The sequence below is a fragment of the Simplicispira psychrophila DSM 11588 genome (genome assembly GCF_000688255.1).
GTDB lineage: Bacteria > Pseudomonadota > Gammaproteobacteria > Burkholderiales > Burkholderiaceae_C > Simplicispira > Simplicispira psychrophila.
Genome location: NZ_JHYS01000006.1, coordinates 111,537 through 167,300 on the forward strand (window position 1 = coordinate 111,537; position 55,764 = coordinate 167,300).

At 62.3% G+C, this 55,764-nt stretch carries 53 protein-coding genes and 1 pseudogene (2 of these 54 running past the window's edge); 32 read left to right on the top strand and 22 right to left on the bottom strand.

Features of this window, described 5'->3' with window-relative positions:
* Window positions 1-256, top strand: partial view of a methyl-accepting chemotaxis protein gene (locus Q390_RS0108255; RefSeq protein ID WP_027995632.1) — the end only. 1,613 nt of this gene lie to the left of the window's left edge; only the last 256 of its 1,869 coding nucleotides appear in the window; its start codon lies off the left edge, out of view; its stop codon occupies window positions 254-256.
* Between the two features lie 12 nt (window positions 257-268).
* Here the strand turns inward: Q390_RS0108255 and recJ are convergent, their stop codons facing one another.
* Window positions 269-1,984, bottom strand: coding sequence for a single-stranded-DNA-specific exonuclease RecJ (gene recJ / locus Q390_RS0108260; protein ID WP_027995633.1), 1,716 nt, complete (start codon window positions 1,982-1,984; stop codon window positions 269-271).
* Window positions 1,981-2,952, bottom strand: coding sequence for a phosphoglycerate mutase (locus Q390_RS0108265; RefSeq protein WP_027995634.1), 972 nt, complete (start codon window positions 2,950-2,952; stop codon window positions 1,981-1,983). The genes recJ and Q390_RS0108265 overlap by 4 nt, the downstream gene beginning before the upstream one ends.
* A gap of 35 nt (window positions 2,953-2,987) precedes the next feature.
* Between Q390_RS0108265 and Q390_RS0108270 the strand changes: the two genes are divergently transcribed.
* The 4 genes from Q390_RS0108270 to Q390_RS0108285 are packed head-to-tail and all read left to right on the top strand — an operon-like array spanning window position 2,988 to window position 6,158.
* Window positions 2,988-4,241 (top strand): lipoprotein-releasing ABC transporter permease subunit, encoded by a 1,254-nt coding sequence (locus tag Q390_RS0108270; RefSeq protein WP_027995635.1) that lies wholly within the window; start codon window positions 2,988-2,990, stop codon window positions 4,239-4,241.
* Entirely contained in the window at window positions 4,234-4,977 is a 744-nt protein-coding gene (gene lolD, locus Q390_RS0108275) for a lipoprotein-releasing ABC transporter ATP-binding protein LolD (protein ID WP_084153829.1), read from the top strand. Before Q390_RS0108270 ends, lolD begins: the two co-directional genes overlap by 8 nt.
* A 5-nt stretch (window positions 4,978-4,982) precedes the next feature.
* Window positions 4,983-5,309, top strand: a complete 327-nt coding sequence (locus tag Q390_RS0108280) for a thioredoxin family protein (RefSeq protein WP_027995637.1) — start codon at window positions 4,983-4,985, stop codon at window positions 5,307-5,309.
* Between the two features lie 6 nt (window positions 5,310-5,315).
* The gene (locus Q390_RS0108285) at window positions 5,316-6,158 is read left to right on the top strand and encodes a TatD family hydrolase (protein ID WP_027995638.1); all 843 of its coding nucleotides are present in this window, start codon (window positions 5,316-5,318) and stop codon (window positions 6,156-6,158) included.
* A gap of 55 nt (window positions 6,159-6,213) precedes the next feature.
* Here Q390_RS0108285 and Q390_RS0108290 read toward each other — a convergent pair whose 3' ends face one another.
* Window positions 6,214-7,911, bottom strand: a complete 1,698-nt coding sequence (locus Q390_RS0108290) for a hypothetical protein (RefSeq protein WP_156949857.1) — start codon at window positions 7,909-7,911, stop codon at window positions 6,214-6,216.
* 221 nt (window positions 7,912-8,132) lie between these two features.
* Here Q390_RS0108290 and Q390_RS0108300 point away from each other — a divergent pair, with 221 nt between their 5' ends.
* The 8 genes from Q390_RS0108300 to Q390_RS0108335 all read left to right on the top strand — a co-directional run bounded on the left by Q390_RS0108300 (window position 8,133) and on the right by Q390_RS0108335 (window position 18,425).
* The gene (locus tag Q390_RS0108300) at window positions 8,133-8,906 is read left to right on the top strand and encodes a class I SAM-dependent methyltransferase (RefSeq protein ID WP_027995640.1); all 774 of its coding nucleotides are present in this window, start codon (window positions 8,133-8,135) and stop codon (window positions 8,904-8,906) included.
* A gap of 3 nt (window positions 8,907-8,909) precedes the next feature.
* On the top strand, window positions 8,910-10,697 hold the full coding sequence (gene tfpB, locus Q390_RS0108305; protein WP_037472530.1) for a type IV pilus assembly ATPase TfpB: 1,788 nt from the start codon (window positions 8,910-8,912) through the stop codon (window positions 10,695-10,697).
* Window positions 10,698-10,752: 55 nt separating this feature from the next.
* Window positions 10,753-12,045 (top strand): DUF3422 family protein, encoded by a 1,293-nt coding sequence (locus Q390_RS0108310; protein ID WP_027995642.1) that lies wholly within the window; start codon window positions 10,753-10,755, stop codon window positions 12,043-12,045.
* Between the two features lie 80 nt (window positions 12,046-12,125).
* Window positions 12,126-12,563, top strand: a complete 438-nt coding sequence (locus Q390_RS0108315) for an acyl-CoA thioesterase (protein ID WP_027995643.1) — start codon at window positions 12,126-12,128, stop codon at window positions 12,561-12,563.
* Between the two features lie 97 nt (window positions 12,564-12,660).
* Window positions 12,661-13,524, top strand: a complete 864-nt coding sequence (locus Q390_RS0108320; protein WP_027995644.1) for a DMT family transporter — start codon at window positions 12,661-12,663, stop codon at window positions 13,522-13,524.
* A gap of 47 nt (window positions 13,525-13,571) precedes the next feature.
* On the top strand, window positions 13,572-14,402 hold the full coding sequence (locus Q390_RS0108325) for an SDR family oxidoreductase (protein ID WP_027995645.1): 831 nt from the start codon (window positions 13,572-13,574) through the stop codon (window positions 14,400-14,402).
* Window positions 14,403-14,670: 268 nt separating this feature from the next.
* Entirely contained in the window at window positions 14,671-15,771 is a 1,101-nt protein-coding gene (gene dctP / locus Q390_RS0108330) for a TRAP transporter substrate-binding protein DctP (RefSeq protein ID WP_037472532.1), read from the top strand.
* Window positions 15,768-18,425 carry a bifunctional diguanylate cyclase/phosphodiesterase gene (locus Q390_RS0108335; RefSeq protein ID WP_027995647.1) on the top strand — a complete coding sequence of 886 codons (2,658 nt, stop codon included), beginning with the start codon at window positions 15,768-15,770 and terminating at the stop codon, window positions 18,423-18,425. Before dctP ends, Q390_RS0108335 begins: the two co-directional genes overlap by 4 nt.
* 7 nt (window positions 18,426-18,432) lie before the next feature.
* Here Q390_RS0108335 and Q390_RS0108340 read toward each other — a convergent pair whose 3' ends face one another.
* Entirely contained in the window at window positions 18,433-19,335 is a 903-nt protein-coding gene (locus Q390_RS0108340; RefSeq protein WP_027995648.1) for a DMT family transporter, read from the bottom strand.
* A 101-nt stretch (window positions 19,336-19,436) separates the two neighbouring features.
* On the opposite strand from Q390_RS0108340, the gene Q390_RS0108345 reads away from it, so the two are divergent.
* Window positions 19,437-20,429, top strand: coding sequence for a quinone oxidoreductase family protein (locus Q390_RS0108345; RefSeq protein WP_027995649.1), 993 nt, complete (start codon window positions 19,437-19,439; stop codon window positions 20,427-20,429).
* Between the two features lie 30 nt (window positions 20,430-20,459).
* On the opposite strand, the gene Q390_RS0108350 is transcribed toward Q390_RS0108345, so the two are convergent.
* The 4 genes from Q390_RS0108350 to Q390_RS0108365 form a co-directional block, all read right to left on the bottom strand.
* The gene (locus Q390_RS0108350) at window positions 20,460-22,103 is read right to left on the bottom strand and encodes a Na/Pi cotransporter family protein (RefSeq protein ID WP_027995650.1); all 1,644 of its coding nucleotides are present in this window, start codon (window positions 22,101-22,103) and stop codon (window positions 20,460-20,462) included.
* Between the two features lie 117 nt (window positions 22,104-22,220).
* A complete protein-coding gene (gene lspA / locus Q390_RS0108355; RefSeq protein ID WP_027995651.1) occupies window positions 22,221-22,733 on the bottom strand; it encodes a signal peptidase II in 513 nt (170 codons plus the stop codon).
* The gene (gene ileS, locus Q390_RS0108360) at window positions 22,734-25,598 is read right to left on the bottom strand and encodes an isoleucine--tRNA ligase (RefSeq protein ID WP_027995652.1); all 2,865 of its coding nucleotides are present in this window, start codon (window positions 25,596-25,598) and stop codon (window positions 22,734-22,736) included.
* 103 nt (window positions 25,599-25,701) lie between these two features.
* Complete coding sequence (locus Q390_RS0108365) at window positions 25,702-26,736, bottom strand: bifunctional riboflavin kinase/FAD synthetase (protein WP_027995653.1); 1,035 nt, start codon at window positions 26,734-26,736, stop codon at window positions 25,702-25,704.
* Window positions 26,737-26,911: 175 nt separating this feature from the next.
* Here Q390_RS0108365 and Q390_RS0108370 point away from each other — a divergent pair, with 175 nt between their 5' ends.
* Together Q390_RS0108370 and Q390_RS0108375 are read left to right on the top strand one after the other, a co-directional pair.
* Window positions 26,912-27,469 carry an HNH endonuclease gene (locus Q390_RS0108370; RefSeq protein ID WP_027995654.1) on the top strand — a complete coding sequence of 186 codons (558 nt, stop codon included), beginning with the start codon at window positions 26,912-26,914 and terminating at the stop codon, window positions 27,467-27,469.
* A gap of 107 nt (window positions 27,470-27,576) precedes the next feature.
* The gene (locus Q390_RS0108375; protein ID WP_027995655.1) at window positions 27,577-28,518 is read left to right on the top strand and encodes a bestrophin family protein; all 942 of its coding nucleotides are present in this window, start codon (window positions 27,577-27,579) and stop codon (window positions 28,516-28,518) included.
* Between the two features lie 35 nt (window positions 28,519-28,553).
* Here Q390_RS0108375 and Q390_RS0108380 read toward each other — a convergent pair whose 3' ends face one another.
* From Q390_RS0108380 to Q390_RS0108390, 3 genes and pseudogenes are all read right to left on the bottom strand, one after another.
* Window positions 28,554-29,870 (bottom strand): tetratricopeptide repeat protein, encoded by a 1,317-nt coding sequence (locus tag Q390_RS0108380; protein WP_027995656.1) that lies wholly within the window; start codon window positions 29,868-29,870, stop codon window positions 28,554-28,556.
* A gap of 239 nt (window positions 29,871-30,109) precedes the next feature.
* Window positions 30,110-31,031 (bottom strand): annotated as a pseudogene (locus tag Q390_RS20300) (hypothetical protein).
* Window positions 31,032-31,077: 46 nt separating this feature from the next.
* Complete coding sequence (locus tag Q390_RS0108390; RefSeq protein ID WP_027995658.1) at window positions 31,078-31,764, bottom strand: YceH family protein; 687 nt, start codon at window positions 31,762-31,764, stop codon at window positions 31,078-31,080.
* Between the two features lie 49 nt (window positions 31,765-31,813).
* Here Q390_RS0108390 and purN point away from each other — a divergent pair, with 49 nt between their 5' ends.
* Entirely contained in the window at window positions 31,814-32,389 is a 576-nt protein-coding gene (gene purN, locus Q390_RS0108395; RefSeq protein WP_027995659.1) for a phosphoribosylglycinamide formyltransferase, read from the top strand.
* Between the two features lie 60 nt (window positions 32,390-32,449).
* Here purN and Q390_RS0108400 read toward each other — a convergent pair whose 3' ends face one another.
* Window positions 32,450-33,004 carry a hypothetical protein gene (locus Q390_RS0108400; protein WP_027995660.1) on the bottom strand — a complete coding sequence of 185 codons (555 nt, stop codon included), beginning with the start codon at window positions 33,002-33,004 and terminating at the stop codon, window positions 32,450-32,452.
* 204 nt (window positions 33,005-33,208) lie between these two features.
* On the bottom strand, window positions 33,209-33,472 hold the full coding sequence (locus tag Q390_RS0108405; protein ID WP_027995661.1) for a DUF1653 domain-containing protein: 264 nt from the start codon (window positions 33,470-33,472) through the stop codon (window positions 33,209-33,211).
* 56 nt (window positions 33,473-33,528) lie between these two features.
* On the opposite strand from Q390_RS0108405, the gene Q390_RS0108410 reads away from it, so the two are divergent.
* Window positions 33,529-34,851: an RsmB/NOP family class I SAM-dependent RNA methyltransferase gene (locus Q390_RS0108410; RefSeq protein WP_027995662.1), complete on the top strand. Its 1,323-nt coding sequence runs from the start codon at window positions 33,529-33,531 to the stop codon at window positions 34,849-34,851.
* A gap of 165 nt (window positions 34,852-35,016) precedes the next feature.
* Here the strand turns inward: Q390_RS0108410 and rpmG are convergent, their stop codons facing one another.
* The 3 genes from rpmG to trxB form a co-directional block, all read right to left on the bottom strand.
* Window positions 35,017-35,187: a 50S ribosomal protein L33 gene (rpmG, locus tag Q390_RS0108415; RefSeq protein WP_027995663.1), complete on the bottom strand. Its 171-nt coding sequence runs from the start codon at window positions 35,185-35,187 to the stop codon at window positions 35,017-35,019.
* A gap of 11 nt (window positions 35,188-35,198) precedes the next feature.
* Window positions 35,199-35,432 carry a 50S ribosomal protein L28 gene (rpmB, locus tag Q390_RS0108420; protein WP_027995664.1) on the bottom strand — a complete coding sequence of 78 codons (234 nt, stop codon included), beginning with the start codon at window positions 35,430-35,432 and terminating at the stop codon, window positions 35,199-35,201.
* Window positions 35,433-35,567: 135 nt separating this feature from the next.
* Window positions 35,568-36,515: a thioredoxin-disulfide reductase gene (trxB, locus tag Q390_RS0108425; RefSeq protein WP_027995665.1), complete on the bottom strand. Its 948-nt coding sequence runs from the start codon at window positions 36,513-36,515 to the stop codon at window positions 35,568-35,570.
* A 218-nt stretch (window positions 36,516-36,733) separates the two neighbouring features.
* On the opposite strand from trxB, the gene Q390_RS20305 reads away from it, so the two are divergent.
* From Q390_RS20305 to Q390_RS0108450, 6 genes are all read left to right on the top strand, one after another.
* Complete coding sequence (locus Q390_RS20305) at window positions 36,734-39,211, top strand: DNA translocase FtsK (RefSeq protein ID WP_027995666.1); 2,478 nt, start codon at window positions 36,734-36,736, stop codon at window positions 39,209-39,211.
* Window positions 39,212-39,316: 105 nt separating this feature from the next.
* A complete protein-coding gene (gene lolA / locus Q390_RS0108435) occupies window positions 39,317-39,949 on the top strand; it encodes an outer membrane lipoprotein periplasmic chaperone LolA (RefSeq protein WP_027995667.1) in 633 nt (210 codons plus the stop codon).
* A 66-nt stretch (window positions 39,950-40,015) separates the two neighbouring features.
* Window positions 40,016-40,150: a hypothetical protein gene (locus tag Q390_RS20510; protein WP_281174777.1), complete on the top strand. Its 135-nt coding sequence runs from the start codon at window positions 40,016-40,018 to the stop codon at window positions 40,148-40,150.
* A complete protein-coding gene (locus Q390_RS18005) occupies window positions 40,147-41,496 on the top strand; it encodes a replication-associated recombination protein A (protein WP_037472536.1) in 1,350 nt (449 codons plus the stop codon). Before Q390_RS20510 ends, Q390_RS18005 begins: the two co-directional genes overlap by 4 nt.
* A 179-nt stretch (window positions 41,497-41,675) precedes the next feature.
* Entirely contained in the window at window positions 41,676-42,323 is a 648-nt protein-coding gene (locus Q390_RS0108445; RefSeq protein WP_027995668.1) for a DUF47 domain-containing protein, read from the top strand.
* Between the two features lie 22 nt (window positions 42,324-42,345).
* Window positions 42,346-43,356, top strand: a complete 1,011-nt coding sequence (locus Q390_RS0108450; RefSeq protein ID WP_027995669.1) for an inorganic phosphate transporter — start codon at window positions 42,346-42,348, stop codon at window positions 43,354-43,356.
* 87 nt (window positions 43,357-43,443) lie between these two features.
* On the opposite strand, the gene Q390_RS0108455 is transcribed toward Q390_RS0108450, so the two are convergent.
* Entirely contained in the window at window positions 43,444-43,896 is a 453-nt protein-coding gene (locus Q390_RS0108455) for a TM2 domain-containing protein (protein WP_027995670.1), read from the bottom strand.
* A gap of 7 nt (window positions 43,897-43,903) precedes the next feature.
* The gene (locus Q390_RS0108460) at window positions 43,904-44,425 is read right to left on the bottom strand and encodes a GNAT family N-acetyltransferase (RefSeq protein WP_027995671.1); all 522 of its coding nucleotides are present in this window, start codon (window positions 44,423-44,425) and stop codon (window positions 43,904-43,906) included.
* Window positions 44,426-44,553: 128 nt separating this feature from the next.
* Between Q390_RS0108460 and rpsP the strand changes: the two genes are divergently transcribed.
* The 3 genes from rpsP (at window position 44,554) to trmD (ending at window position 46,244) form a co-directional block, all read left to right on the top strand.
* Window positions 44,554-44,805, top strand: coding sequence for a 30S ribosomal protein S16 (gene rpsP, locus Q390_RS0108465; protein ID WP_027995672.1), 252 nt, complete (start codon window positions 44,554-44,556; stop codon window positions 44,803-44,805).
* A gap of 95 nt (window positions 44,806-44,900) precedes the next feature.
* Complete coding sequence (gene rimM, locus Q390_RS0108470) at window positions 44,901-45,476, top strand: ribosome maturation factor RimM (RefSeq protein WP_027995673.1); 576 nt, start codon at window positions 44,901-44,903, stop codon at window positions 45,474-45,476.
* A 9-nt stretch (window positions 45,477-45,485) separates the two neighbouring features.
* Window positions 45,486-46,244: a tRNA (guanosine(37)-N1)-methyltransferase TrmD gene (gene trmD / locus Q390_RS0108475; RefSeq protein WP_027995674.1), complete on the top strand. Its 759-nt coding sequence runs from the start codon at window positions 45,486-45,488 to the stop codon at window positions 46,242-46,244.
* 168 nt (window positions 46,245-46,412) lie between these two features.
* Here trmD and Q390_RS18010 read toward each other — a convergent pair whose 3' ends face one another.
* Window positions 46,413-47,330, bottom strand: coding sequence for an SGNH/GDSL hydrolase family protein (locus Q390_RS18010; RefSeq protein WP_169737269.1), 918 nt, complete (start codon window positions 47,328-47,330; stop codon window positions 46,413-46,415).
* Window positions 47,331-47,826: 496 nt separating this feature from the next.
* On the opposite strand from Q390_RS18010, the gene rplS reads away from it, so the two are divergent.
* The 3 genes from rplS to Q390_RS0108500 all read left to right on the top strand — a co-directional run bounded on the left by rplS (window position 47,827) and on the right by Q390_RS0108500 (window position 50,181).
* Window positions 47,827-48,234 carry a 50S ribosomal protein L19 gene (gene rplS, locus Q390_RS0108490; protein WP_027995676.1) on the top strand — a complete coding sequence of 136 codons (408 nt, stop codon included), beginning with the start codon at window positions 47,827-47,829 and terminating at the stop codon, window positions 48,232-48,234.
* A 224-nt stretch (window positions 48,235-48,458) separates the two neighbouring features.
* The gene (locus Q390_RS0108495) at window positions 48,459-49,100 is read left to right on the top strand and encodes a CoA pyrophosphatase (protein WP_051603139.1); all 642 of its coding nucleotides are present in this window, start codon (window positions 48,459-48,461) and stop codon (window positions 49,098-49,100) included.
* 94 nt (window positions 49,101-49,194) lie between these two features.
* Window positions 49,195-50,181 carry a CobD/CbiB family protein gene (locus tag Q390_RS0108500; RefSeq protein ID WP_027995678.1) on the top strand — a complete coding sequence of 329 codons (987 nt, stop codon included), beginning with the start codon at window positions 49,195-49,197 and terminating at the stop codon, window positions 50,179-50,181.
* Window positions 50,182-50,208: 27 nt separating this feature from the next.
* Here the strand turns inward: Q390_RS0108500 and rsgA are convergent, their stop codons facing one another.
* From rsgA to Q390_RS0108515, 3 genes are read right to left on the bottom strand one after another with little or no spacing between them, the layout of a single operon-like run.
* Window positions 50,209-51,162, bottom strand: a complete 954-nt coding sequence (gene rsgA, locus Q390_RS0108505) for a ribosome small subunit-dependent GTPase A (RefSeq protein ID WP_027995679.1) — start codon at window positions 51,160-51,162, stop codon at window positions 50,209-50,211.
* A gap of 1 nt (window position 51,163) precedes the next feature.
* Window positions 51,164-51,496 (bottom strand): 4a-hydroxytetrahydrobiopterin dehydratase, encoded by a 333-nt coding sequence (locus Q390_RS0108510; RefSeq protein ID WP_156949859.1) that lies wholly within the window; start codon window positions 51,494-51,496, stop codon window positions 51,164-51,166.
* Between the two features lie 5 nt (window positions 51,497-51,501).
* A complete protein-coding gene (locus Q390_RS0108515) occupies window positions 51,502-52,872 on the bottom strand; it encodes a M48 family metallopeptidase (RefSeq protein WP_211250432.1) in 1,371 nt (456 codons plus the stop codon).
* Here Q390_RS0108515 and orn point away from each other — a divergent pair.
* On the top strand, window positions 52,862-53,473 hold the full coding sequence (gene orn / locus Q390_RS0108520) for an oligoribonuclease (RefSeq protein WP_211250433.1): 612 nt from the start codon (window positions 52,862-52,864) through the stop codon (window positions 53,471-53,473). The genes Q390_RS0108515 and orn overlap by 11 nt on opposite strands.
* 263 nt (window positions 53,474-53,736) lie before the next feature.
* Window positions 53,737-55,764 carry the 5' portion of a DEAD/DEAH box helicase gene (locus tag Q390_RS0108525; RefSeq protein WP_027995683.1) on the top strand. Its footprint extends 15 nt past the window's final position, so 2,028 of the gene's 2,043 nt are visible here — the first part of the coding sequence; its start codon is at window positions 53,737-53,739; the stop codon falls past the right edge of the window.

Here is a 55,764-nt window from a genome sequence, read left to right on the forward strand (position 1 = left end):
ATCGTCCTCAGCTTCCCCAGCGCCGCGCGCACTGCAGTCCAGGCCCCAAGTTGCTGTCCCCGCCCCTCCTGCAGGCACCTTGGTTGCGCCGCCCCGGACGGTACCCAGCCGCCCCGCCGTTGCCGCGCCGAGCACCCAACGTGCGACTGCGGCGCCCGTCGCCCACCGCACCGCCGCTGTACCGCGCTTGCCGTCAGCGACATCATCCCGGCCCTCGGTGGTGGCGGCGGCGGACGACGACTGGGAAAGCTTTTGATTCCGTAGCCATTCAGGTCTGCGCGCCTTCAATCAAAAACTGCACCTTGCGCTCGCCGCGCCATTCATTCACGTCCAGCCGAAAGGCCAGCAGCACTTTGCTCGGTAGCTGGTCGGTGTGCCCAAACCAGACGCCATCGACTGGCTGGCCGTGGTGCAGCAACTTCAGCGACAGGTGATTTTTGTCGGCACCGACCAGGCGCTGGCTGAGCACCTGCACTTCTTCGCTGAAGGTCGGCGGCGCAAAGCCTTGGCCCCAGACCTCGCGGTGCAGCGTATCGACCACATCGGCACGGCAGTATTGCGGCGCCAGCGGGCCATCGGTGGCGATGCGCTCGGTCAGGGTGGCGGCGTCCAGCCACTCGCTGGCGATGCGCGCCAGCGCCTGCTCAAACACCTCGAACTGACCCGCCGCAAGGGTGCAGCCCGCCGCCATGGCGTGGCCGCCAAATTGCAGCAGCACGCCGGGGTGGCGCTTGGACACCAAATCAATCGCATCGCGCAGATGAAAGCCCGGAATCGAGCGGCCCGAGCCTTTGAGTTCGCCTTCATGGCCGGGCGCGCTGCTGGCGGCAAAGACAAACGTCGGCCGGTGCAGCTTGTCTTTGATACGCGAGGCCACGATGCCGACCACGCCTTGATGAAAATCCGCGTCAAACACGCTGATGGCAGGCGGCGGGTTGTCGTCCTCGTTGAACAAGTTTTCCGCCAGCAGCAGTGCTTGATCGCGCATTCCGCCCTCAATATCGCGCCGTTCGCGGTTGATGCGGTCCAGCGTGCGCGCCAGTGCGTCGGCGCGCCCGGCGTCGTCGGTCAGCAGGCATTCGATGCCAATCGTCATATCCGCCAAGCGTCCGGCAGCGTTGATGCGTGGGCCCAAGGCAAAGCCAAAGTCGAAGGTGGTAGCCACCGCCGCTTTGCGCCCGGCGACGTTGAACAGCGCCGCCATACCGGCGGGCATATGACCGGCACGGATACGTTTCAGACCCTGCGCCACCAAACGGCGGTTATTGGCGTCCAACACTACCACGTCGGCCACGGTGCCTAAGGCGACCAGCGGCAGCAGCGCGTCGAGTTTCGGCTGCGAGGCCGTATCAAAAAAACCCCGCGCGCGCAGTTCGGAGCGCAGCGCCAGCAGCACATAAAACACCACGCCAACCCCCGCCAAATGCTTGCTGGCAAAACTGCAGCCGGGCTGGTTGGGGTTGACGATGGCGTCCGCAAAGGGCAGTTGCGCAGCGGCCAGGTGGTGGTCGGTGACGACGACGCGCATCCCCAGCGTTTGGCCCTGCGCTACGCCTTCGACGCTGCTGATGCCGTTGTCCACAGTCATCAATACATCCGCGCCGCGCTGTTTCACGCGCTCGGCAATCGGTGCGGTCAAACCATAGCCGTCGATCACCCGGTCGGGCACCAAATAATCGACATGGCGTGCGCCCAGCAAGCGCAGACCACGCACCGCTACGGCGCAGGCGGTCGCGCCGTCGCAGTCGTAGTCGGCCACGATGCACAAGTGCTGGTCTTGAGCGATAGCGTCGGCCAGCAGCGCGGCGGCAGTTTGAATGCCGTGCAGACCAGTCGGCGGCAGCAGACGTGCCAGACCATCGTCCAACTCGGCGGCGCTGCCCACGCCGCGCGCGGCATACAGCTGCGCCAACAGCGGGTGGACGCCCGCTTGCTCCAGCGCCCAAGCGGCGCGGGGAGGAATGTCTCGTGCTATTATTTTCATAGCTTATAGCGCACGTCTTTAAATGGCTGGAGGCCAAAAAGGCTTGAAATACGCTGGCGCAGGCTGCGCGGTGCGGTGTGCCAACTGAAGGCGCTGCATTCGCCGCACAGCGTCAGTTGCGCTGTGCTGCCACGGGCGACCTGCGCGGCCAGATCGGCCACGGGGCCGGCGTCCAACTGCTGCCAGGCGCTGGCCCAAGCAGCCCAGTCTTCACGCAAAGCGGCGTCGCGCAGGCTCAGCGGCATCTGCGGTGCGGGTGATTTTGGCGTGGCTGTTGCTGGTAAGCGCCCTGCGCCGTGTACCCAAAAAGCGTTGACGGTCGGCTGGCGCAGCGCCTCGCGTGCCTCGTTCCACGGGTGGGTGTAGAGCAGCATTTGCATTTCGCTGTGCAGGCGGCGCAGCACCGGGTGCTGCTCGGCGGCTTGCAGCCAAGCGCGCACATCGCGGTGCAGCACGCGCTCCAGCGAGGTGCTGACCAGGTCGGCAAACACCTCGCCGTGCGCCAGCCAGCGGGTGGGCTGGTCATAGAGCAGCGTGATACCGTCTTGCTCAAACCACGGTGCCATCACTGCCAGCAGCGCGCGTGAACTGGCCTCGTCCAACCCCAGTGCCAGCGGGTCGTGCAGCGTGATGTGGTCGGTGCTGACCTGCCAATGGCAGGGGGTGATGAAGGCCCAGGCGGCGTTGTCCGGGGCCGAAGGAGCGATAGTGGCTGCGGTGTCGCTGTGGCGCACATGCCACGCTGCCCACGCCAGATGGCCGTCGGCGCCAGGCAAACCCAGCGCGCGCGCCAGGGCGCGTTCGTGTGGCGGCGAGGGGCTTTCTTCGTCACCGACATCGCCGGCCAGCGGCGACAGGCGCGCCAGCAGGCGCTCTAAGTGGGGCAGGGCGAGGCTGGCGAGCGCCTGTTGGCCACCGGCAGACTGCACGGCGGCATAAGGAATCAACAAATGGGGGGTGTCCGACATGGCGGCATTTTGCGGGATGCCACAATCGCCGGCTCATGCAAATTCCCTACGAACTGGCCTTGGGCTGGCGCTACACCCGCGCCGGCCGCGCTACGCGGCGCAACGGCTTTATCTCTTTTATTTCGGGTGTCTCCATGCTGGGCATTGCGCTCGGGGTGGCGGCGCTGATCATCGTGCTCAGTGTGATGAACGGCTTTCAAAAAGAAGTGCGCGACCGCATGCTCAGTGTCGTCTCGCACATCGAAATTTTTGCCCCCGGCGGTGCGGCGCTGCCTGACCCACAGCGCACCCTGGCGGAGGCGCGCAGTAATCCACAAGTGGTCGGTGCGGCGCCGTTTGTCGCGGCGCAGGCGCTGCTGGCGCGCGGCGAGGACATGAAAGGCGCGCTGGTGCGCGGCATCGACCCGGCGCACGAGGGCGAAGTCACTGACTTGGCCGCTGCCAATGCCGCCGCCATTGCGCAACTGGTGCCGGGTGAATTTCGCGTGGTGCTGGGGGCGGAACTAGCGCGCTCGCTGGGAGTGATCACCGGCGATGTCGTCACGCTGATTGCGCCCTCCGGCCAAGTGACACCGGCCGGGGTGGTGCCGCGCCTCAAGCAGATGACGGTGGCCGGCACCTTTGATTCGGGCCACTATGAATACGACTCGGCGCTGGTGCTGCTGCACCACCAGGATGCCGAGCGTATTTTTCGCCTCGAAGGGCCGACCGGCATCCGCCTCAAATTGAAGGACTTGCACCAGGCGCGTGCCGTCGCCTACGAGCTGGCTGGCAGCCTCAGCGGCGACCTGCTGATCCGCGACTGGACGCAGCAGAACAAAACCTGGTTTGCCGCTGTCGAGCTGGAGAAACGCATGATGTTCATCATCCTGACGCTGATCGTCGCCGTGGCGGCGTTCAACCTGGTGTCCACGTTGGTGATGACGGTGACCGACAAGCGCGCCGACATCGCCATCCTGCGCACGCTGGGCGCCAGTCCGCGCAGCATCATGGGCATTTTTGTGGTGCAGGGCGCCATGGTCGGCGTGATTGGCACGCTCAGCGGCTTGCTGTTGGGGCTGCTGATTGCGGTCAACATTGACGTCATCGTGCCGGCGCTGGAGTCGCTGTTACAGGCCAACTTCTTGCCCAAAGACATCTACCTGATCAGCAAAATGCCCAGCGACCCGCAAAGCAGCGACATCCTACCGATTGCCATCATCTCGCTGGTGCTGTCGTTTTTAGCGACGCTGTACCCTAGCTGGCGCGCCAGCCGTGTCAATCCTGCGGAGGCATTGCGCTATGAATAACGAAGCTAGAACCGCACTCCCTATAAGCGTTGCAGCCCAAAACGACTTAAAAAAAGTCGTATTGCAAGTGCGCGGCCTGACCAAGCGCTTTACCGAAGGGCGCCTGGACGTCACCGTGCTGCAAGGTGTCGATCTGGATGTGTATGCCGGCGAGACGCTGGCCATCGTTGGCGCCTCGGGATCGGGCAAGAGCACGCTGCTGCACTTGATGGGTGCGCTCGATGCGCCTACCGCCGGCAGCGTGCAACTGCTGGGCCAAGATTTGGCGCAGAAATCCGCCGCGCAGCAGGGCGTGCTGCGCAACCAGTACCTGGGCTTTGTCTACCAGTTTCACCACCTGCTACCGGAATTTAGCGCGCTGGACAACGTCGCCATGCCGCTGCGCATCCGCCGCCTGCCGTACGCCGAATGCACGCGCCAGGCCGCGCAAATGCTGGCCCACGTCGGCCTGACCGAGCGTGTGCAGCACCGCCCGGCGGAGCTGTCCGGCGGTGAACGCCAGCGCGTCGCCATTGCGCGCGCGCTGGTCACGCGCCCGGCCTGCGTGCTGGCCGACGAGCCCACCGGCAACCTCGACCGCAGCACGGCTGAGGGCGTGTTCCAACACATGCTGCAACTGGCGCGCGACCAAGGCACCGCCTTTGTGATGGTGACGCACGACGAAACCTTGGCCGCGCGCTGCGACCGCCAATTGCGTTTGGTCGCCGGCAAGCTGGTGCAGGCCGACGAAGTCTGAGAACCATGCAAGCCATCACCACCCCACAAGAGCTGCAACCGCTGCGCACCCACCCCGCTCTGTTGGTGCTGTGGGGCGGCGCCCACTGCGGCGTCTGCCAAACCATCCGCCCGCGCCTAGAAGCGCTGATGGCCGAGCACTTCGCCGCCGTCACGCTGGCCTATGTCGATTGCGCCGATGCGCCCGCTTTGTGCGCGCAAGAGGGGGTATTCAGCCTGCCGGTGCTGCGCTTGTACGTGCATGGCCAGCTGGCACTGGAATACGCGCGCAGTTTTAGCTTGCAGCAGGTGCTGGCCGATGTGGAGCGCGTGCTGGCGCTGGCGGCGGATTAGTGCGCCATGCCCGCTTGGATAGACACCCACTGCCACCTCGACGCGGCTGAATTTGCGCCTGACGTGGATGCGGTGCGTGCAGCAGCGCGGGCAGCGGGCGTGCAGCATTTGGTGATTCCCGGGGTCGAGCTGGCCCACTGCGACGCGGTGCAGGCACTGGCGCAGCGCCACGGCGACAGCTACGCGCTGGGCATCCACCCGCTCTATACCGGCTGCGCGGGCGATAGTGATGTGGCGGCGCTGGCGCAATTCTTGGAGCGTGTGCGCCATGACCCGCACTTGGTCGCGGTCGGCGAAATCGGCCTAGATTACTTCGTCCCCGGACTGGACGCCGCGCGGCAAGAGCAGTTTTACCGCGCGCAATTGCAACTGGCGCGGCGCTTCGATTTGCCGGTGATCCTGCACGTGCGCCGCTCTGCCGACCGACTGCTCAAAGGCTTGCGCGAGTTGCCGGTGCCGGGCGGCATCGCCCACGCTTTTAACGGCAGCTTGCAGCAGGCACGTGCTTTCATCGCGCTGGGCTTTAAGCTGGGATTTGGCGGCGCGCTGACCTTTGAGCGCGCGCTGCAACTGCGCCGTTTGGCGACCGAACTGCCGCCCGAAGCGCTGGTGCTAGAAACCGACGCCCCCGATATGCCGCCGCATTGGATTTACCGCACCGCCTTTGAGCGCGCCGCTGGCACGCCCCAAGGGCGCAACAGCCCGGCTGAGTTGCCGCGCATCGCCCAAGTGCTGGCGGATGTGCGTGGCGTGACGTTGGCGGCGCTGGCCGAGCAGACGTCAGCCAATGCGCTACAGGCGCTGCCGCGTTTGCACGGGCGGGTAAATATAAGTCAAAAGTGCCTCTAGCCCTTTAGATACGGGCGCTAGCAGCTATTTTTTTAATAGTGCAAATGCCCGTTTTTTAAGATGCGGTCAACCCCGAAAAAACCATATCGTTCCAGCTTTCCAGCAGCGATTGCTTCTCTTCGTCCGTGATCTTCTGCTCTTTCTCGCGCTCGCGCAGTTGGGTCAGCAGGGGCAGCAAATCCACCACGCTCGATTGCTGGTCAGGAATCACCTGCTCTTGCACGAGTTGGTTGTGCTCAAATTTTTGAATCCGCAGGGATTGCGTCAGGGTCTTGGTCAGGGTGGCGGCGACCGGTTCATCCTTTTCGTAACCGAGGTGAACCTGTGTGCTGGCGCTGTCCTCCACTTGCTTGAACAAATAGTTTTGCGACGCAGTGGTGGTGTCGAGCATCGGTTTATTGGTAGACACGAGAGACTGGTGGTATGCGGCCACCAGACGCGATTCTTGGGTTTGCGTCACGCCGCGCTGGCTCTTGTCTGCGCCAGTGATGGCGGTCGATTGGCTCAAGGTGTAGTGAAATTGGTCTACTTCTTGGCTGTGCCGTGGATTGGAGGCTTTTGGCGTGGCTGCCAGCACCGTCTTGAAGTCGGCCAGACCGGTCAACCAGCTTTTGTCCTCATCATTCCAAGCGCCGGAATCCATGGCCAACCCTTGCAGGCCGCCATCGGTGCTTTGCGCGCCGTAGGTGCTGTTCAGGGCTGAAAACGTGGACTTGAACATTTTGACCAAGCCCTCATCGGCCTTGCCACGCTCGGCCGCGCGGTCTATGCCGTCCAAGTAATGGCGCACCGCTTTGGCTTTTTGTGTGGCATCGCCCCACAAGGCCGGTTGGCGCAAGTCCGCTGACATGCGAATTTCGCCCTCTGCGCTGTTGATCTGAATATCGCGCGTATCGGCATCTGCCGTGAACTGGGCCCCCAGTTTTTCGTAGCGCAGGCCGTATTCGTTGCGGCCATAAATACTGGTTTTGAATTCAACGCTGGCAATGGCGCTTTTATCGAATTGCGCCAACGCTTCCAAGTCAATCTCTGTTTCACCGGCTGCCAGCCCTTGGATCGCTTTTTCAAATCCGCCGGCCATCGCGGCCAGCGCTTTGCGCTCTGGCGCAGTCAGGTCGCCGTCCACCTGAACATCTATGGAGATGCCTGTGCCGTTCAAGCTCGCTTCACGCTGATCCGAGATGGTCAGGGTGACGGTCGCGCCCGATTGGGTCTGGATGCGCAGTTCCACTCTTTCCGTGGGTGCGCCTTGAATGGAATACAGCGCATCGGTCGCGCGGGCCTGAATTTTTTCTTTGCTGCCGGGTGCGCCGACATTGGCTACGGTTTGACGGTAGCTTGATCCGGTGTTGCCAACGTGCTCCAGCAAAGCGGCACCCAGACCAGCCAGCCGGCTCTGCGCCGTGTGGCCGCTGGCGTTGCGGGCCATCACATTGCTGATGGCGTTGTTGGAGGACTGCTCCCACACCTGCAAGTTGCCGGGCTTGACGTGAATCATCCCCAGTGCCCCGTAAGTCAGGTCGTAACTCTGCTCTAGGGCTGCTGGCATTTGCTGCGTGACGACCAAAAAGGGCGCATCCGGCGTATTGCCTGCGGTTTGCGTCCGCGCCGTCAGGGTGACTGGGGTCGTTAGCGGAGCCAGTGCCTGCTGGACTGGCGGCGATTGCACTCGTGGCGGCGGCCGTGCCGCGATGGATAGGCTCCCCTCACTGCTTCCGGTACGGGGACTGATGGGAATAATGGAGATATTCATATCCATGATATTAATAGGGATTTATGGGGTATCAACTTTCTACCGCAGAACTGAAGCCTGAGGGTCAACGCCAAGCCCGCTGAATATCAAGGCTTGGTTCGCCACAAGTCGTGTCAAAACACATTGTGGAGCGCTTCTGCGCCATCGCACACAATGGCGGGCTGCGTCGCTTGGGGGATTGGCCCCCGCCCGCCGCCTGATTGTTTTGAATTTGACACCGCATGATCCGCAGCAAAAAACCCACCCCGCCTGTTCTTGAATACCCTGAAGTCAACGTCTCAGAAGAGGGCGATGTGCGCCATTTACATTTGGGCACGCCGTGGATTCAAGGGTCGATGCGGATGAAGGAGCCGTTTGAGATTGAGCTGGAATATGTGCAGCGGATGATGGCTTGGCTGTTGTTTGTCGATGCGGCCAGCGTGTCTGGTCGCCATGCGATGCAGCTCGGTTTAGGGGCCGGGGCGATCACCAAGTTTTGCTACAAAAAGCTGGGTATGTGCAGCACCGCGATTGAGCTGAACCCGCAGGTGCTGGCCGTGTGCCGTTCGTGGTTCAAGCTGCCGCCGGATAGCGAGATGCTGCGCGTGGTGTTGGCCGATGCCGGGGTGGAGATTCGCAGCCCCGAGTGGCGCGGTACGGTGGATGCGCTGGCGGTGGATTTGTACGACGACAACGCGGCGGCGCCGGTGCTCGACAGCGCTGATTTTTATGCCGATTGCCGCGCGCTGTTGACCGACGATGGCGCCATGACGGTGAACCTGTTTGGCCGCGCTGCCAGCTATGGCGAGAGCCTGGAAAAAATCGCCACGGTGTTTGGCGAACAGGCGGTGTGGACTTTCAAGCCGACGCGCGAGGGCAATGCCATCGTGTTGGCGCTGCGCACGCCCAAGGCCCTCAAGCGCACCGAGTTGCAAGAGCGTGGTGAGGCGATTCAGGCGCGCTGGGACTTGCCGGCGGCCAAGTGGTGGCGGGTGTTCAAGCCTTTGGCGGGTTGATCTATGGCCCTTTCCTCTGTGGGTGCGCCGACTGCACCGTCTTTTGTGGGTGCGCTGGATTGGCGGCGCATTGTCGATTGGCTGCGCGAGGACGGCGTGATTGCCCTGGAGGAAGCGCAGCGCACCGTGGCGCGCTGCTCGCAGGCTGAAAGCCGGCAGAACCCGCTGGTGCGGCTGGCCAGCGTGGCCATGGCGCGCGCCAGCGATGGCAAGCCGCTCGATATTGAGGCCCTGACCGAATACTTGGCCGCACGCGTGGGTTTGGGTTACTTGCGTATCGATCCGCTCAAGGTCGATGTCGGCAAGGTGGCCGACACCATGAGCGCCAGCTACGCCGAGCGCCACAAGGTGCTGCCGGTGCTGGTGACGGCGCAGGAGGTGGTGGTGGCCACGGCCGAGCCGTTCATCACCGACTGGGTGGCTGAAGTGGAGCGCCAGGCGCGCCGCCCGGTGCGCCGCGTGCTGGTCAATCCGCTGGATATCCAGCGCTACACGGTGGAGTTTTTTGCCCTGGCCAAGTCGGTGCGCAATGCGCAAAAGACCTCGGGCAGCCTGAGCGCCAGCAGTTTTGAGCAGCTGGTGGAGCTGGGCAAGACCAGCAAGCAGCTCGATGCCAACGACCAAGGTGTCGTCAAGGTGGTGGACTGGTTGTGGCAATACGCCTTTGACCAGCGCGCCAGCGATATTCACCTGGAACCTCGGCGCGAGCAGGGCGTGATCCGCTTTCGCATTGACGGCGTGTTGCACCCGGTCTACCAGATGCCGATGGGCGTGATGGCGGCGATGGTGGCGCGCATCAAGCTGCTCGGGCGGATGGATGTGATGGAGCGCCGGCGCCCGCAGGATGGGCGCATCAAGACGCGCAACCAGCGTGGTGATGAAGTCGAAATGCGCCTGTCCACCTTGCCGACGGCGTTTGGCGAGAAGATGGTGATGCGTATTTTTGACCCCGATACGGCGCTGAAAGACCTGGATGCGCTGGGGTTTTCGCAGCACGACTCGGAGCGCTGGGAGCAGCTGATTGCCCGCCCGCACGGCATCATTTTGGTCACCGGGCCGACCGGCTCGGGCAAGACCTCCACGCTGTATTCGACACTCAAGCGCGTGGCGACGGAAGCGGTCAACGTCAGCACCATCGAAGACCCGATTGAAATGATCGAGGCCAGCTTCAACCAGACCCAGGTGCAGCCGCAGATCGATTTTGGTTTCCCTGAGGGCGTGCGCGCGCTGATGCGGCAAGACCCGGACATCATCATGGTGGGCGAAATCCGCGATCTGCAAACCGCTGAAATGGCGGTGCAGGCGGCGCTGACGGGCCACTTGGTGTTCAGCACGCTGCATACCAACGATGCACCCAGCGCCGTCACGCGCCTGATGGAGCTGGGCATTCCCAACTACCTGCTCAATGCCACGCTGATCGGCGTGCTGGCGCAGCGCCTGGTGCGCACGCTGTGCAAGCTGTGCAAACAACCCGAGGAGGGCGCCACGCAGGATGCGCTGATCGAGGCGGTCAAACCCTGGAAGCTCAGTGGCGGCTACCACCCCTACCAGCCGGTGGGCTGCGTCGATTGCCGCATGACCGGGTTTCGCGGGCGTATTGGCCTGTATGAGCTGCTGACAGTGAGTGAGGCGCTGAAAGACGGTATCACGCACGAGCCGTCCATCGATTCGCTGCGCCGCCAGGCGGTGCAAGACGGCATGCGCCCGCTGCGACTGGCTGGCGCGCTGCATGTGGCGCAGGGTGTGACGACGCTGGACGAGGTGATGGCCAGCACGCCGCCGCCGCGTTAACGGCGTGTCATGGTGTAACGTCTCACAATACCGCCTCTACCACCCCGCAGCGCGCATGACCCTCGCATCCCACCTCGCACAGCACCCGCAACGGGCGCTGCTGCACAACGAAATCCACGCCCGTCCACCCGAACCGTTGACCGCGCCGATGGCCATCTCGCACATCGTCATGTGGGCTGACGCCGCCGGGCGCGAGGCCAGTCGGGCGCACTTGGCGGCGCTGCTGCGCGAGCGCCACCAGCCGCTGCCGGATGCGCAGACCACGCACCTGCGCATGGATCTGGGCGCGTTTCGCATCCGCTGGGAGCTGCACACCGAATTTGTCACCTGGACCTTCATGGTGCCCTGCCAGAGCGAGGGCTTTGGCCAACGTGAGCCGACGGGCGCCACTGCCGCCGTGCCGCGCGATTGGCTGGCGGCGCTGCCGGGGCAGAACCTGTGCAGCCTGCACCTGTGGGTGTTGCCGACGCAGGCGTTTGGCTCGGGCTCGCTGGTGCCGCATGTGCTGCAAGAAGATTCGCTGGTGGCCTCCACCGTGGCCGACGGCCATGGTGAGGTGTACACCGACTTTGCCATCCACGCCGATGGCTATTCGCGCATGGTGCTGTTGGTTGGCAGCATGACGCCGCGCCGCTTGGGGCGTCTGGTGCAGCACCTGCAGGAAATTGAAACCTACCGCATGGCCGCCCTGCTGGGCTTGCCGGCGGCGCGCGATGCCGCCAGCGTCCTGGGGCAGGCCGAGCGTGAACTGGCCGAGCTGGCCGACGCCATCCGCACCGCCAATCGCCATGCCGAGCCGATGCTGCTGGACCGCCTGACACGCTTGGCGGGGCAGGTGGAGAGCGAGTACGCGGCCACGCACTCGCGCTTTTCTGCCAGCAGTGCCTACTTTGAGTTGGTCGATCGGCGCATCCAGGACATTGCCGAGTCGCGCTTGGCCGGGATGCAGACGATTGGCGAATTTATGGACCGGCGCCTGAGTCCGGCGCGCAGTACCTGTGATTGGGCGGCGCGGCGGCAAGAATCCTTGTCGCGGCGCGTCTCGCGTATCAGCCACCTGCTGCGCACGCGTGTCGAGATTGAGCAGCAGGAAAACAGCCAGGCACTGTTGGCCACCATGAACCAGCGCCAGGGCTTGCAGCTGAAGTTGCAGTCCACGGTGGAGGGGTTGTCGGTGGCGGCCATCACTTATTACATCGTGGGTCTGGTCAGCTACCTGGCCAAGGGCGGGCAAAAGATGGGCTGGCCGCTGAGTGCCGAGACCACGGCGGCGGCTGCCATTCCGGTGGTGGCGTTGGCGGTGTGGCTGTCGCTGCGCCGGATGCACCACAGAATGTTCCACGAGTGAGAGAGGCCTGCTGCTTTATCCACTGTTTTGCTGTCCGTTGTCTTACCCCTTCACTGTATTTTTGACTGCACCCTTTTGCCATGCCCCGTATCCAATTCCCCCTGCCTGAGCATTTCATCTTTTCGACCGAAATGCAGATCTACACCAGCCACATCAACTGGGGCGGCCACCTGGACAATGCGCAGCTGCTGACGCTGGTGTCGGAAGCGCGTTCGCGATTTTTTCGCTGGCTGGATTACCGCGAAGCGCAGGTTGAGCACTGCTCCATCGTCGTCGGTGATGTGGTGGCGCAGTACAAATCCGAAGCCTTTCATGGTGAAACCATGGTGGTGCAGATGGTGCCGACCGACTTCAATCGCTACGGTTTCGACCTCGCCTTTCAGATGAGCGATAAAGCCTCGGGCCGTGAAGTGGCGCGCGGCAAGCAGGGCATTGTGTTCATTGATTTGGCAGAGAAAAAAGTGACCGCGCTGCCGGAAGCCTTCTGCGCGCGCTTGGCGGCCCGCAGCACGCTGTGAGAGGAAGCCCCACTGCCGTGCTGAAAAATATATATAAAAAGTGTCTGTAACGCAGGTACAGCAAGCGCAGCTAGCTCACAAAAAAAGAGCGACCGGCATGCTGCTGGCGCTGCTGGGCGCGATGGCTTTTAGCGGCAAGGCGATCATCGTCAAACTGGCGTATCGCCATGGCGTGGATGCCGTCACGCTGATCATGTATCGCATGTTGTTTGCGCTGCCCATTTTTGCCACCATGGCCTGGTGGGCCAGCCGCAGCCAGCCGCCGCTCATGCGGCGCGATGCGCTGGGTGTGCTCGGCCTGGGCGTGTCCGGCTACTACTTGGCGAGTTTTTTGGACTTTGCCGGTCTGGCCTACATCAGCGCCAGCCTGGAGCGCCTGATCCTGTACCTGAACCCGACCATCGTGCTGCTGCTGGGCTGGGCGGTGTATGGGCGTGCCATGCGCTGGGGGCAGGCGCTGGGCATGGCGATCAGTTACTGCGGGGTGGTGCTGGTGTTTGGTCAAGAGGCGCAGCTACCAGGGGGGCAGGGTGCGAATGCCGCCTGGGGCGCTTTGTTGGTGTTTTTGAGTGCGCTCAGTTACGCCATCTACCTGGTCTACAGCGGCGAGATGGTGCAGCGCTTGGGCGCATTGCGCCTGGTCGGGCTGGCCACCACCGTCGCCTGTGGGCTGTGCCTGCTGCAATTTGTGCTGCTGCGCCCGCTCTCGGCGGCGCTGGTGGCGCCCGAGGTGGTCTGGCTGTCGGTGCTGAATGCCACGCTGTGCACCGCCGCGCCGGTGGTGATGGTGATGATGGCGGTCGAGCGCATTGGTGCCAGTGCTGCGGCGCAAGCCGGGATGATCGGCCCGCTCTCGACCATCCTGATGGGCGTGTGGCTGCTGGGGGAGCCGTTCACGCTGGCGGTGGCGGCCGGCACGGGATTGGTGCTGTTGGGGATTTTTGTTTTTACGCGCCGGTGAGGGGTGATGGCACCGGCCGCATTGTTTTTGTTTTCTAGGAGCCATCGATGGACTTAGGGATTTCAGGCAAATGGGCGTTGGTATGCGGCGCCAGCAAGGGTTTGGGCGCTGGCTGCGCGCAGGCATTGGTGCGTGAAGGCGTGAACGTGCTGATCAATGCACGCGGCAGCGAGGTCTTGGCCTTGGCTGCTACTGATTTAAGAGCTTTTGGCGCTGATGCAACAAGGGCTGGAGGCTCAAAATGGTCTCAACCCACTGTGCTGGCCGTCGCCGCGGATATCACCACTGCCGAAGGCCGCGCCGCAGTGTTCAGCGCAGCCGGTGGCCCAGGGCACGACTTTGACATCGTCGTCACTAACGCCGGTGGGCCGCCCACGGGCGATTTTCGTACCTGGGAGCGCGAGACCTGGATCAAAGCGGTGGATGCCAATATGTTGACGCCGATCGAGCTGATCCGTGCCACCGTGGACGGCATGGCGGCGCGTGGTTTTGGCCGCATCGTCAACATCACCTCCAGTGCCGTCAAGGCGCCGATTGACATCCTGGGCTTGTCCAACGGCGCGCGCAGCGGTTTGACCGGCTTTGTCGCTGGCGTTGCACGCAGCCCGTTGGCACGGCATGGCGTGACGATCAACAACTTGCTGCCCGGACGCTTTGACACCGACCGCCTGGCCACTACCCTGATGGCTACCGCCGAAAAAATGGGCACCACGCTGGACGCCGTGCGCAAGGCCCAAGTGGCCAGCATTCCAGCTGGCCGCTTTGGTCGGGCACAAGAATTCGGTGCCATTTGTGCCTTTTTGTGCAGCGTACATGCGGGTTACATGACGGGGCAAAACATGCTTGCAGATGGTGGGGTTTACCCGGGTACTTTCTAATCACGCAGGCACAATCACAGCAATAACAGCTTGTGACGCAAAAGTGATTTTGAATATTTCTGTTTTGGATTGCTGTTACTGCCTGTTTAGTCAGTGTTTAAAAGTTTTTTAGCTGATATTTCAGGCATAGTGAAATACGCACTGCGGTGTAGTCAGTGCATTCAGAAATTATTCCTTGCTTCTCTGGTGAAGATGGGGCTGGGTAAGGAAGCTTAATTCCAGCCTGGAGGCCGTCGGCTTACTGCAGAGACTGCAAATTTTCCATTCCATGTCGCCCTTGCTCTCTTTTTTTCGCTGTCTTTGTCGCCTGGTTGCCATGGTGGCGTGCGCCGCCGCTTGGGGGTCTGTACCGGCGGCAGCGTTGACAGACGCTGCGGCAAAGTCTGCGGCCACGGTCAAGCTGCGGGTGGTCGGTGGGGTGGGCAACGTGAGTCAGTTCACCCAGCTGGAAGCGCCTTTCTGGACGCAAGAATTGCCTCGCCTGAGCCAGGGGCGCTTGAGCGCCGAGATTGTGGCGTTCGATCGTGCTGGCATTCCGGGTATGCAAATGCTGCAACTGCTGCAGCTGGGCGTGGTGCCCTTTGGCACCATGTTGATGAGCCAGGTGGCGACGCAATACCCGCAATACGCCGCCCCCGACCTGGCCGGCTTGAACCCGGACATGGCGCACCTGCGCTCCAGTCTGAGCGCTTTTCGCCCTTACCTGGAAAAATCGCTGCGCGAGGAGCATGGCATCGAGACGCTGGCGATCTATATCTATCCGGCCCAGGTGCTGTTCTGTAAAAACGCGTTCACCGGTCTGGTCGATCTGGCGCGGCGGCGCACCCGTGTGTCATCAAGCTCGCAGGCCGATTTTGTCAGTGCCCTGGGTGGATTGCCTGTGCGCATCGGCTTCACTCAAATGGCTGAAGCGCTGCAGATGGGCACCCTTGACTGCGCCATCACCGGGGCTGCGTCGGGGAACGCTTTGGGTCTGCAATTTCTGACGAACTATCTCTACACCATGCCCCTGAACTGGGGGCTGGCCATTTTTGGCGCCAACAGTGCCGCTTGGAAGGCCTTGCCGCCGGAACTCAAAGCGTTGCTGCGCAGTCAACTCCCCCGGCTGGAAGGGCGCATCTGGCAAAGCGCGGAGCGTGAGACCGCGATGGGCGTGATTTGCAGCAGCGGTGCGCCCGCGTGTACTGACGCCAAACGGGGTCGCATGGTGGTCGTGCCGATATCAGCGCAGGATGCGCGCCTGCGCGATGAAATTTTCCGCTCGACGGTGTTGCCGCGCTGGCTGCTGCGGTGCAACGCGGACTGTGATGTGCTGTGGCGCAACACCATCGGCCCCGTACGCGGCATTGCACTGCCGGCGGCGCCATGAGGGCAGTCGTGCCGCTGCGCATCCGGGTCACGATATGGGCCTTGATGGGCATGTTCTTGCTGGCCCTGCTGGTCGCCGCCGCTGCCTTGGTCTGGACCACGCGAAAAAATGCACTGGAGGCGGGCCAAGAGCAGGTCGCCCGCTTTATTGCCGGCGCCGAGGCGGCATTGAGCCGCACTTTTCTCTCTGTCGATGTGCTGATCGCCAGCATGGGTGACTTGCTGGCCTTGCCCAACAGCGGGGCAAAAAATATCCAGGGGGTCCAGGCGAGCACCCTGCTGTACAACACCATGCGGCAAAACCTGATCGTGAGGTCGGTGGCGCTGCTCGATGAGCGTGGGCAGCTGCTGGCCTCCTCCAGCCCTGCCGGACCTCGCTTGCTGCTGCGTCTGCCCGATGGTTTTGTCACCCAGGTGCTGGCCGCACCGGTGCCGGGTCTGGTGATCAGCGCACCGGCGGTGAGCTTTGCCAGCGCCGAACCGGTGCTGTACTTTGCCCGCTATTTCAGGCGGGCGGATGGCTCGCGGCTGCTCGCCGTGGCCGAGGTGCCGATCGTCGCGCTGGTGTCGGTGGTGATGCAGGGCGCCGACATTGCCGGGCTGGAGGTGACGCTGGAGCGCAGCCACGGACCCTCGCTGCTGAGTGTGCCGGATCGCAGCGGCTTGGCGACTACACGGCCGGTGGTGTCACTGCACGTATCGAAACCTGCGGCCAGTTTCTGGGACCGACAGGCCCGTTTGACGACGGCGCCAGCGCTGGTGGTGATGCGGCCGATCTTCTACCAAGACTTGGTGCTGGTGGCGAGCCTGCCCATGGCGGCGGCGCTGGCCGACTGGCAGAGTGAGCGGCGCAATCTGCTGGTGGCCATGCTGACGCTCGGCTTCATGGTGCTAGCCGCAGGGGGCTTGGCCCACTTCTATATGCGGCGCATGACGCTGGCGCGCCTGACCATTGCCCAGTCCAAGACCACACTCGACCAGGCGCTGGAGTCCATGGTCAGCGGCTTTGTGCTGCTGGATGCACAGCACCGGGTGCTGCAATGGAACCAGCGCTTTAAAGAGATTTTTCCGTGGCTGGCCGACCTGATCGCGCTGGAGTTGCCGTTTCAGCGCATTCTGGAGGCCGCCGCCCTGCACCACCTGCCCAATGCCAGTGCAGTCGAGCAAAAACACTGGCTGCAACGCCGCCTGGAGCTCCAGCGCAATCCGCAAGGTCCGCACGAACAGGTGCTGCCCAATGGGTGCTGTGTCCAGATCAGCGAGCACATCACGCCCGACGGCGGCTTGGTCATTACCTACCATGACGTGACGGAACTGCGCCGCGCCAGCGCCGAGATCGAGGTGCTGGCTTTCTACGACCCACTGACGGGCTTGCCCAATCGTCGGCTGTTGCTCGATCGCCTGGGCCAGGCGGTGGTCACGGTGACGCGCTCAGGTAGCCTGGGCGCCGTGCTGTTTCTTGATCTGGACCATTTCAAGGTGCTCAATGACACCCAGGGGCATGAACTGGGCGATCAGTTGCTGCTGCAGGTGGCGCAGCGCGTGCATGTCAGCTTGCGCGATTCAGACACGGTGGCACGTTTGGGCGGTGATGAGTTTGTTGTTGTCCTCACCGAGCTCTCGCACGACAGCCAGGAGGCTGCAGCCCAGGCGCAGCGCATCGGCGAAAAGCTGTTGCTCAGTCTGAGCCATCCTTATACGCTCGGCTCGCATGTGCACCATGGCTCCTGCAGCATTGGCGCCACCCTGTTTGGCCATGCCCACCAGTCGGCAGCCGAACTGCTCAAACAGGCCGACATTGCCATGTACCAGGTCAAGGGGCAAAGCGGCAATGGCCTGTGTTTCTTTGATCCGCAGATGCAGACCCTCATCAGCCGGCGTGCGCAGCTGGAGGCCGACTTGCAGCTGGCGCTGGGCGAAGGCCAGCTGGCGTTGCACTACCAGCCGCAGTTCGCGTGCGACGGCAGCATGGTGGGCGCGGAGGCGCTGCTGCGCTGGCAGCACCCCGAACGCGGCATGATTTCGCCGGCCGAGTTTATTCCGGTGGCCGAAGAAAGTGGTCTCATCATGCCGATTGGCCAGTGGGTGCTGCGCGTGGCGTGCCAGCAACTGGTCGCTTGGCAAAGCGATGCGCGCCGCGCCCAGTTGCAGGTGGCGGTGAACGTGAGTGCACGCCAGTTTCGGCAACGCGATTTTGTCCAGCAGGTGGTCGAGGTGATGCAGGAAACCGGCATTCGCCCGCATCTGCTCAAGCTGGAGCTGACCGAATCCCTGGTGCTCGATAACGTGGAAGACACGATTGAAAAAATGCACCAGCTGCGTACCAAGGGGGTGAAGTTTTCGGTAGATGATTTCGGTACCGGCTATTCGTCTCTGGCCTACCTGAGCCGCTTGCCCTTGCACCAGCTCAAGATCGACCAGTCGTTCGTGCGCAATCTGGGCATCCACCCCAACGACGATGTGATTGTGCAAACCATCATCGGCATGGCCTCCAACCTGGGGCTGGAGGTGATTGCCGAAGGGGTCGAGACACTCGAGCAAAAAGAATTTCTGGAGCGCCACGGCTGCGAGCTGTACCAAGGGTACCTGCTGGGGCGGCCCATGCCTGTGGCCCAACTCGAAGCCCTGTTAGCGCAGCCCAATACGGCTGTGTGAGGGCGTATCAGCGGCGCGAGGACACCACGATGCCGCCGACGATCAGGGCAAACGCGCCGGCGTGATACAGCCGAGGCACTTCGCCCAAAAAGGCCGCCGACAGCAGCGCGGCAAACAGCGGCGTCAGGTTGGAGAAGAACCCCGCCACCGCTGGGCCGACACGCTGCACGCCCACGCCCCAGCAACGGTAGGCAATGATCGCCGGTCCGACAGCAATGTAGGCCAGCGCCAGCACCAGTGGCCAGCCCCAGACCATCGGTCGGGCTGCGCCCAGCGCCCACTCGCCGCCTGCCAGCAGCCCCGACCAACCCAGACCAAACACCAGTTGCGCCATCAGGAACGCCGCCCAGTTGCTGCGTACGCTGACCGGCACGCTGGTACGCACCAGCAGCCAGCTGTAAAGCGACCAAGACAGCGTGGCCAGCAGCATCAGCAGGTCGCCCGGCACCAGGCGCAGCGCCAGCAGCGCGCTCCACTGGCCGTGGCTGAGCACCAGCAGCACGCCGCTCATCGACAGCACCGCACCCAGCAGTTGGCGTCGGGTGACGGCAGCGCCAAAAAACAGGCTGCCCAGCGCCAGCATCCACACCGGCATGCTGGACGCCACCAGCGTGACGTTCAGCGGCGTGGACGTTTGCAGCGCCATATATTGCAGCGCGTTGTACAGGCCAATGCCGAACAGCCCCAGCAGCGCATAGCGGCGCCAGTGCGGCCACAGCTCGCTGCCAGGGCGCAGCACACCATAGGCCAGTGGCAGTAGCAGCAGCAAGGCCAGCGACCAGCGCAAAAAATTGAGGGTGATCGGCGGCACCAGCTCGTGTACCAGCCGGCCCACCACCGCGTTGCCGGCCCACAGCAGGGGTGCCAGGGTCAACAGGGCGGCGGTGCGGGACGTGAGTTTTTCTGTCATGGGTCGCCAATGTAGCCCGGCGCAAGGACGCAAGGCTTGCAGAAACATGGCAGGATGCCCGGTTCAAATTCATTTGTTTTGTACTTTGAGGAGTCCGCAGCATGAGCCTTGCCATTCAAATTCGCCAACACGGTGGCCCCGAAGTCCTGGAGATAGTGGAAGTGCTGGATGCCAGCGTCGGCGATCCGGGCCCCGGTGAGGTGCGCATTCGCCACCGCGCCATTGGTCTCAATTTCATTGACGTTTACCACCGCACCGGTCTGTACCCGCTGCAGCTACCGGCCACCATCGGCATGGAAGGCGCTGGGGTGATCGAGGCGGTGGGCGAGGGGGTGACGCACCTGCGGGTCGGCGACCGCGCCGCCTATGCCAGCCAGCCGCCCGGCAGCTATTGCGAAGTGCGGGTGATGCCGGCGATGTGCGTGTGCAAACTGCCCGATGGCATCGACTTCGATACCGGTGCGGCGATGATGCTCAAGGGCTTGACGGCGCAATATCTGCTGCTGAAAACCCGCCCGGTCGAAGGTCTGGTGCCGGGCGACTTTGTGCTGTTCCATGCCGCCGCTGGCGGGGTTGGCCTGATCGCCTGCCAATGGGCCAAGGCGTTGGGGCTGCAGCTGATTGGCACGGCCGGCAGCGATGCCAAATGCCAATGGGTGCTGGCCAATGGCGCAGCGCACGCCATCAACTACAACACCGAAGATTTTGCTGCTCGGGTGAAAGAAATTACCGGCGGTCAGGGCGTGAAGGTGGTGTATGACTCAGTTGGCCAGGACACGTGGGACAAATCACTCGAATGCCTGCGTCCATTTGGACTGATGGCCAGTTTTGGCAATGCTTCAGGCCCGGTGGCGCCGTTTTCGCCCGGCCTGCTCGGTGCCAAGGGCTCGCTCTACGTCACGCGCCAGACGCTGTTCACGCACATGGCATCGCGCCAGAGCACGCAGGCCATGGCGGACGCGCTGTTTGCTGTGGTGCTGGGTGGCGAGGTGAAGATCCATATTGCGCAGCGTTATGCGCTGGCCGATGTGCAGCAGGCGCACCGGGATCTGGAAGCGCGCAAAACCACCGGATCGACCATCCTGACGCTGTGAGCCCGTCAAGCCGGGCGCGCGCCGCGCGCTTCAGGTGGCGTTGCGCAGGTGGCTTGGCGTCAGGGGGTCGTCTTGCTCCAGGATAGGGTAGGCGATGGAGCACAACAGCGAGTTGATGCGCCGGAAATCACTGATCAGGTCGATGTGCAGCGAGCTGGTTTCCATGCTGGGCACTGACTGGTCGGACAAGCGCCCCAAGTGCGTAGCGGAATACGCGCGTTCGAGTTCACGAAAACGCGTTTTTTCTTTCAGTAGCCGCTTTGCATCCTCCACGGTGTGGTTCAGGAACACGCTCATCGCCAGGCGCAGGTTGTCCATCAGACGGGCATGTAGTTCGTTGATTTCATGCATTCCCTGCTCTGAAAATTGCAGCCCCGGCTTGATTTTCTTGTCCTCGATGTCGATCAGCACGCGCTCGATGATGTCGGCGATCTGCTCCATGTTGATGGTGAAACCGATGATGTCGGTCCAGCGCCGGCCCTCACGTTCATCCAGCGTTTCACGCGGAATCTTGGTCATGTAATATTTAATGGCCGAATACAGACCATCGACCTGGTCGTCCAGGCGGCGTAAGTCTTCTGAGATCCGCAGGTCATTGGTGCGGATGACGGTGTGAATGCCTTGCAGCATGGTCTCCACAATGTCGGCCTGGTGCAATGCTTCGCGCGCTGCGCAGGAAATCGCCAGCGATGGGGTGGCCAGTGCGGACGGGTCGAGATGGCGCGGGCGGGTGTCGGTGGCGCTGGTTGCTTCGGCGGGCAGCAGGTGTGCCACGAGTTGCGCCACCGGGTTGGTCAGTCCAATACAGACCAAGCCCTTCACCACGTTGAATGCCAGGTGAAACAGCACCACCAGCGCGACATCGTTGGGCACATGGGGTTGCACATAGCGCAGCCAGGGTCCGACCAGGGGTGCCATCAGCAGGACACCGGCCATCTTGAATACCAGGCTGCCCATCGGCACCTGGCGTGCAGCCACATTCGAGCGCAGCGTGGTCAGCACCGCCAGCAGGCCACTGCCCAGGTTGGCACCGATCACCAGACCCAGGCCCACGCCCGCCGGAATGCCGCCCGAACCCACCAGCGTGGCCGTCAGCAGCACCGTCGCCAGGCTGGAGTAGGACACCAGGGCCAGTACCGCGCCCATGGTGATCTCCAGCAACAGGTCGCTGGTCAAGGCGCCCAGCAAGGCGCGCACGGCCTCGGATTGCGTCAGCACGGTGGTGGCTTCAGTGATCAGGCGCAGTGCCAGCAGCATCAGGCCCAGACCAATGAAGACGCGCCCCAGGCGTCCCACAGTGGTGTCGGGGCGCGGCACATACAGCACCACGCCGGCAAAAATGAACAGGGGTGAGAGCCACGACAGGTCGAGAGAAAACACCACCGCCATCACGCTGGTGCCGATGTCGGCACCGATCATCACCGCCAATGCGGCCGACAGCGCCATCAAGCCCTGGCCAACGAAGGCCGAGACGATCAGGGCGGTGGCGGTGCTCGACTGCACGACCGCTGTGATGCCAAGGCCCGAAAGGGCTGCCGTGAAGGGGGTGCGCACACTGCGCGAAATGATCTGGCGCAAACTGGCGCCAAACACGCGCAAGATGCCGGTGCGCACCAACTGCGTGCCCCAGACGAGGAGCGCGATGGCGGCTAAAAGATTGAGTAAGTGCTTCATGAAGTGAGCCCAACACTATAGCGGGCTCACTGGCACTGTGGAATGGCCGTTGCCCCTATCGCGGGCGACAGCTGCGATAGGGGGCTTGCGTACGCGCGTCGCCGAGGACGCAGTGCCTCAGCGCGCCTGCCGCACCCGCAGCAACTCGTCCAGAATCAGGCAGACCGCGCCCACGGTGATGGCAGCGTCGGCGACGTTGAAGGCCGGAAAATGCGAGCCGGCCCAATGAAAGTCGAGAAAATCGACTACATAGCCGTGCATCAGGCGGTCCACCACGTTGCCTACGGCGCCGCCCAGGATGCTGGCCAAGGAAAACGAAAACAGTTTTTGTCCTGGGTGCGCGCGTAGTTGCCACAGCATGAACAGCGCCGCTACCACGCCAAAGCCAGTGAACAGCCAGCGCTGCCAGCCGCCGGCTTGCGCCAGAAACGAGAACGCTGCGCCGGTGTTGTGCGCACGCACGATGTTGAAAAAGCTGGTGAGAGTGGTGGCGTCACCCAATTGATAGCGGTTCAGGATGAGGGTCTTGGTGACTTGGTCGGCTATCAGGATGACCAGCGCCCAGCCCAACCAGGGCCAGGTACTGGCACGCGTGCGGCTGGCGTCGGCGTAGGGCTTGGTGCGTGCCATTTACGCGTGCTCCCGATGTTCGCCAGCACCAAACAGATTGCTGGTGCAGCGGTTGCACAGCGTCGGATGGGCGGCATCGTGGCCGACATCGGCACGGTAATGCCAGCAGCGCTCGCACTTTGGGTCTGAACTGGCTGTAACGCTTGCCTGTAATGCGCTTTCAGCTACTAATTCAATAGTAGAGGTGATGAAGACGAACTTCAGATCGTCGCCCAGGCTGGCCAGCAGGGCATGGTCTTCGGGCGCCACCGTCAGCTGCACGTTGGCCTGCAGCGAAGCGCCGACTTGGCCTTGGGCGCGCAGGGTTTCAATGTCCTTGTTGACTACGTCGCGGATGGCGCGGATACGGCTCCACTTGGCCAGCAGGCCGTCGTCGGGCTGGCCCAGTGCCTGGAATTTCTCGATGAAGATCGAATCTTTACCGCCAAACACTTTCCACGCCTCTTCCGCCGTGAAGCTGAGGAACGGCGCCATCCAGCGCAGCATGGCGTGTGTGATCTGGTGCAGCGCGGTCTGCGCGCTGCGCCGTGCCAGGCTGCCGGGGGCGGTGGTGTAGAGGCGGTCTTTCAGGATGTCGAGGTAGAAACCGCCCAGGTCTTCCGAGCAGTACAGCTGCAACTTGGCGACCACGGGGTGGAATTCGTACACCTTGTACTGCGCCAGGACGTCGGCCTGGAACTGCGCCGCGCGCACCAGCGCGTAGCGGTCGATCTCCAGCATCTGCTCAAACGGCACCGCATCCTGCGCTGGGTTGAAATCGCTGACGTTGGCCAGCAAAAAGCGCAGCGTGTTGCGGATACGGCGGTAGGCATCGACCACGCGCGCCAGGATCTTGTCGTCGCCGGCAATGTCGCCCGAATAGTCGGATGCTGCCACCCACAGGCGGATGATTTCCGCGCCGAGCTTTTTGTTGATGTCTTGCGGGTCGATGCCGTTGCCGAGCGACTTGCTCATCTTGCGGCCCTGGCTGTCCACCGTAAAACCGTGTGTCAGCAGGCCACGGTAGGGCGCGCGGCCTTCCAGGGCGCTGGCCAGCAGCAGCGAACTGTGGAACCAGCCGCGGTGCTGGTCGTGGCCTTCGAGGTACAGGTCGGCCTCGGGGCCGCTGTCGTGGTGCGTGCCGGCGTGCGAGCCGCGCAGCACATGGCTGAAGGTCGAGCCCGAGTCAAACCACACTTCCAGAATGTCGGTGCTCTTGGTGTAGTGCTGCGCCTCTTCTGCGCCCAGAATCTCTGCAACGGTGACGCGGCTCCAGGCCTCGATGCCGCCTTGTTCGACGATGTCGGCGGCTTGATCCAGGATTTCCATGGTGCGTGGGTGCAGCTCACCGCTGTCCTTGTGCAAAAAGAACGGAATCGGCACGCCCCAGCTGCGCTGGCGCGAGATGCACCAGTCGGGCCGGCCAGCGATCATGTCGTGCAGGCGCGTCTTGCCGTTTTCTGGGTAGAAGCTGGTGTGCTGGATGGCTTTCAGCGCGGTTTGGCGCAGCGTCTCAGGCGCTTTGTCTTTGGTGAACACGCCTTCACCCTCGTCCATGCGGATAAACCACTGCGCGGCGGCGCGGTAGATCACCGGCGTCTTGTGGCGCCAGCAATGCGGGTAGCTGTGGGTGATGGTCTCCGTCGCCATCAGGCGCTCGGCGGCGCGCAGCGTGTCGATGATGACCGGGCAGGCCTTCCAGATGTGCTGGCCGCCAAACAGTGGAAAGTCAGCGGCGTAGGTGCCGTTGCCCTGCACCGGGTTGAGGATGTCGTCGTACGCCAGACCGTGTGCCACGCAGGTGTTGAAGTCGTCCACACCATAGGCGGGCGAGGAATGCACGATGCCGGTGCCGTCGCTGGCGGTGGCGTAGTCGGCCAGATGCACCGGCGACAGGCGCCGGTAGCCGTGGCTGCCGTTCTCGCTGGTCACGTCGTACAGCGGGTGCTCAAAATGCAGACCGTCCAGCGCGCTGCCGGGGGCCGTGGCCAGCACCGTGCCTTCCAGGCCCCAGCGCACCAAGCAGCTGTCGACCAGCGTTTCTGCCACGATGAACAGACCGCGCGCCGTGTCCACCAATGCGTAGGGCAGTTCGGGGTTCAGGTTCAGCGCCTGGTTGGCAGGAATCGTCCAAGCGGTGGTCGTCCAGATCACGGCAAAGGCGTCTTTGCTCAGCGATGGCAAGCCAAAAGCTTCTGCCAGACGCGCCGGCTTGTGCGCTTTGAAGGCCACGTCCAGCGTCTGGCTTTGCTTGTCTTGGTATTCGATTTCAAACTCGGCCAGCGAGCTGCCGCAGTCAAAGCACCAGTACACGGGTTTGAGGCCGCGATAGACAAAGCCGCGCTCGATCACGCGTTTGAAGGCGCGGATTTCGCCGGCCTCGTTGGCGAAATTCATGGTCTTGTAGGGGTTGTCCCATTCGGCCAGCACGCCCAGGCGCTTGAAGTCCTGCATCTGCTGCGCGATCTGCTCGGTGGCGTAGGCGCGGCTTTTGGCCTGCATGTCATCACGGCTCAGTTTGCGGCCGTATTTTTTCTCGATGGCGTTCTCGATCGGCAGGCCGTGGCAGTCCCAGCCGGGCACGTACAGCGCGTCAAAGCCTTCCAGTTGGCGCGCCTTGACGATCATGTCCTTCAAGATTTTATTGACTGCGTGGCCCATGTGGATCTGGCCGTTGGCGTAGGGCGGGCCGTCGTGCAGAATGAATTTGGGGGCGCCGCAGCGCGCTGCGCGCAGGCGTTTGTACAGGCCTTGGTCTTCCCATTCCTGGACCCAGCCGGGCTCGCGCTTGGGCAGATCGCCGCGCATCGGGAACGGGGTGTCGGGCAGGTTCAGGGTGCTGCGGTAATCCGTAGCGGCAGGACTGGTGTTTTGGGTGTCGGACATGGCGAATTCTTCGGGGGCTTTAACAAGCTCAGCCCGAACGCCAGAGCGCCCGGGGGCCTTAATAGGGGTGAGGGAGGGGCGATGTTGGCGGTGCGCCAACGCGTCAAATTCGGTCGTGCGTGGTTTGGCGGCGGGTTTCGGCGTGGGTTTTGAACCAAGCGCGCGCATTGGCACCATCGCGGGCAATGCCAGTCGTGAGGGCGTCGAGGCTGTCGTATTTCAGCTCGTCGTGCAGTTTGTGCAGCAGTTCCACACGGATGATTTTACCGTAGGCCCCCTCCGCGCCCAGGTGGGCCGGCCATTCGAGGCAATGCGTTTCCAGCAGCACCCGCCCACCGTTTAGATCCTGTGCGTCTAGCGAGGGGCGCACGCCCAGGTTGGCAACACCTTGCAGGGGCACGGCGCTTAGCCCGTGCACATGGACGGCAAAAATGCCGCTGGCGGCGGGCTTCCAATGGGCAAAGCGCAGATTCAGCGTGCGAAAGCCATCGCCCGCCCCGGCGCTGCTGGCGCCCAGGGCGCGCCCAAGCTTGCGTCCGTGGACGACGTGGCCCGAGATGGCATAGGGCCGCCCGAGCAATTGCCCCGCCGCCGCCATGTCGCCGGCCGCCAGCGCCGCGCGCACCGCTGAACTGGAGACGCGCAGGCCGCCTTCGGTATAGCTGTCCATGCGCCCGACGGTGAATCCCTGCGCCTGTCCGCTGGCCTGCAGCAGTGCACTATCGCCGGCGCGCTGGGCGCCAAAGCGAAAGTCGTCGCCCACCAGCACATAGCGCGCGCCCAGGCCACGTACGAGCACCTCATCGATAAAAGCCTGCGCCGGCTGCGCTGCCAAGCGGGCGTTGAAGGGCAGCACCACCGCCTGCTGCACGCCGCAGTGCGCCAGCTCGGTCAGCTTGTCGCGCAGCGTGCCAATGCGCGCCGGTGCCAGCGCCGGTTTGTTCAGCGCGGCGGCAAAATAGTCGCGTGGGTGGGGCTCAAAGGTGAGTGCGCAACTGACCACACCGCGTTGCTGCGCCTCGCTGCCTAGCAGCGCCAGCATGGCCTGGTGGCCGCGGTGCACGCCGTCAAAATTACCAATCGTGAGGGCGCAGCCGGGGGCGATCCCGGGGTGCTGCAAGCCGCGAAAAATTTGCATGGGTCGTTATCTTTTTAATAGCACATAGCGCACGGCCATCAAGCGCCAGACAGCGTTCAGACCTGAAAACAGCGTATATTGTGACGCACCTGCAGAGCGCGCCATACGCGCGCGTCTTGGAGGCAGGCAGTCCACGTTCCATTCCTTGTGTGCAATTTGTTCCAGGAGGTGAGTTGTGAAGGTCTTGAAAGTCTCAGCCCAGGGGGTGCCCCAGTCTTGGATATCGCTGGAGCAGGCGGTCATCCACAGCGCTGCGGGCGATGTGCGCTGGGTGGCGGGCAGTGAAGTGGCGGTGTTCCATGGCGGCCACAACGCCATCACCGGGCTGCAGTCGGTCATTGCCGTCAACAGCATCATCGGCACCCGGGGCATGTCCCGCTTCAATCCGTTTGACCTCACGCCCAACCTGGCTAACAACAAACTGTTTGCACGCGATCGCAATGTGTGCGCTTATTGCGGTGGCGACTACGACGAGTATGACCTGACGCGCGAACATATCGTGCCGCTGGCGCACAAGGGGCCGGATCACTGGATGAACGTCGTCACCGCCTGCCGTGCGTGCAACCACCGCAAGGGCGCACGCACGCCGGAGCAAGCCCACATGCCGCTGCTGTACGCGCCTTACCAGCCCAGCCTGTGGGAAGACTTCATCTTGCGCAACCGCCGCATCCTGAGCGACCAGATGGAGTTTTTGGCCGCCCACTTGCCGCGCTCATCGCGTCTGCTGAATTAGCCGGCCACAGCGTCCGGTAAAAAATCGCGGGTTTTCCAGCTGCTCCCTGTCAATACTGAGGTGTGCGTGCTCCAATCAGGGTTTTCCCTAGTCCACTTCCCTTTCGCATGATCGTTCGTGACCGTCCTCCTGGCCTGCATCTGTTTTGGTTGCTGCGCGGCTCCGTGCTGCACCGCATCCGTACCACCCTGATTCTCAACACCGTGCTGGCCACCTTGGTGACCCTCGTCCACGGCAATCTGTTCACGATCAAGATCACGCTGACGGCCATTCCGTTCACGCTGATCGGCTTGCCTTTGGCGATTTTTTTGGGCTTTCGCAACACCACGGCGTACGACCGTTACTGGGAGGGGCGCAAGTTGTGGGGTGAACTGGTGCTGCGCATGCGTTCGCTGTCGCGCCAGTGCCAGACCCTGATCCAGTTGCCAGAGCCAGTGGCTGGGCAAACGCGTGACGACGACGTGCGCGTGCGCATGGTGCACCGCGCCATTGCTTTTGCCCATGCGCTGCGCCTGCAACTGCGCGGCGAAAAAGACGATGCCGTACTGCAGCGCTGGACCACGGCGGCAGAGTTTGCCCGGATTCGCAGCACCACCAATCCCGCTGATGCGCTGATGCTGGCCATGGGGCGCGATTTGGGCGAATGCGTGCGCCAAGGCCAGATTGCTCCCTGTCTGGCGGCGCCCATTGACCAGACGCTGTCCGCCCTGACCGCTGCGGCAGCCTCGTGCGAGCGCATCAAGCACACGCCGATTCCGTTCTCCTACACGCTGCTGTTGCACCGCACGGCGTACATGTACTGCTTTTTGCTGCCCTTTGGCTTGGTCGATACCACCGGCTTCATGACGCCGTTTGTTGTCGTCATCGTCGCCTACACCTTCTTTGGTCTGGACGCTCTGGGCGACGAGATCGAGGAGCCGTTTGGCATGGAAACCAATGACCTGCCGCTCGATACGCTATGCCGGTCGATTGAAATCAGTCTATTGGAATCGCTGGGTGAAACCGAACTGCCCCAGCCGCTGCAGCCGGTGAATTTTCAGTTGACCTGATCACTCACCAGTCCGCCGGGCGACCTGTTTGTTGCTCAGGCCGGCTTGTGCGCCGTCACCACAAAACCGTGCACCGGCACAGCGTTTTCGTGGCGCAGCACGGTGTCCTCGATTTCGACTGGAGCAAACCCGGCCGCGTCGCACAGCGCCTGGATGTGGCTGCGCTGGTGGGCGTAGCGACCTGAGGGCAACAGCACCAGCGCCGGCCCGTCTTCGGGTGCAGCTTCGCAGGAGAACACCAACTGCCCACCCGGCGTCAGAATGCGCAGCGCATTCGGAATCGCCTGGGCCATGTCGCCGGCGTAGATAAATACATCCAGCGCCGCCAGCACCTGGTAGAGCGAGGCGGGCGTGTCTTCCAGCGCGTCGAGCAGATTGGCGTGGTGAAAGCGGTCGTAGACGTTGTGGCGTGCGGCCTGTTCGATCATGCCTTTGGAAATGTCCACGCCTACCAACGCACCGTCCAAGCGGCCCAGGCACACGCCTAGCAGACCGGTGCCGCAGCCCAGGTCCAGTAGGTTGATTTTCTTGTGCGGGTAGCGGGCAATGATCTTGTCGGCCACCTGCTTGGGCAACTGGTATTTCAGGGTGCGCACCATGTGCTGGTCGTACAACTCGGCCATGCTGTCGAACAGGCTGCGGTTCAGCTCGGGCGGCTGGTGCGCCGGTGTGGCGCCGTGCGCCAGCGCGTTGTAGTAGGCATAGACCGAATCGCCCGGGGCCAGCTCCAGCAGCGTCATGGTGTCTTTTAGGGCGCGGGTTGGTTGGCCTTGGGCCACCAGCACATGTACGCGGCCCATCAAGGCCTCGGCATCTTGCGGGTTCTGGTCAATCAGTGCGTCCCACAGTTCCAGTGCTGGTGCGTACTGGCCCAGATTGCCCAGATCGCGTGCCAGCAGGCGGCGCAGCGCGGCGTCGTTCGGCACCAGCTCCAGCCCACGGCGCAGGTGGCGCACAGCCATCTCCAGGTGGCTGGCGCGGTGCGCGATATCGATCACGCCGGCCAACACCTGCAGGTTCTTCGGCTCCAGAGCGGCGACCTTTTCAGCGGTTTCTACCGCCTCTTTGAACTGGTTCTGCCGTGCCAGCAACAGCGCCAGCTCCAGCAGGCCCGGCCCCCAGCCGGGCGCCAGGGCGACGCTGCGGCGCAAGGCCTCGAAAGCGCCGGGGATGTTGCCTGATTTTTCTGCCATCAAGCCGGCCAGCATGAACACCCGCGGGTCGTTGGGGTTGTGCTTTTGGGCTTTGTTCAGCGTCAGGGCTGCGCCTTTCAGATCGCCCTGGGCGATTTTTGTGCGGGCGGTTTCAAGGTGTTGGCGATTGGGATCGACGGCAGTGGGGATGGCGCTCATGTGGACACGTGAAAATGGGGTGGTGAAAGGAAGCCGCGGCGGCGCCGTTTCAAGGGCGCGGCGGTACCGGAAGAGGCGAGGGCGGCAGGAAAAACGCCGCAGATGCACAGTGCACCGCAGCGCTGGATTATCCGGGATTCAGCCGCCGCCCTGGGCTGGCTGGTAGGCGCAGTGCTCCTGCGGAGCAGCCGGTGGTGCTCAAAGGTGGGGCGGTTGTGGCAGAAGGCAAGTGCCTGTGCTCAGGCAAAGACACCCGCCCTCGGCTGTATCTGTCGGGACACTTCGCCCAGGTGGTGCAAGCTGTCGTCCCAGGCCTTTTCCATTGGCGTCAGTCGCTTGAAATAGTGGCGGCCGATATATGCATGGGTCATGCCGATGCCGCCATGCAGCTGTACCGACTGCTGGCCGACAAAGCGCAGCGCTTGCCCCAATTGCAGGCTGGCGTAATAGCCCATCGAGCGCTCCAGCTGCCGCTGCATGTGCGCGACGCGGCTTCGGCAGCGCGGCTGCCGTGCTGCGTGCGGTAGCCGCGTGTCGCCACGCCCGCAGCGCTGCGCTCGACCAGGAGCAGCGCGATCGGTCCGTCCAGCTGTGCCGGCACGATGAAGGCATCGGCCTGATCGCCCGCCGGGGCTACGCTTTTGAGAGCTGTCAGCGCATGTCCTGTCTGCGTTTCAGTCGCTTTTTCCTTGCAAACTTCCAGGCGATAGCGCGCTGAGCGCTCTTGCTGCGCCAGCGGCTCCAGCACCAGGCCGCGCTGGGCGATGCGTTTGAGGCGCTCGAGTTCGCGCTGGCTGCGGTTGAGGTCAGCGATGTTGGTGGGCTCATGGGCCAGCACGTGCTTGGCATACGTCCAACCCTTGTGTTCTTCGCTGATTAGCTGGTCGGCGGGCACTTCGACGTTGTCGAAGAACACCTCGTTGACCTGGCACTCGCCGTCCAGCAGTGGGAGCCGGCGCCCGGTTCGCTGTAGCGCGCATTCTTCCTCGAACAAATGCTTTTGTACGGCGCTCCCGCCGGGGCAGCCCAAATCTTTCGGCCAGACAAAGGCCAGCCAACCTTTCTGGCCCAGAATTTTGGCCCAGTCCTGCATATCCACGTGCGTCAGGCGCGCACTTCGGCGTGCAAGGCTTGCTCTTCGGGGGTGAATGCGCGGCCCATGTGGCCGGTCTCCTGAGGGGCCGCCGTTGTAGCACGTGCGTTCGCCTCAGTCCTGTCCGGGCGGCGACGCCGGCACGGTGCTGATACCGAGCTCGTTGCACAGGCGCTGTACGCTGGCCTGCAGTGTGGCGACCCGCGCTTCCAGGGCATTCACCCGCTCTTGCAGGGCTGGTGCTGCGCCGCTGTACGCCCCTGGGACAGGTGTGGTTACATCGACCGGGCCGCACAGCAAGTGCGCCCAGCGCTGCTCGCGGGCTCCCGGGGCGCGCGGCAATTGCACCACCAGTGCGCCGCCCTTTTCCAGACTGCGCTCCTGCAGTTCGTCCAGAAACGCCTCGACCGAAGAAATATCGGCAAAGCGGTACCAGCGCTCGGCGTTGATACGCAACTCGCCGGCGGTCTGTGGCCCGCGCAGCATCAACAGGCCCAGCAGCACGGCCGATTGCTCGGGCACGCCGACGCCGCGCTGAAAATTGTGCTCCCAGCGCGCGCTGCGTCCGCCGGTGTTTTCGTGCACCAGCGCCAAGCGTTTGAGCTCGTCCAGCGCTTCCTGCGCTTGGGCGTCGCCGACGTTCATCACCGGCTCGCGTGTGGTTTTCTGGTTGCAGCCCAGCACCAAAGAGTTGAGCGTCAGCGGGTAGCTGTCGGGCACAGTGCGGGCTTTTTCCATCAGCGTGCCGAGCACGCGGGCTTCGATGGCAGTCAGGGGGCGGGTAGCAAGATCAAAAGACATGGCAGGGATAATTCAGGCTTGATTGCAAAATGAATTGCAAAGGTGATTGATGAAAAACATTGTGATTTTGATTTCTGGCGGTGGCTCCAACATGGCTGCGATCGTACGTTCAGCGCAGCAGCAGCGATGGGAGCAGCACTATGGTGCGCGCGTGGTGGCGGTGGTCAGTAATAAGCCCGATGCCAAAGGTTTGGACTTTGCCCGCGCGCAGGGCATTGCCACCGAAGTGTTGGAGCACCCACCTTTCCCCAGCCGCGAGGCCTTTGATGCTGAGCTGGCCCGCGTTATCGACCGCTACACGCCCACGCTGGTGGTGCTGGCTGGCTTCATGCGCATTCTGTCGCCCGGTTTTGTCACGCACTACGCCGGACGATTGCTCAATATCCACCCCTCGCTATTGCCGGCGTTTCCGGGCCTGCACACCCACCAGCGCGCCATTGAAGCTGGCTGCAAATTTGCTGGCGCCAGCGTGCACCTGGTGACCGCTGATCTGGACGCTGGTCCCATCGTCGATCAAGCCATCGTGCCGGTGCTGCCTGGCGACAGCGCTGCACTGCTGGCGGCGCGTGTACTCACGCAGGAGCACCTGCTGTATCCCCGGGCGATTGTCCAGTTGCTCTCTTAATAATAGCTGTAAGCACTCGCCAGTTCTGCGCTGCTGCCTGAAATATTGCCGAGGTGCTGATTACAACGTGCTCAGCATCTCGGCCCCGCTGGCCACCAGAAAATCTTTCGCAGTGCGGGTTTGTTCGGCATTGAGAGGATGCAGCACCAGCGCCCAGCGGTTGTTGGCCAGCGCGCTGCGCACCGTGGTAATGAGCTTGATGTGGTCCGGACGCAACGCCCTCAGTCCGCCCAACAGCAGCCCGAAAGCGATGCCAAAGCCGAGCAGCGCCATGGCGGCCAGCCAGGGGCTACCGATCACCATCGGCTGGCCGCTGTTCAAAAGCCAGAAAAACAGCAACAACCCGCCGATGCCGCCGGCCAGCGTAGCCCCGGCATGGGCTTGAAAGAGTGTTTTGACAATGCCGTGCTGCGCAGGCTGCATGTGGTGGCCAAACAGATCGCGCTGCGTATTTTTGGCATCTTTCGGCCCCAGCAAACGCACCTGAGCTGGCGCGATGCCGTGCAAGTGGTGGGCCTTGGCGGCAGCAGCCTGGGCATGTTGTGCATTGGGGTACAGGCCCACCACTTTGGTCAGTGATTTTTCGCCCAACAGGCCTTGGAGAAAATATTCCATAGCAGACTTCCATGAGGCACCTGCCCGGCCTGCTGCGTGCCACGCAGCGCGCTGCGCAAGCAGAGAATTGATGTGCTTTGAACCTTAGTCCTGTACTTGCGGCAGTGCTGTAGGACTTTGCCGGGCCCCCCGGCCGTCCATTCTGCTGCGCAGCCCGGCAGAGGGGTGCTGTGCGATGTCTGATATCGATTTGCGGGCTGCCAACTAGACGGTGGGTGTTGCTGGCGTGGGGGCGGCCGGGCACAGCGCAAAGCGCAACTGCTGCTGGCCGTTGACTTCCACCGTTTCCAGAAACATTGCCGCCGGGCGCACCCACAGCCCGCGCTCGCCGTACAGCGCCCGGTACAGCACCATTGGCTCCAGCGTCTCGCTGTGGCGCACGGTGTCGATCACTTCGTACAGCCTGCCTTTGTAATGGCGGTACGGGCCGCAGGGGATGGGTTGCAGGGGCGGGAGGGGGTTGTTCATGGCCGAAGTGTGCGGCAGCAGCCGGGGAGCTGCGCACAATGGGACAATCGCACCCTATGCATCCCAACGTTTTAATCAATGCCTGCGCTGAACTCGTCAGGCTCACCCTTACTTTTGAACATCCCGCCGACGCGGTGGTGTCGCGGTTTTTCCGCGACAACCGTGGCTTGGGGCAACGCGAGCGCGCAGCGCTGGCCGAGACCGTCTATATGGTGCTGCGCAAAAAGCTCCTGTTTGAGCACATGGCACCGTCCGGCTCGGGTCCCAAGGAGCGGCGTCTGGCCATTCTGGGTTTTGCCCACTGGCAGGATGAAGAAGCACGGCGTAAAAATCCGAAGGCGCTGCACGGCGAGCGCGATTTTTTGATGGCCGGGCTGACCGACCGCGAGCAGCAATGGCTGCAGATGTGCGACGGCGTCGTCCAGGCCGACCTGCTGGAGCGCCACCGCCACAACCTGCCCGAGTGGCTGGTCCAGCCGCTCAAAGCGCAGTTGGGCAACGGTTTCTGGCCGCTGGTCGAGGCGCTGTCGGGCAGTGCGCCGCTGGATTTGCGCGTCAACGTACTGAAGGAGAAACGCCCTGACGTGCAGAAGGAGCTGGCGCAAGCCGGTATCCCCTCTGAAGTGACGCCGTATTCGCCTTGGGGACTGCGTGTGCAAGGCAAGCCAGCGCTGGCCAAGCTGCCGGCGTTCATGCGTGGTGCCATCGAGGTGCAGGACGAGGGCTCGCAACTGCTGGCCTTGCTGCTGGATGCCAAACGCGGCGAAATGGTGGTGGACTTTTGCGCTGGTGCGGGCGGCAAGACGCTGGCGATTGGCGCCACCATGCGCAGCACTGGGCGGCTGTATGCGTTTGACGTGTCGGGCCACCGGCTCGATGCATTAGGCCCGCGCCTCAAGCGCAGTGGCTTGTCGAACGTCCACCCTGCGGCCCTGGCCCATGAGCGCGATGAGCGCGTCAAGCGCCTGAGCGGCAAGATCGACCGCGTGCTGGTCGATGCCCCGTGCACGGGCTTGGGCACGCTGCGCCGCAATCCCGATCTGAAATGGCGCCAGTCGCCTAAGGGTGTGGAAGAACTGGTGGCCAAACAGACGGCCATTCTGGCCAGCGCAGCGCGGCTGGTGAAGCCGGGCGGCCGCCTGGCGTATGCCACTTGCAGCGTACTGCCGCAAGAAAACGAGGCGATTGCCGAAGCATTTGCCGCCGCCCATCCAGACTTTGAGCCGCTGGACGCGGGCGAGGTGCTGGCGCAGTTGAAGGTCGATGGCGCGGCCGGCCTGTGCAGCGGCGGCGAGAGCGGTACGCGCTACCTGCGTCTGTGGCCGCATATCCACCATACGGATGGCTTCTTTGCCGCACTCTGGACGAAAAAAGATTAAAAAATAATAGCTACTACCGCACGATTTCATTAGCTTTCAGATATAAAACACCTTGAAAGTGCCTGTTATCAGGCGGTGGTAGCTATAGTTTTAATTAGCACGGACACAAAAAAACCGCCTGGCAGCTGACTGCGTAGGCGGTTTTTGTTGAAAACAAAGTCTGAATTACTTCAGCTTCATTTCCTTGTACTCAACGTGCTTGCGAGCTTTGGGATCAAATTTCATGATCAGCATTTTCTCGGGCATCGTCTTCTTGTTCTTGGTGGTGGTGTAGAAATGACCCGTACCTGCAGTCGATTCCAGCTTGATTTTGTCGCGTCCGCCTTTGGTTGCCATGGTGGTTCTCCTTAAGCTTGGCCACGTGCGCGCATGTCTGCGAGCACAGAATCAATACCGTTTTTGTCGATCAGACGCAAACCGGCGTTCGAGATGCGCATGCGCACCCAACGATTTTCTGTTTCAACCCAGAAGCGGCGGTACTGCAGGTTGGGCAGAAAACGGCGCTTGGTCTTGTTGTTGGCGTGGGAAACATTGTTTCCCACCATGGGCTTCTTGCCCGTGACTTCACATACGCGTGCCATGAGGACACTCCGATATTTTTGAACGGTCTGTACGCTGGTACAGACCTCACCTCGCCATGAGAGGGTGGCGGTAACCCCATTTGCCTCTGGCCTGAGCGGCCAGTTTTAGCAAAGCCGCAGATTATAGCGCGGGCTTTATTGGCCCAAAAAGCGCTGTGCATCGAGCGCGGCCATGCAGCCGGTGCCGGCGCTGGTGATGGCTTGGCGATAGACGTGGTCTTGCACGTCGCCGGCGGCAAAAATGCCCGGCACGCTGGTTTGCGTGGCAAAGCCCTTGAGGCCGCCTTGGGTGACGATGTAGCCGTTTTCCATGGCCAGCTGACCAGCAAAAATATCGGTGTTCGGGGCGTGGCCGATGGCGATAAAGCAGCCTTGCAGGGCGATGTATTCGATGCTGCCGTTTTGCGTGTTCTTGATATGCACGCCGGTCACGCCACTGGCGTCGCCCAGCACTTCGTCGAGGGTGTAGAAGGTCTTGAGCACAATCTTGCCGGCGGCGACCTGCTCCATTAGCTTGTCCACCAGAATGGGCTCGGCCTTGAAGGTGTCGCGTCGGTGGATCAGCGTGACCTTGCTGGCGATGTTGGCCAGGTACAGCGCTTCTTCCACCGCCGTGTTGCCGCCGCCCACCACGCAGACGTCTTGGTCTCGGTAGAAGAAGCCGTCGCAGGTGGCGCAGCCGGAGACGCCCCGGCCCATGAAGGCGGTCTCTGAGGGCAGGCCCAAGTACATGGCCGAGGCGCCAGTGGCGAGGATCAGTGCGTCGCAGGTGTAGGTGTTGCTGTCGCCGGTGAGCGTGAACGGACGCTGGCTGAAATCGACTTGGTTGATGTGGTCAAAGATGATTTGTGTCTGAAAACGCTCGGCGTGCTGCAAAAAGCGCTGCATCAGTTCGGGCCCTTGCACGCCGTTGACGTCGGCGGGCCAGTTATCGACTTCGGTGGTGGTGGTCAGCTGGCCGCCCTGGGCCATGCCGGTGATCAGCACCGGGTTCAGGTTGGCGCGCGCGGCGTAGATGGCGGCGGTGTAGCCGGCAGGGCCGGAACCGAGGATCAGGACTTTGGCGTGTTGCGGTGTGGACATGTCGTGCAAAGGGGCTGGCGCCGACCCCGCCAGCCAGGAAAAGGCCGTCAGAGCGCGCGGGGGTGGATAAACAGGAAACCATAAGTATCGACCAAGTCTCTGTCGATGCCGGTCCACCCCTCTGGGGCTGCGGTCATGGGGCCCTGCAGCAGGACGCGCCGTAGCTGGTAATTTTGCCAGTGGCCCAGTCGCATCGGGTAAGCTTCGCCGGCACGTTTATGACCTATTCCCTCAATACCTTGAATGTTTCTTCTGGCGGCAAGCCTGCGCCGCCTTCCGGAGCTGCCCGTTTTGGCCACGAGGTGGTGCTGATCATCGGTCTGCTGGCATTGGTGTTCTGGTTGATGGCGCTCACCAGTTACGCCGCACCCGATGCGGCTTGGTCCACTTCCGGGGCTTCCTCTTCTGCCATGGTGGCCAATTGGGGCGGGCGTCTGGGCGCCTTGCTGGCCGATGTCAGCTACTTTGCCTTTGGATTTTCTGTCTGGTGGGGCGTGGCTGCGGGCATGGGTGCCTGGCTGGGATCGCTGGCGCACTGGATGCGCGCGGGCCAGCACGGCGCGCAGGAGACGGCGTCGGCGTTGTGGCGTCGGCGCTTCCTGTTCTGGTGTGGACTGGCGCTGCTGCTGAGTGCCAGCACGGCGCTGGAGTGGTCGCGCATGTACCGTTTTGAATCCTTTTTGCCTGGCCATGCTGGCGGTGTGCTGGGCTATGTGCTGGGTCCCAAGGCCATGCAGTGGCTGGGTTTTACCGGCTCGGGCTTGCTGGCCATTGTGCTGGTGGTGGCGGGCGCCGCGCTGGTGTTTCGCTTTTCCTGGGGCCGCGTGGCCGAAGTGGTGGGCGGGCGCATTGACGCTCTGGTGCAACTGGGCCGGACCCAGCGCGAGGTGGCCAAAGACCAGGCCGAGGGCAAGCGCGCTGCGCGCCAGCGTGAAGGCGCGGTGCAGGAAGAGCGCAGTGAGAACGAGGTGCTGCACCCGCAGCCGCTGCGCATCATTGAGCCGGTGCTGGTCGATACGCCGCTGGCGCCTGCAGCGCCCGAAAGGGTCGCGCCGGCTGCGGCATCTGTTGCTGCCGCTGTCGCTGGCCCTGCTGTTGCACCTCCCCCTGCCGCCGTGCCCGCGCCTGCGGGCAAAGTGCCGGGCCACAGTGCGAGCGCGTCTGTCGCCAAAGAGCGCCTGGCGACGGCTGCTTTCCACCCTCGGCTGGAGAGCCTGCTGCCGCAGGTGGCGCTGCTGGATAGCGCGCCGCCGAGCCAGGAAAGCGTCGCCTCCGAAACGCTGGAGATGACCAGCCGCCTGATCGAGAAAAAGCTGAAGGATTTTGGTGTCGAGGTGCGGGTGGTGGCTGCCATGCCCGGCCCGGTGGTGACACGCTACGAAATCGAGCCTGCCACTGGTGTCAAGGGCTCCCAGATCGTCGGGCTGGCAAAAGACTTGGCGCGCTCACTCAGTTTGGTGTCGATCCGCGTCGTCGAGACCATTCCGGGCAAAAACATCATGGCGCTGGAACTGCCCAACGCCAAGCGCCAGACCATCAAGCTGAGCGAGATTCTGGGCTCGCAGGTCTACCACGATGGCAAGAGCCTGCTGACCATGGGGCTGGGCAAGGACATTGTCGGCAACCCGGTGGTCGCCGATCTGGCCAAGATGCCACATGTGCTGGTGGCCGGCACCACCGGCTCAGGCAAGTCGGTGGGCATCAACGCCATGATCTTGTCGTTGCTCTACAAGGCCGAGGCCAAGGACGTGCGTCTGTTGATGATCGACCCGAAGATGCTGGAAATGTCGGTCTACGAAGGCATTCCGCACCTGCTGGCGCCTGTGGTCACCGACATGAAACAGGCCGCGCACGGCCTGAACTGGTGCGTCGGCGAAATGGAGCGGCGCTACAAGCTGATGAGCAAGCTGGGCGTGCGCAACCTGGCCGGTTACAACGCCAAAATCGACGAGGCGGCAGCGCGCGAGGCGTTTGTCGATAACCCGCTGAGCCTCAACCCCGAAGCGCCCGAGCCGTTGGAGCGTCTGCCGTACATCGTCGTCGTCATTGATGAGTTGGCCGATCTGATGATGGTGGTCGGCAAGAAGATTGAAGAGCTGATCGCCCGCCTGGCACAGAAGGCGCGTGCTGCCGGCATCCACCTTATTTTGGCGACGCAGCGCCCCAGCGTCGATGTGATTACCGGCCTGATCAAGGCCAACATCCCGACGCGGATTTCGTTCCAGGTGTCCACCAAGATCGATAGCCGCACCATCCTCGACCAGATGGGTGCCGAAGCGCTGCTGGGTATGGGCGACATGCTCTACATGGCCAGCGGCACCGGCCTGCCGGTGCGGGTACATGGCGCTTTTGTCTCGGATGAGGAAGTGCACCGCGTGGTCGCCTACCTCAAGAGCCAGGGTGAGCCGGATTACATCGCTGGCATGCTCGAAGGCGGCAGCGTTGAAGGCGACGCGGACAGCTCTGGCGCCGGCGAGGGCGGTGCCAGTGGCGAAAAAGACCCGATGTACGACCAGGCGGTCGAGGTGGTGTTGAAAGACCGCAAGGCCAGTATTTCGTATGTGCAGCGCAAGCTCAGAATCGGTTACAACCGTTCCGCCCGTTTGCTGGAAGATATGGAAAACGCCGGCCTCATCAGCGCCCTGACCAGCAGCGGCCAGCGCGATGTGCTGGTGCCACCGCGCAGCAGCGATTGACGCGTGGCGTGCCAAGGGGCGCCCCCTGCTGCTGTACCCCGTGACCTTTTTTTGCACTGGATTGGGGCGCCATGCACGGTCTGGTCGATTTTCAACACACCTTCCATGAAAAAATTATTTACTGCTATTTTGATAGCTGCCAGCGCACAGCTGGCCAGCGCTGGTGGCCTGGAAAGCCTAGAGGCGTTCATGGCGCACGCGCAGGCGGGCCAATCTGACTTCACACAGGTGGTGACCTCTCCGCCCAAGGACGGCAAGGCCGCACGCAGCAAAACCTCCAGTGGCACCTTTGCGTTCCAGCGCCCGGGTCGCTTCAAGTTTGTCTACCAGAAGCCGTTTCAGCAGACCATCGTTGCCGATGGCCAGACGCTCTGGCTCTACGACGCTGATCTGAACCAAGTGACGCAGCGTGCCCAGGCCCAGGCGCTGGGCGCCACGCCGGCGGCGCTGCTGACCTCGGCGCCCGACCTCAAGGCCCTGCGCGCCGAATTCACGCTCGAATCCGCGCCGACGCAGGACGGCTTGCAGTGGGTGCTGGCGCGCCCCAAAAGCAAAGATGGTGCCTTGCAAAGCGTGCGTGTCGGCTTTGAGGGTGAGCAACTGGCGGCCCTGGACATCCTTGACAGCTTTGGCCAGCGCTCGCTGATCCGTTTTACGGATTTGCAGGCCCATCCGGCCCTGCCTGCTTCCACCTTCAACTTCAAAGTGCCGCCGGGGGCAGACGTACTCAAGCAATAAGCTGCTGGGCTGTTCAGATATCTCTGGATCCACCACTCCACCACTCCACCACTCCGCCACTCCGCCATGACTGCCCAGCGTCGCCAGCCAGCCTGTGTTCGCTCGGTCGCGCTCGAACGGATGCGCCAGAAGCTGCTCCGCCACATGTTTCCACGCGTCCAGCGGGCGCTGATCACCTGCGGGATGGAGAGCGGCGCGTGAGCCAGCCGCCTGCTTCAGTCCACCAGCCCCTGGCCGAACGCCTGCGCCCGCGGACGCTGGCGCAGGTGGTGGGCCAGCAGCAAATCTTGGGGCCGGGCATGCCGCTGCGCCTGGCGTTTGAGTCCGGGCGGCCACACAGCTGCATTTTGTGGGGGCCACCAGGTGTCGGCAAAACCACGATTGCCCGCTTGATGGCCGATGCCTTTGATGCGCAGTTCATTGCCATCAGCGCGGTGCTGGGTGGCGTCAAGGACATCCGCGAAGCGGTCGAACGTGCCGAGGCCGCACGCTCGGGCCTGTTGCAGCAGGGCACCATCGTCTTCGTGGACGAGGTGCACCGCTTCAATAAAAACCAGCAGGATGCGTTTTTGCCGCATGTCGAAAGCGGGCTGTTCACCTTTATCGGCGCCACCACCGAAAACCCTTCGTTCGAGGTCAACTCCGCCCTGTTGTCGCGTGCGACGGTGTATGTGCTGGAGCCGTTGTCCATGGAAGATTTAAAGCAAATTGTGGCTCTAGCCCAATCCCAGCAAGCGCTACCAGCTATTGAAAATGAAGCAGTCGAGCGCTTGGTGGCCTATGCCGATGGCGATGCGCGGCGGCTGCTCAACACGCTGGAAACCCTGGCCATGGCCGCCGCGCAGCAGCAGTGGCCGCAGCTCAGCGATGCCCGGGTGCTGCAGGTGCTGGGGCAGCAGCTGCGCCGCTATGACAAAGGCGGCGAACAGTTCTACGACACCATCAGTGCGTTGCACAAATCGGTGCGCGGCTCCGACCCGGACGCAGCGCTGTATTGGCTGGTGCGGATGCTCGACGGCGGCGCCGAGCCGCGCTACCTGGCGCGTCGCCTAGTGCGCATGGCCAGCGAAGACATTGGCCTGGCCGATCCGCGCGCCCTGCGTCTGGCGTTGGACGCCGCCGAGGTCTACGAGCGCCTGGGCAGCCCCGAGGGCGAGCTGGCGCTGGCCGAATGCGTGCTCTACCTGGCGGTGGCGCCCAAGTCCAACGCCGTCTACAGGGCCTATAACGCCGCGCGGGCCTTGGTAAAGCAGGATGCCTCGCGCCCGGTACCGCTGCATTTGCGTAATGCGCCGACCACGCTGATGAAAACGCTGGACTATGGCCGCGGTTATCGCTATGCCCACGATGAAGACAATGGCTTTGCTGCCGGCGAGCGCTATCTGCCCGACGGCATGGCCGCGCCCGGGTTTTACCAGCCGGTACGGCGGGGGCTGGAAATAAAGATTGCTGACAAACTCGACCAACTGCGGGCGCGCAATGCCGCCGCCGTGGCAGACGCTGCCGAGGGAAAACCCCCGCAAGAGGCGCACGGTGAGGGGGGGTGACGCCCTGTGTGTTGCTCCATCGCAGGGGAGTTGCGGGCCTGGTTTCAACTGGCAACAACGTCAGCTTTGTGTTTTCGCGGGTTTGGAGGGCAGGGTTAAACTCCCCGAGTTCACGCAAGTGTCATGTTCCTTTCATGCTGCGTCATTTTTCCCCCCCCAATTCCCCCTGAGGAGTTTTCATGCTGTTTGGCAAACTTTTGCCGCGCGAAGGTAATTTTTTCGAGATGTTCAATCAACATGCCGACTGCATCGTCGATGCGGCGCATTCTTTTGCACAACTCGTAGCCAATTACAACGACCCGCACCTGCGCGAAAAATACGCCCAGGATGTCGATATCGCCGAGCGCGCTGCCGACCGTGTCACGCACGAAGTCAACAAGGCGGTGCACAAGACCTTCATCACGCCGATTGATCGTGAGCAGATCCATACCCTCATCAACACCATGGACGACGTGGCAGACCTGTTTCAGGACTCTGCCGAGACCATGAGCTTGTATGACATCCGCCATATGACGGATGAAATTTCACGCCTCACGGATCTGAGCGTCAAGTGCTGCGAGCGCTTGCGCTCGGCGGTCAACCTGCTCAACAAGCTGGCCGATCCGGCCACGGCGGAGGCGGCGCTCAAGACCTGCGAAGAGATTGACCGCCTGGAAGGCGACGCCGACCGGGTGCTGCGCGCTGCCATGAGCAAATTGTTCCGCGAAGAACCCGACGTGCGTGAGCTGATCAAGCTCAAGGCGATCTACGAATTGCTCGAAACCATCACCGACCGGTGTGAGGACGTGGCCAATTTGATCGAGGGCATCGTCCTCGAAAACTCCTGACCTGCCAAGAAACGGTTCACTGATGGAAACCGTACAAACTGCCCTGTGGGTTGTGGTGGTGCTGGTCGTGCTGGCCATTCTGTTCGACTTCATGAACGGGTTTCACGACGCTGCCAACTCGATTGCCACCGTGGTCTCGACCGGCGTGCTCAAGCCGGCCCAGGCGGTGGTCTTTGCCGCCTTTTTCAACTTTGTTGCCATTTTTATTTTCCACCTCAGCGTGGCTGCCACCATTGGCAAAGGCATCGTCGAGCCGGGGGTGGTGGACACCCACGTCATTTTTGGCGCCTTGGTGGGGGCCATTACCTGGAATTTCATCACCTGGTATTACGGCATTCCCAGCAGTTCCTCGCACGCGCTGATCGGCGGCATTGTCGGTGCCGTGATTGCCAAGGCCGGCGCCAGTTCGCTGGTGGCTTCGGGCATCTGGAAGACGGTGGCCTTCATCTTCATTTCGCCGCTGCTGGGTTTCTTGCTGGGCTCGCTGATGATGGTAGCGGTGGCGTGGATTTTTCGGCGCTCGCGGCCGAGCAAAGTCGATAAATGGTTTCGTCGCTTGCAACTGGTCTCGGCCGGTGCCTATAGCCTGGGCCACGGTGGCAACGATGCGCAAAAAACCATCGGCATCATCTGGCTGTTGCTGATTGCCACCGGCTACTCGTCGGCCAGCGATGCCTCCCCACCGCTGTGGACCATCGTCAGTTGCTATACGGCGATTGGCATGGGCACCATGTTTGGCGGCTGGCGCATCGTCAAAACCATGGGCCAGAAGATCACCAAGCTCAAACCGGTGGGCGGCTTTTGCGCCGAAACCGGCGGTGCCATGACGCTATTCCTGGCCACCGTGTTGGGTATTCCGGTGTCCACCACGCACACCATTACCGGCGCCATTGTCGGTGTGGGTTCGACGCAGCGCGCCAGCGCGGTGCGTTGGGGCGTGGCCGGCAATATTGTCTGGGCCTGGGTCTTGACGATTCCAGCCAGTGCGTTTGTCGCATCGGTGGCCTACTGGATCAGCCTGCAGTTGTATTGATCTTCAGAGGTGTGGTCCCAAGCCACTATCAAAAAAAGAGCTGCTAGCGCTTGTCACACAAGCGTTAGCAGCTCTTTTTGCTGTGATTCAGGCGGGCTGAGAAATTTTGCGTGCTTCCTCGATCTGGTACTCGAAGTAGCGCTGAAAGCTGAACGCCAGACTGGCCATCAGCACCGCCGTGCCCACCAGCAAGGACAAGGCCATGGCAGCCACCGTGAACCAGCCGGTGCGACCGGGCGCGGCGTCCAGTGCCGCTGGGGGGTTGAAACGGCCATTCCATTTTTCTGGCGCCATCAGCCCATACACGATGGCGCGCAGGGCGCAGCCGGCGATGGTGAAGCCCAGTAGCGGGATCAGTACCCAGCTGAGCTGATCGTCCTGGCCCAGTTGCTGTACCCGCTCGATGCCATACAGCCCCAGTGCCGTCGGAATGGGCAGCAGCCAGCCGAAGATATCGCTCAGGCCATACAGATAAAAACGGTGCAGCCCCAAAGGGCCACCTAAAAAGGCCAGCCAGGCGGCCAGAGTCTTGTTTTTCATGGCCACATTATTCCGGTGAAGTGTGATCGCCCGCTCCCAGCGATTTTTCCATGAGCACGATATCGCGCCATGCGCCGAACTTCCAGCCGACCGAGCGCAGCACGCCGATCTCGCCAAAGCCCAATGCGCGGTGCAAGGCAATCGAGCTGGCGTTGGCTGAATCGCCAATCACGGCCAGCATCTTGCGCACCTCGGCCTGCTCGGCCTGCACCAGCAGCTGCGCTAGGAGGGCGCGGCCCATCCCCTGGCCGCAGGCGCTGGCTGCGACATACACCGAGTCTTCGGCCGAGAAGCGAAATGCCGGCCGTGGTTTGAACCAGTTGGCATATGCAAAGCCCAGTACCTGGCCGTCCTGCTCGGCCACCAGCCACGGCAGGCCGCGTGCCAGTACTTCGGCGCGGCGCGCTGCCATATCGGCGCAACTGGGCGCATCGATCTCGAAGCTGCCGGTGCCCTGCTGGACGTGGTGGGCATAAATGTGGGTGATGGCGGGCAGATCGCCCTGCTGGCTGGTACGGATGAGGGGCATGGGTCAAACAAAGATATAATTGGCGGCTTTGCAGCGTGTCGCTGGCCGGGTGGTCATGTCGCGTGTCTCAACGTTGCGAACTATGGGCTATCAGCGCAAGGCGTTGGCCCCCACCCGAAGGATAAATTATGGTCGTCATCCGACTTTCCCGCGGCGGTTCCAAAGGCCGTCCTTTCTTCAACATCGTTGTCGCCGACAAGCGCGTGCGCCGCGATGGCCGCTTCATCGAGCGTCTGGGTTTCTACAACCCGACCGCTAAAGGTGGCGAAGAAGGCCTGCGCATTGCGCAAGACCGTCTGGCCTACTGGGTCGGCGTGGGCGCCCAGTCGTCCCCCACCGTGGACCGCCTGATCAAGCAAGCCGCTAAAGCTGCCGCCTGATTTAGCTTCCCCCACAAAGGGCGGGTTTCGCCAGGTCTTCCTGGGGGAGCCCGCCCTTTGTGTTTGTATCGTCTTTTGATGTTGTGGTCCTGACTATGTCTACTGCCTTGAATCTGGAAACCGCCGAACTGCCTGCGGACGCCGTCGAAGTCGGTCGCATTACCGAAGCGTGGGGCGTCAAAGGTTGGTTCAAGGTGTTGTCGCACAATGCTGACCCGCAAACGCTGCTGGTCGCCAAGCGCTGGTATGTGCAGCCGAGCGAACGCGGCGCACGCACCTTTACCGGTACGGCAGCGCTGGCGATTCGCCAATCAAAAATGCATTCCGATGTGGTGGTGGCCTGGGCCGAGGGAATTGACGACCGCAATGCCGCCGAATTGCTGCGTGGCGCGCGTATTTTTGTACCACGCGCCGACTTTGCGCCGGCCAAAGAAGATGAGTACTACTGGGTCGATCTGATTGGCCTGGAGGTCGTCAACCGCGAAGGCGTGGCGCTGGGCCAAGTGCGCGACCTGATGACTACCGGCCCGCAAACCGTGCTGGTGCTGGCGTTTGAGGAAGAAGGCAGCGGCAAGCCGCAAGAACGCATGATTCCTTTCGTCGCCGCCTTTGTTGATAAGGTCGAATTGCCCGAGCGCCGCATCACCGTGGACTGGCAGCCCGACTACTGAAAGCGCCCCATGCGCTTTGACGTCATCACCCTGTTTCCCGAGCTGTTTGGCCCGTTTCTGGCTAGCGGTATCACCCGGCGTGCCTATGCCTCGGGCTTGGTCGATGTCCGCTTGTGGAATCCGCGCGACTACGCCGAAGGCAATTACCGCCGCGTCGATGACCGTCCGTTTGGCGGCGGCCCCGGCATGGTGATGATGGCGCCGCCGCTGGAGCGCTGCTTGACCGCCATCCGCAGCGATCGCGCTGACCCACCAGAACAACCGGCACCGCTGGTTTTGTTCTCACCGATTGGCGCAGCTTTGAACCACACCGCTGTCGAGCGCTGGTCGGCCAGTGCTGGCGCTGTGTTGTTGTGTGGGCGCTACGAAGGTATTGACCAGCGCTTTATTGACGCCCATGTCGATGTGCAAATCAGTTTGGGCGATTTTGTGCTGTCGGGCGGCGAAATCGCTGCACTGGCGCTGCTCGATGCCGTGGCGCGCTTACAGCCGGGCGTGCTGAACGACGAAGGCAGCCACCAGTTCGACAGCTTTAACCCGGCGCTCGATGGCCTGTTGGATTGCCCGCACTACACGCGTCCCGAAGTGTGGGCCGGGCGCAGCGTGCCGGCCGAGCTGCTCTCGGGTCACCACGCGCGCATTGAGCGCTGGCGCCGTGATCAGCGCCTGTTGCTCACCGCGCAGCACCGCCCCGACCTGATTGCTGCCGCGCGCGCTGCCCAAGCTTTGGCCAAGGCCGATGAGGCGCTGCTGGGGTTAATGAAATAGCTGAGGTTTCGTAGCCGCTTGTAGCAACTGCAACTGTGCATAGACGCTGCCAAGTCAGCTGTGTTGCACACATCAATGCTTCTGCGCCAAAACGATGTCCATCAAAAAATGTATTGCATATATACAAAATAATCTGGCGCGATAGTCGATAGAAGGCGACTGAAGGTTTCATTTCAGCAATGCCGAATACATGGCTGTGCCGATGATGCTATGCATTTGTGTAGTTGGGTGAAGCACGTCCCAATATAGGAACGGTGGCAGGAAGCCGCCTAGTGGTACATCAACGCAAGTGGAAGGATTACGGAAAAGACAATCCACTGCGCCGGTATCTGGTGAGAGGAAGGCCAGCGCAGGCACATCCGCATTGACAAGCCCAGTTTTCAGTAGTGCCTCGCCCAATGCGAAAACATCCAAGCGAACGATCTTGATGCCTGGCAAGTTGTCCAGTGAATCCAATGCAGATGTCAACAATGCGTTATGGGATTGGGTAAGCAAAGTGAATTGTGCGCTGACACCTTGCGCTTTCACCAGTGGCACACCACCTAAATCGGGCAGGTTAGGCACTAAGAAATTATGTGCACCGGTGTTGTACATCGCTCGGATCGAATTCGCTATGTTGCTGACTACAACATAGGGGTCATGGGTGAGATTTTGCAAATAATCGTTGGAACCCGACCATATGACGTACAGAGCATTGGATTGGGACTTATTGCGCCCGAGCGCCGTGGTGTAGAGCCCGACCTGTCCGACCAGCCCAGGCACCATAAAGCCGTTGGGCGTGAGGTTTTGCGCGCCCGATCCTGAACCACCAAAAGCAAAGTTCACGCTGGATTTTTTATCTAAACTGCCCGTCACAGTAAACGGTTTCAACTCGGCGCTGTTCTTGCGGGATGCCAGTTTCCAGAGGTATTCCACCGCCACCGGTCCGTTTGAGAAACGCCCTTGCCAGTAGGTAGCGTAGGGCGTGACAGAAGGAGGAATCGCAGGCACCATTTGCTGGGCAGTTGTTGCCGCAAAGTCATTGCCCGTGTCAGACAAACTGTCACCGAACACATACATCGCTGGGTAATGGGGTTGTCCTGCCATGGCAGTGCCAGTCAGGGTGACTGCAAAAAATATGACCAATATGCGGCCACATAGATACGTAATGCTATTCATGAAGAACCTCACTCTGTGTATCGAATTGCGCGGATTAATCATTTTTGAGGCTCTCATCGTACCCATTTGCCTATCGAAATGACGGCTTTTTGTAAGCGCCTGTTGCTGGTTTCTTGCCAAACTGGCGCACCTTACAACCGTGAAATCAGCCTTGCCAACAAGTGCATCAGCAATGTTACGCAGCCACCCGTAGTACCTGCAGCAGTCCATCCGCACGAAGCAAAACTGCAACGCAGTATCGCCACGTTCCTAGAACAGAACATGCATCAATTCTTTTTTGGTTTTGGTAAATAGTTATAATGGAAAGCTTTTCGATCCTCTGGCCGGCCGCTTTGCCCGCGTGATATGTCACGCATAACGCAAAGCCTGAACGTCAATCCCGATGCAGCCACTTATGGCGCGGACATGATCGTTGAATGTCAACATGAACCTGATCCAGACCCTCGAAGCGGAAGAAATTGCCCGCCTCGGCAAGACCCTGCCTGAATTTGCCCCCGGCGACACGGTTATCGTGAGCGTCAACGTGGTTGAAGGTACGCGCAAGCGTATGCAAGCCTACGAAGGTGTGGTGATTGCCAAGCGCAACCGTGGCCTCAACAGCGGTTTCACCGTGCGCAAGATCTCTAACGGCGAAGGCGTGGAGCGTACGTTCCAGACCTACAGCCCACTGATTGCCAAGATCGAAGTCAAGCGCCGTGGTGACGTGCGCCGCGCCAAGTTGTACTACCTGCGCGAGCGCAGCGGCAAGTCGGCACGTATCAAAGAAAAGCTGCCACAGCGCGTCAACAAGACGGCCGCTGCACCCGCACCAGCCCCAGTGGCTGCTGCTTAAGACAGCGTCCAAGCCGTAGAACCTCGGTTCTACAGCGCCAGACCGCCATCAGCGATATGCTGGTGGCGGTTTTTTTATGGGCCTCTCCCTGTTTCATTTTTCAAAATTTGCGCCCTGGGTGCTTTCTTAAGTGAGCTGCCGTGTCCCTCGCTTCCAAGCCGCCTTCTTCCGCTCCAGCGGCCTGCGTGCCGTGGTCTACGTTGCCGGATTTTGATCCGCGCAGCATGGCTGTCGTGGGTGTCGATATGCATTTGCCCGCCGTGCCTGTCACTGCGCAAACACCCGAGGCCTTGCGCCAGCGTTTTGCCACGCCGCCGATCTGGCTGCCTGAGGTCGAGCGCGAGAAAAGCTTTTCGGCCCGTCCGCCAGCCCATGCCTCGGTGTTGCTGCCCATCGTGCTGCGCGAGCAACCGATGGTGCTGCTGACCGAGCGGACAGTGCATTTGTCCACGCATTCGGGTCAGGTGGCCTTTCCGGGCGGTCGCGCCGATCCGCAAGACCTCAGCCCGGTAGCCACCGCCTTGCGCGAAGCAGAAGAAGAAGTCGGGCTGGACGCGCGCTTCGTGCAAGTGCTGGGCACCTTGCCGACCTACGTCACCGGCTCGTCGTTCATCATTTCGCCGGTGGTGGCGTTGGTGCAGCCCGAGTGCGTGCTGCGTCCGAATCCCTACGAGGTGGCGGAGATTTTTGAAGTACCGCTGGCCTTTTTGCTTGATCCGGCACACCACCAGCGCCATGTCTTGGAGTGGCAGGGTGTGCGCCGCGAGTGGTTTTCCATGCCCTACCAGAGCGGTGCCAAAAACCATTTCATCTGGGGTGCTACGGCGGGCATCTTGCGCAATTTTTACCGCTTCATGCGCGCATGAGATGCAGGCAGGCTTTGCGGGTGCCGCTGCAGGTGCTGGCGCAGCGCTTCTGCAAGGTCAGCGCCGCGCCACTGTGTCGCTATCATTGCCCCCCATGAGTTTCTTTGCCATCTTGTTTGCCTTGCTGATCGAGCAGGCGCGTCCGTTGGCCGGCAGCAACCCGATTCATGCCGGATTGCGCGCCTGGTCTTTGTCGGTCAGTCGCAATTTTGATGCCGGCAAACCGCACCACGCCTGGGTCGCCTGGTGCGCGGCCGTACTGGTGCCGGCGCTGCTGGTGCTGGGGGTGCACTGGTTGCTGTTCTGGGGCCTGGGCTGGCCGTTTGCGGTGGTATGGAACGTGGCGGTGCTGTACCTCACGCTGGGTTTTCGCCAGTTCAGCCACCATTTCACCGGTTTGCGCGATGCCCTGGAAGAGGGCGATGCAGAGCGTGCGCGCGAGCTGCTGGCACGCTGGCAAAAGGTCGATGTCGGCGATTTGCCGCGCAGTGAGCTGGTGCGTCATGTCATCGAATATTCCGCGCTCGCTTCGCACCGCCATGTGTTTGGCGTGCTGGCCTGGTATTCCGGCCTGGCAGCGTTGGGCCTGGGGCCGCTGGGCGCCGTGCTCTACCGCATGGCCGAGTTTGTTTCGCGCTACTGGAAGGCGCGCCCTGGCGGCGAGGTGCAACGGGCCAGCGCGGCGTTGCAAGAGGCGGCTGCCAAAGCGTGGATGGTGGTGGACTGGCTGCCAGCACGCCTGACCGCACTGTGTTTTGCCGTGGTCGGCAGTTTTGAAGAGGCGATTGAAGGTTGGCGCTTTCAGGCGCAGCACTTTCCCAATGACAACGATGGCGTGGTGCTGGCCGCCACCGCCGGTGCGCTGAATGTGCGCCTGGGCGGTGAAGCCCTCAAGGCGCGGGTGGATGCTTTGGCGCAGCAAGGCTTTTCTGCCGATGTCGGTATCGGTGACAGCACCAGCACACCGGGGCGCGAGCCAGAAATCGGTCACCTGCGCAGTGTCGTTGGGCTGGTCTGGCGCTCGGTGGTGGTGTGGATGCTGCTGCTGGCCTTGCTCACGCTGGCACGCCTGCTGGGTTAAAGGAGCGTGGGCGCGGACGCGCCGTGCTCAGTAGCGCGTCTGGCCCAGTTCGGCAAATAGATCGCTATATATTTTGTAGCGATTGGCGCTGATGCTGTCTGGGTCAGCGCTGTTTTTAAGCTTTTCTATCACGCCGCAGCCGGGCTCGTGCAGGTGGGTGCAGTTGTAGAACTTGCACGCTGTGGCATGGGCTGCAATATCGGGCATGCAGCCGGCCAGCTGCATCGGCGCGATGTGTTGCAGGCCAAACTCCTGGAAGCCGGGCGAGTCGATCAACGCGGTGCTGCGCTCTGCATCCACCCAATACAGCGCAGTGCTGGTGGTGGTGTGCTTGCCAGAGTTCAGCGCTTGCGAGATTTCGTTGGTCAACACGGTGGCGCCGGGCACCAGCAGATTGATCAGGGTGCTTTTGCCCGAGCCCGACGGGCCCAGCACCAGCGTGGTCTTGCCGCGCAGGTGCTGCATCAGCAGTTCGCGATCGACGTCGCCCGAGGCGGTCAGTGACAGCGCCAGCACGCCGTAGTGGTGCTGGCCGTCGGCGCTGGCCATGCGCCGGTAGGGCAGCAGGCGCTCCCAGGCGCGGGCGAAGGGCTCGACCAAGTCAGTCTTGTTCAGCGCAATCAGTGGCTTGATATGCGCTGCTTCAGCGGCAATCAGGGCGCGCGCCAGCTGGCTTTCTGAGAACACCGGCTCGGCAGCGATCAGGATCAGCACTTGGTCCAAATTGGCAGCAAAAGACTTGGTGCGGATCTCATCCTGGCGATAGAACAGATTGCGCCGCTCCTGCACTTTTTCGATGGTGCCTTCGTCGCCTTGGCCGGCAGGCGCGGCTTGCCACAGGACCTCGTCACCGACCACCGACTGGCTTTTCTTGCCGCGCGGATGGCAGATGCGGCGCGTGCCGTCGGGCGATTCGACCATGCAATGGCGGCCATGGCTGGCGACCACCAAACCAGGATGCAGAGCGCTGCGCTGGTTCATGTCAGGCGCCCAGCGCGTCAAAGCGTGCGGCGCAGTCGAAATCGCTGGCCGAGAGACCGGCCACAGCGTGCGTTTGCAGGCGCACCACGCAGCGGTCGTAATACACCGACAGGTCGGGGTGGTGGTTTTGCGCGTGGGCAATGAAGGCCACGGCATTGACGAAGGCCAGGGTCTGGTAGTAGTTGGCGAAGCGGTAGGTTTTTTCGATGGCCACAGCCGCGCCGTCGCCGTGCAAGGTCCAGCCTTCTAGGTGTGCTAGTTCTGCTGCTATTTCTGTAGCTATAAGCACACGCTTGGTATGCGTTTCAGCCTCTTTTGTCTTATTTTTTGTCATAGTGTTCAGGCAGGTGAAGGGGTGGACGCAGGCAGGCGCGCCAAGCGTGCGCTGGCGGGTGGGTGCGAATAATAAAACTGCACATACACCGGGTCGGGCGTCAAGGTGGCGGCGTTGTCTTGGTACAGCGTGAGCAGGGCTGAGGCCAGATCCGCGCCGTCGGCCTGGGCCATGGCGTAGGCGTCAGCCTGGAATTCATCGCGGCGCGACAGGCCGGCAAATAGCGGCCCCAGAAAGACGGTAAACACCGGCACCACCAGTAGAAACAGCAGCAGTGCCAGGGCATCGTTGGAGGCGGTGGGGACGCCCGAGACCAGCATTGCCAAGCTGGGGCGCACGCCCAGACCGCTGTAAAACCATTCTTGTGCCATCAGCCAACCCAGCAGTGCAAAGCCGGCCAGGCTTAGGGCAAACAGCAGCGCCATGCGGCGCAGGATGTGGCGGTGCTTGAAGTGGCCCAGTTCGTGTGCCAGCACGGCTTCGACCTCGCTCGGGGAGAGCTGGCGCAGCAGCGTGTCGTAAAACACCACGCGCTTGGCGGCGCCAAAGCCAGTGAAATAGGCGTTGGCATGGGCACTGCGCCGGCTGCCGTCCATGACAAACAGTCCCTTGGCGGCAAAACCGCAGCGCTGCATCAGGGCCGTGACGCGCGCTTTGAGCGATTCGTCTTCGAGTGGCTGAAATTTGTTGAACAGCGGTGCAATAAAGGTTGGGTAGACCACCATCAGCAGCAGGTTGAAACCCATCCAGAACGCCCAGGCCCACAACCACCACAGGCTGCCAGCAGCGCCCATCAGCCACAGGATCAGCGCGGCTATGGGCAGGCCGATCAGTGCGCCAATCAGCGTGGATTTGAGCAGATCACCCAGCCACAGGCGCGGTGTCATCTGGTTGAAGCCAAAGCGCTGTTCGACAACAAAGGTCTGGTACAGCGTGGCCGGCAGATCGATCAAGCTGCTGATCAGCACAAACGCCGCCAGCAGCGCCAGTTGCTGTCCCATGCCGCTGCCCAGCGCTTGCAGCAGCCATTGGTTGAGCGCGTCGAGTCCGCCCAGTACCGTCCAGCTCAGCAGCACGGCGGCGCCGAGGGCCATTTCCAACAGGCTGAAGCGCGCTTTGACGAGGGTGTAGTCGGCGGCTTTCTGGTGTGCTTCGAGCGTGATGCGTTGGGTAAAAGCGGCCGGCACGGCGCTGCGGTGGCGCGCCACATGGCGAATCTGGCGCGAAGCCAGCCAAAATTTCAGCAGCAGACCGAGCACCAAAGTGGCAGCAAAAGCCAGGGTCAGGATCAAAGAAGGGGGGAGGGAGGCGGACGGGGCCACAGGCAGTTCAGGCATGACGCGCGAGTGTAGGGCATAGGCGACAATGGCGCGCATGTCAGAAACCTCTCCTTTATCACCCCCCGAATCGCCGGCTTTGCCCGTGCCCATCCTGGCCAAATCCGACCAGAACCTGGTCTGGCTGGACTGCGAAATGACCGGCTTGAATCCGCAAAAAGAACGCATCATTGAAATTGCCGTAGTCGTCACCGGGCCGAATCTGGAAATGCCCACCGAAGGCCCGGTGCTGGTGGTGCACCAGTCCGATGAACTGCTGGGCCAGATGGATGCCTGGAACAAGGGTACGCACGGCCGCAGTGGGCTGATTGAAAAAGTCAAAGCCTCGACGCTGACCGAAGAGCAGGCGCAAGAGCAAATTTTGCAGTTCTTGCGGCATTACGTGCCCAAGGGCAAAGTGCCACTGTGCGGCAACAGCATTGGGCAGGACCGGCGTTTTTTGGCGTTGTACATGCCCAAACTGGAAGCGTTCTTCCACTATCGCAACGTCGATGTCAGCACGCTGAAAGAGCTGGCCAAGCGCTGGAAGCCGACGGCCTACTCCAGTTTCAAGAAAGCGCAAAAACACACGGCGCTGGCCGATGTGTACGAGTCGATCGATGAGCTGGCGCACTACCGTGCACAACTTTTTGCGTTATAGGGTCTTTCGGGGCTTGCGGGAAAACCCGTATCCATGGCATAATTACCGGCTGCACCGCATATTCGCTGTGCAGATTGCGCATCTCCCCTCACACGCCGGGTCGTGAACGCCAAGAGCACATTGTTTTGCCTCTTGCGTATCGCCATAAATACCCAGCCGCACCGGCCACGCTAGTGCAGGTTTCGTTTGATGGTTGATGTTTTTTAACCATTGACGATGCCACCGCCGGCCACGCCGGTGTTCGCTTTCGTGTGAGAAAAAATATGACTGACACTTTCCAAGTGCAGGGCGACTTCGCGCCTGCTGACTCTTTTGTTGCTGACGTTGCTGTGCACAGCGCTATAGACGCTGTGGCTGCTATCGCAGCAGCTGCTGCCGCTACGGCTCCTGTGGCTGCCGCCGTCTCTGATGAGGCTGACGACGTTGCCGTGACCGCCAAGCCCAATGGCTTTATCGCAATGGGCTTGGCCCCCGAGTTGGTGCAAGCCGTGGCCGACCTGGGCTACACCCAGCCGACCAGCGTGCAAGACAAGGCTATTCCCTTGGCCATGGGCGCTGGCGCTGAAGGTGGCCGCTTTATCGACCTGATGGTTTCCAGCCAGACCGGTAGCGGTAAAACCGCCGCCTTCTTGCTGCCGGTGCTGCACACGCTGATCCGCCAACAAGCCGAAGCCGAAGCTGCCTTGCGCGCTGAATACGATCAATCCGTCGCCGAGGCCGTTGCCCGTGGCGAAGCGCCTCCCAAGCGCGCCAAGCGCAAAGACCCGACCAACCAGCGCAACTTCAAGCCCGCCGTGCCCGGTGCGCTGATTGTTTGCCCGACCCGCGAGCTGGCCCAGCAAGTGGCGCACGACGCGATTGACTTGGTCAAACACGCCCGTGGCCTGCGCGTGGCCAACGTGGTCGGCGGTATGCCGTACCAATTGCAAATTGCCAAACTGCAAAACGCTGACTTGGTGGTGGCTACCCCCGGCCGTTTGCTCGACTTGCAGCGCTCGATGCAAATCAAGCTCGACAAGGTGCAATTTTTGGTGGTGGACGAAGCCGACCGTATGCTCGACTTGGGCTTCTCGGACGACTTGGCCGACATCAACCAGCTGACCAGCCAGCGCAAGCAAACCATGATGTTCAGTGCCACGTTTGCGCCGCGCATTCAGCAGCTGGCCATGCGCGTGATGCGTGACGGGGGTTCTTCGGTCAAGAAGATCCAGATCGACACGCCGCACGAAAAGCACGCCAACATCAAGCAGGTGCTGTATTGGGCGGACAACGCACAGCACAAGCGCAAGATGCTGGACCACTGGTTGCGTGACACCACCATCAACCAGGCCATCGTATTTGCCAGCACCCAAGTCGAATGCGACGGCTTGGCTGCCGACCTGCAACAAGAAGGTTTTAGCGCCGTCGCGTTGCACGGTGCTCTGAGCCAAGGCTTGCGCAATCGCCGCCTGATGGCACTGCGCGGCGGCGAAGTCCAGATTTTGGTGGCTACCGATGTGGCCGCGCGCGGCATTGACGTGCCCACCGTGACCCACGTTTTCAACTACGGCCTGCCCATGAAGGCTGAGGACTACACCCACCGCATTGGCCGTACCGGCCGCGCGGGCCGCGATGGTCTGGCCGTGACGTTTGCCGAATTCCGCGACCGTCGCAAGATTTTCGACATCGAAGGCTATAGCCACCAGCAGTTCAAGGCCGAGGTCATTCCGGGCCTGGAGCCGGTGCAGCGCTTCCCCCAGGGCGGCAGCCGTCCACAAGGTGACTTCGGCGGCGCAGGCCGTGGTGCTCCATCGCGTGGCAAGTTTGGCGGCGGTAGTGGTGGCGGCGCACGTGGCTTCGGCGGCGGTGACCGTGGTGGTTTTGGCGGTGGCGGTGGTGGTGGCTTCGGCGGCGATCGTGAGCGCAGTGACCGTGGTGAGCGCAACTTCGGCGGCGCCAGCGGTTTCAATGACCGCCAGCGTACCCAAGGCCGTCCTGACGACCGGGGTGGATTCGGTGGCGGTGGTGGCGGCAATTTTGGCGCCCCACGTGAAGACCGTGGTTTTGCGCCACGCCGTGACAACGAAGGTTTTGCTCCGCGCAAGCCAGCGTTTGGCGACAGCCCACGTCCCGCCTTTGCTCCGCGCAATGAAGGCGGCGGTGCTCCCCGTGGCGATTTTGCCCCGCGCCGTGACAACGACAGCTTTGCGCCTCGCAAGCCAGCGTTTTCTAAGCCCGGTGCTGGCGGCCCCGGCGGTGCAGGTGGCGGCAAGCCATTCACACCGCGCGGCGATGCACACAAGCGCCCAGCC

Bases quoted from the DNA above. Each gene is read 5' to 3' on its own strand.
- Q390_RS0108365 (WP_027995653.1), bottom strand. From the start codon at position 26,736: ATGCAAATTTTTCGCGGCTTGCAGCACCCCGGGATCGCCCCCGGCTGC.
- lolD (WP_084153829.1), top strand. From the start codon at position 4,234: ATGAATAACGAAGCTAGAACCGCACTCCCTATAAGCGTTGCAGCCCAA.
- Q390_RS0108405 (WP_027995661.1), bottom strand. From the start codon at position 33,472: ATGAACAACCCCCTCCCGCCCCTGCAACCCATCCCCTGCGGCCCGTAC.
- Q390_RS0108265 (WP_027995634.1), bottom strand. From the start codon at position 2,952: ATGTCGGACACCCCCCATTTGTTGATTCCTTATGCCGCCGTGCAGTCT.
- tfpB (WP_037472530.1), top strand. From the start codon at position 8,910: ATGGCCCTTTCCTCTGTGGGTGCGCCGACTGCACCGTCTTTTGTGGGT.
- Q390_RS0108340 (WP_027995648.1), bottom strand. From the start codon at position 19,335: ATGACAGAAAAACTCACGTCCCGCACCGCCGCCCTGTTGACCCTGGCA.
- Q390_RS18010 (WP_169737269.1), bottom strand. From the start codon at position 47,330: ATGGCAGGACAACCCCATTACCCAGCGATGTATGTGTTCGGTGACAGT.
- trxB (WP_027995665.1), bottom strand. From the start codon at position 36,515: ATGTCCACACCGCAACACGCCAAAGTCCTGATCCTCGGTTCCGGCCCT.
- Q390_RS0108350 (WP_027995650.1), bottom strand. From the start codon at position 22,103: ATGAAGCACTTACTCAATCTTTTAGCCGCCATCGCGCTCCTCGTCTGG.
- rplS (WP_027995676.1), top strand. From the start codon at position 47,827: ATGAACCTGATCCAGACCCTCGAAGCGGAAGAAATTGCCCGCCTCGGC.
- Q390_RS0108320 (WP_027995644.1), top strand. From the start codon at position 12,661: ATGCTGCTGGCGCTGCTGGGCGCGATGGCTTTTAGCGGCAAGGCGATC.
- Q390_RS20305 (WP_027995666.1), top strand. From the start codon at position 36,734: ATGACCTATTCCCTCAATACCTTGAATGTTTCTTCTGGCGGCAAGCCT.
- Q390_RS0108280 (WP_027995637.1), top strand. From the start codon at position 4,983: ATGCAAGCCATCACCACCCCACAAGAGCTGCAACCGCTGCGCACCCAC.
- rpsP (WP_027995672.1), top strand. From the start codon at position 44,554: ATGGTCGTCATCCGACTTTCCCGCGGCGGTTCCAAAGGCCGTCCTTTC.
- Q390_RS0108400 (WP_027995660.1), bottom strand. From the start codon at position 33,004: ATGGAATATTTTCTCCAAGGCCTGTTGGGCGAAAAATCACTGACCAAA.
- Q390_RS0108300 (WP_027995640.1), top strand. From the start codon at position 8,133: ATGATCCGCAGCAAAAAACCCACCCCGCCTGTTCTTGAATACCCTGAA.
- Q390_RS0108510 (WP_156949859.1), bottom strand. From the start codon at position 51,496: ATGACAAAAAATAAGACAAAAGAGGCTGAAACGCATACCAAGCGTGTG.
- Q390_RS0108515 (WP_211250432.1), bottom strand. From the start codon at position 52,872: ATGCGCGCCATTGTCGCCTATGCCCTACACTCGCGCGTCATGCCTGAA.
- Q390_RS0108325 (WP_027995645.1), top strand. From the start codon at position 13,572: ATGGACTTAGGGATTTCAGGCAAATGGGCGTTGGTATGCGGCGCCAGC.
- lolA (WP_027995667.1), top strand. From the start codon at position 39,317: ATGAAAAAATTATTTACTGCTATTTTGATAGCTGCCAGCGCACAGCTG.
- ileS (WP_027995652.1), bottom strand. From the start codon at position 25,598: ATGTCCGACACCCAAAACACCAGTCCTGCCGCTACGGATTACCGCAGC.
- Q390_RS0108310 (WP_027995642.1), top strand. From the start codon at position 10,753: ATGACCCTCGCATCCCACCTCGCACAGCACCCGCAACGGGCGCTGCTG.
- Q390_RS0108285 (WP_027995638.1), top strand. From the start codon at position 5,316: ATGCCCGCTTGGATAGACACCCACTGCCACCTCGACGCGGCTGAATTT.
- Q390_RS0108450 (WP_027995669.1), top strand. From the start codon at position 42,346: ATGGAAACCGTACAAACTGCCCTGTGGGTTGTGGTGGTGCTGGTCGTG.
- Q390_RS0108270 (WP_027995635.1), top strand. From the start codon at position 2,988: ATGCAAATTCCCTACGAACTGGCCTTGGGCTGGCGCTACACCCGCGCC.
- rpmB (WP_027995664.1), bottom strand. From the start codon at position 35,432: ATGGCACGCGTATGTGAAGTCACGGGCAAGAAGCCCATGGTGGGAAAC.
- dctP (WP_037472532.1), top strand. From the start codon at position 14,671: ATGTCGCCCTTGCTCTCTTTTTTTCGCTGTCTTTGTCGCCTGGTTGCC.
- Q390_RS0108315 (WP_027995643.1), top strand. From the start codon at position 12,126: ATGCCCCGTATCCAATTCCCCCTGCCTGAGCATTTCATCTTTTCGACC.
- Q390_RS0108380 (WP_027995656.1), bottom strand. From the start codon at position 29,870: ATGAGCGCCATCCCCACTGCCGTCGATCCCAATCGCCAACACCTTGAA.
- Q390_RS0108390 (WP_027995658.1), bottom strand. From the start codon at position 31,764: ATGTCTTTTGATCTTGCTACCCGCCCCCTGACTGCCATCGAAGCCCGC.
- Q390_RS0108290 (WP_156949857.1), bottom strand. From the start codon at position 7,911: ATGAATATCTCCATTATTCCCATCAGTCCCCGTACCGGAAGCAGTGAG.
- Q390_RS0108500 (WP_027995678.1), top strand. From the start codon at position 49,195: ATGAGTTTCTTTGCCATCTTGTTTGCCTTGCTGATCGAGCAGGCGCGT.
- orn (WP_211250433.1), top strand. From the start codon at position 52,862: ATGGCGCGCATGTCAGAAACCTCTCCTTTATCACCCCCCGAATCGCCG.
- Q390_RS0108445 (WP_027995668.1), top strand. From the start codon at position 41,676: ATGCTGTTTGGCAAACTTTTGCCGCGCGAAGGTAATTTTTTCGAGATG.
- Q390_RS0108460 (WP_027995671.1), bottom strand. From the start codon at position 44,425: ATGCCCCTCATCCGTACCAGCCAGCAGGGCGATCTGCCCGCCATCACC.
- Q390_RS0108335 (WP_027995647.1), top strand. From the start codon at position 15,768: ATGAGGGCAGTCGTGCCGCTGCGCATCCGGGTCACGATATGGGCCTTG.
- Q390_RS0108345 (WP_027995649.1), top strand. From the start codon at position 19,437: ATGAGCCTTGCCATTCAAATTCGCCAACACGGTGGCCCCGAAGTCCTG.
- trmD (WP_027995674.1), top strand. From the start codon at position 45,486: ATGCGCTTTGACGTCATCACCCTGTTTCCCGAGCTGTTTGGCCCGTTT.
- Q390_RS0108410 (WP_027995662.1), top strand. From the start codon at position 33,529: ATGCATCCCAACGTTTTAATCAATGCCTGCGCTGAACTCGTCAGGCTC.
- rsgA (WP_027995679.1), bottom strand. From the start codon at position 51,162: ATGAACCAGCGCAGCGCTCTGCATCCTGGTTTGGTGGTCGCCAGCCAT.
- lspA (WP_027995651.1), bottom strand. From the start codon at position 22,733: ATGGCACGCACCAAGCCCTACGCCGACGCCAGCCGCACGCGTGCCAGT.
- purN (WP_027995659.1), top strand. From the start codon at position 31,814: ATGAAAAACATTGTGATTTTGATTTCTGGCGGTGGCTCCAACATGGCT.
- Q390_RS0108495 (WP_051603139.1), top strand. From the start codon at position 48,459: ATGGCTGTCGTGGGTGTCGATATGCATTTGCCCGCCGTGCCTGTCACT.
- Q390_RS0108375 (WP_027995655.1), top strand. From the start codon at position 27,577: ATGATCGTTCGTGACCGTCCTCCTGGCCTGCATCTGTTTTGGTTGCTG.
- Q390_RS0108455 (WP_027995670.1), bottom strand. From the start codon at position 43,896: ATGAAAAACAAGACTCTGGCCGCCTGGCTGGCCTTTTTAGGTGGCCCT.
- Q390_RS20510 (WP_281174777.1), top strand. From the start codon at position 40,016: ATGACTGCCCAGCGTCGCCAGCCAGCCTGTGTTCGCTCGGTCGCGCTC.
- recJ (WP_027995633.1), bottom strand. From the start codon at position 1,984: ATGAAAATAATAGCACGAGACATTCCTCCCCGCGCCGCTTGGGCGCTG.
- rimM (WP_027995673.1), top strand. From the start codon at position 44,901: ATGTCTACTGCCTTGAATCTGGAAACCGCCGAACTGCCTGCGGACGCC.
- rpmG (WP_027995663.1), bottom strand. From the start codon at position 35,187: ATGGCAACCAAAGGCGGACGCGACAAAATCAAGCTGGAATCGACTGCA.